The sequence below is a fragment of the Promicromonospora sp. NPDC057138 genome (genome assembly GCF_042670845.1).
GTDB lineage: Bacteria > Actinomycetota > Actinomycetes > Actinomycetales > Cellulomonadaceae > Promicromonospora.
In genome coordinates this window covers 1-42822 of the sequence record NZ_JBHUUX010000049.1, presented here as the reverse complement: position 1 = coordinate 42822, position 42822 = coordinate 1, and the positions used below count along the sequence as shown (strand labels likewise).

Below are 42822 nucleotides of genomic sequence, written 5' to 3'. Positions count from 1 at the left end.
GTCCGAGTCTCCCCGGCGACACCGGGGAGACTCGGACAGGCGCTCTACTTCGCGAGTCGTCCTACGCGTCGAGGGTGACGTGCAAGACCTGCGCTCCCCGCCACATGACACGGGTGGAGGGGTCGCAGGCTGCGGCCCCTCCACCAGGTGAATTTCGGCGGCGAGTGGAAGGATCTGGGCATGAAGATCAGGCGGATCGACCGGTCCGGTGTGACGGCGCGGGCTCTGGCGCGTGCGGGCATGACAGCTCTGGGCATCAGCATGACGGCGGCGCTCGCGCTGTCGGGGTGTGCGCAGTCCGACGTCGGCGGGTCCGAGGCGGGCTCGTCGACCACGACCGCCTCGCCGGCCCCGGAGGAGAGTGACACGGCCAGCCCCAGCCCTTCGGACGACGCAGGCGAGGGCGACATGCCGGTGCAGGCCGCCGACATGGAGACCAAGGCAGGCAACTCCGGGCGCGGACTGCCGCCCGGCCTGGAGGGAAACACCGAGTCGACGGTCGGCGTCGCCTGGGCCCCCGAGGAGGGTCTGCTGTACGTCGTGACCAACGGGTCCAGCTCGTGCCCCACCTACGCGGAGCCGGAGGCGACCCTGGGTGCGGGCGGCAAGTCCGCGAAGGTCGCCGCCGCGGACGGCGTCCTCTCGGTGCGCCTGACGCCGCCGAGCGACGGCATCTGCACGATGGACTTCGGGCCGACCACCACGGTGGTGGGGGTGCCGGCGGAGTCGGACACCGGCGAGGAGATCCCGGTCATGCTGGGTGACAAGGGCACGGTCCAGCTGCAGCCCCGGGCCGCCGAGGGCAAGCCCGGACCGGTCGCCTGGCTCGACTCGTGAGGGTCGCGTGTCGGTTCGCCAACGGGTAAGAAATCTACCCAGCACAACCGGTAGGTTGTCCGGGTGATTCGCCCCGCCAGCCGTCGTCAGCCTGCGGCCGTCGTCGCCACCCTGCTCACCACAGTTCTTCTCCTCGCCGCCTGCGGTGCACCCCCCAAGGTGCAGACGGCGCTGGAGGACGTGGGCAAGTCGGACGGCTCGGCGACGGAGGGCGCGCCGAAGGGGTTCGAGGACTACTACGGCCAGTCGCTGGAGTGGGCCGAGTGCGGTGAGGGCTTCCAGTGCGCCACCGCCTCGGCCCCGCTCTCCTGGCACGACGCCGGGGCGGGCAGCATCGAGCTAGCGCTCAAGCGGATCCCCGCCTCGGGGCAGAAGGTGGGCTCGCTGCTGGTCAACCCGGGCGGGCCGGGTGGCTCGGGCGTGGACTTCGTGGGCGACCCGGCGCGGTTCGGGCAGTCGCTGCGCTCGTCGTTCGACATCGTGGGCTTCGACCCCCGGGGCGTCGGGCAGTCGACGCCGGTGAAGTGCTACGACGACGCGGACAAGGACGAGTTCCTCAGCACGGACTACCCCTACACGCCGGAGGGCCTGGCCGACCGGCAGGACGCCGTCCGGGCCTGGGGCCAGGCCTGCGCCGAGAACACGGGGCCGCTCCTGGGGAACGTGGACACGCAGTCCGCCGCGCGCGACATGGACATGCTCCGAGCCGCGCTCGGCGACGACAAGCTCAACTACCTCGGCTTCTCCTACGGCACCCAGCTCGGTGCCACCTATGCAGGCCTCTTCCCGGACCGCTCGGGTCGTCTCGTGCTCGACGGCGCCCTCGACACCACGCTGGCCTCGGACGAGGTGGCGCTGCAGCAGGCCGAGGGCTTCGAGAGCGCCCTGCGCGCCTACGTGACGGACTGCCAGGCGAGCAGCGACTGCCCGCTCACGGGCGACGTCACCAATGGCCTGAAGCAGATCCAGGCGATCGTCGAGGACGCGGAACCCAACCCCATCCCGACGTCGTCCGGCCGTCCCGTCACCAAGAAGCTCGCCTTCTACGGCGTGGCCGTGACGATGTACGACGAGGCGTCCTGGTCGTTCCTCACGCAGGCCCTGCAGGAGGTGCTCGTGGAGGGCAAGGGCGACGACCTGCTCTACCTGGCGGACGTCTACAACGACCGCAGCGAGGACGGCACGTTCAAGTCCAACAGCGAGGAGGCGTTCCGCGCGATCAACTGCGCCGACTCCCGCGCCGAGGAGGACATGGGCACGATGCAGGAGCTCGCCGCCCAGATCGAGGAGGCGGCGCCCACGCTCGGCGAGTCCTTCGGCTACTCGGGCATCGAGTGCACGGACTGGCCGTACCCGCCGGCGAAGCAGGAGTTCGACCCGGCCGCGAAGGGTGCGCCGCCGATCGTCGTCGTCGGCACCACCAACGACCCCGCCACCCCGTACCGCTGGGCCGAGTCGCTCTCGAAGACGCTCGCGTCGGGCGTCCTGGTCACCTACGAGGGCGAGGGGCACACGGCGTACGGGCGGTCGAACACGTGCGTCGCCGACGCCGTGGAGGGCTACCTGGTGGACGGCACCGTGCCGGACGAGGGCCTCACCTGCTGACCCGACGTCGGCCCTGATCCGAGGGGTTGAGCACGTCACACGGTTTCGCTTTGAAACCTGGGCCTTCCATTGGGTACAGTGAGGGCCGCTCACCGATCCGGTTCTGGCCGGCTCGTGGTGCGCGCGCCGCCTTAGCTCAGTCGGTAGAGCGTCTCACTCGTAATGAGAAGGTCGTGAGTTCGATTCTCACAGGCGGCTCACGCGTGTCGAACTACACGTCAGACCCCCCAAGCACTCGTTTGGGGGGTTTGTTCGTTCCTGTGCCCGGACGCGGGCGCTGTCGCCCTAGGTCCTTCACTGGCGGATCAAACCCTATGCACCTGCGGTTATCTGTAGAGAGTTTGACCCACCAGTCCGAAGAGCCTCTGGGCTGGTCAGTCGACGAAGGCCTCCGGCCCGAACCGCCCCCACACCACGAAGCCGATCAGGACCAGGTAGGTCAGGTCGGCCACCAGGAGCTTGTACTCGCGGCGCGTGATGCGGGTGGCCGCCGCGCCCACCATGATCATCGCCAGGCCGAGGGCGGCGAGGCGCACCAGGTCGGTCGCGATGCCGAGAGCCGCGGGCAATATCAGACCAAGCCCACCCAGGACCTCCAGGGCGCCGATGGCCTTGACGGAGCCGGGCCTGAAGTCCTCGACCCAGGCAGCGGCAGGTCCCGTCGCGACGATCCTCTCCTTGCTCATGATGAGCTTGAGCCCGCCGCCGGCCACGTAGGCGACCGAAAGCAGCCCGGCAACTATCCACAGGGCGATGTTCATGCGGTTCTCCTCGAAGGTGACGTCATGTCCGCACCGCCGACGACGGCGGTGCCCCGGGTGTGACATCGCACCGAGGCGGAACTGCGCACGTCGGCGACGATCTGGGGCAGGCCGTGGACTGATCTTCGCGCCGGTCACACGCCGCTGGACGGAGCGGTCCGGCGACCTGACGCCCGACGGCGCGCGAGCGATCGTCCGGCACGCGCTGCGCGGGCTGTCCGGTGCAGCGCCCAGCCCAGCGCCGCCCCGACGGCGTAGAACGGCAGGTCAGGCGTGTTGAACGTAGTGCCGAGCACCAGCCGGGCGAGCGTGCTGTGCGCGCCCAGCTCGGCGGGGACGCCGGTGAGCTGGAAGAGCTCGACGGCCACGCTGACCCCGAACGCCACCAGCGCGGCCACCCACCCGCGAGTACGCGGCGCCACTACGAGCACGAGCCAGAAGATCAGCAGGGCGTAGAGCGCGTCGCCCGCGTACTTCGCCAGGTCGCCGCCCAGCACGGACCGCACGGACAGGCCGGCGGCCACGGTCAGCACCGCCGCGACGGCGGGCGCCGCCCGAGGCCGGAGGCCGGTCGGTACCGCCGTGCGCTGCATCCGTCGAAGGTACCCTCTGTGCCATGGCATGGACCCGCCCCCTACGGCGCAAACCCGTCACCTACCTGCTCGGAGAGCCGGTCGAGGAGTACCCCGCGATCGCCCCTGAGGTGGAGCGTGGCCGTGTGCTGCGCATCACCGAGATCGGTGAGCCGGTGCTGCACAACCCGGCCCGGACCGTCGAGAAGTTCTCCACCCCGGAGCTGGCGCGGCTGATCGACGACCTGTTCGCCACGATGGAGTCGGCGCAGGGCGTGGGCCTCGCGGCGCCCCAGGTCGGCGTAGACCTGCGGGTGTTCGTGTACGACCTCACGGACTCGTCCGGCGACCGGCACGTGGGGCACGTGGTGAACCCGGTGCTCGAGATGGACCTCGACGCGGAGCCCGAGACGGAGGAGGAGGGCTGCCTCTCGATCGTCGGCGCGTACGAGCCGCTCGAACGTCCCGGCGCGGCGACGGTGCGCGGCGTCGACCAGCACGGCGGGCCGGTGCAGCTCTCAGGCACCGGGTACCTCGCACGGTGCTTCATCCACGAGACTCAGCACCTCGACGGCACGCTCTACTGGGACCACCTGAGCGCCGACCTCCAGGCCGACGCGCTGGAGCAGCGGGACGAGGAGCGCGAGCACATCATCGCGGAACGCCGCGAGATCGCCATCGAGCTGGACAAGACCCCGCCGTCGTACCCGGAAAAGCCGGCCGGAGGCCGCTGAAGCTCTGGTTGTGAGCGTGACCGTAGCGCCTAAGACGGTCGCACAGTCGCAACGATCGCGCTCACAGCACGGCGAGCCAGGCCGCTACCGCTTCCGCCACCGCCCTTTCCCGCACCGCGCCGCGCATGTCGTGCGCGCCGGACAGCGTCACCGTCGTGACGGGACCGGGAATCGCGGCGACGTGCTCCGCGAGCTCGTCGGGCGTGCCGAACTGGTCCTTGTCGCCGGACACGAACAGCGTGGGCACCTCGATCTGCCCGAAGTGCTCCACGCGAAGCTTCTCCGGACGTCCCGGCGGGTGCAGCGGGTAGCTGAGCAGCACCAGGCCCGCCGCGGGGAGCCCCTCCGCGACGGCCATGGAGCACATCCGCCCGCCGTACGACCGCCCGCCCAGGAGCAGCCGGTCCGTCGGCACGCCGAGCTCGTCGGCCCACGCCGTGGCCTCGGCACGCAGGTGCGCGACGGCGACCGGCGCCCGGTCCGGCATCCGGCGCCCCTCGAGGCGGTACGGGAAGTCGACCCGGCGCACGGGCAGCGGCGGTTCGGCGTCGGACAGGGCGCGCTCCACGGCGACGAGCGCCGGGCTGTCCCGGTTGGCGCCCGCGCCGGGCGTCAGGAGGAGGCCTGCGGGTGTGGTCACGAACCCAGTCTGCCCTGGGCGCCCGGCGCGTGAGCGGGACTCAGGTCAGACGGCGCCAGAGCACCAGCACGCCGGCCGCTGTGAGCAGCGTGCCGCCGCCGAGCACGGCCACCCAGCCGAGCGGTGAGATGACGTCGCTCTGCTCCGCGGCGTGCACGTCCCGCCGCACGGTGGGCTGCCGCTGGATGTCCTGCACGAGGGCCGCCCCGGGAGACATGTGCGACGGCGACGGGCTCGGCGTGCTCGAGGCGGTCGCGGACGGCGTCGGGCTGGGCGTCGGGCTCGGGGTCGGCGTGGGGGTCGTGGTCTCGGACGGCGTCGGTGCGGAGGTCGGCGTCGACTTCGCCACCTGCGGCTGCGCGGGCTTCGGCGTCGCCGCCTGCCTCGGCTTCGTGTCCTTCGTCGCGGTCGGCGCGGGGGTGGACTTCGGGGGACCGGCGGCTGGCTCGTCGGCGGTGCAGGCGGTGCTGTCCTCCGACTCGTGCCAGTTGCTCGCGTCCTCGACCTCGACCCACACCACGCAATAGCCGTCCTCGTAGGCCTGGCGGGCCTCCCAGAACGCGGCCCAGCCGTCGTTCTGCTCGTCCCGGGTCAGGTCGCGGGAGTAGGCCTGGCCGCCGTTGCGCGACCCGAGGGGCCGCACCACGTAGGAGACCTCGTCGCTCTCGCCGTCCGGCTCGAACGCGACGCCGTCGACGCTGACCCAGATGCCGTCCCGGTTGGGCTCGGCGGCGGCAGCATGCTGTCCGACGGCGGCCGTGCCCACCAGCGCGAGCGCCGCCATGAGCAGCAGCGTCGGCAGGACAGGACGCCGTGCCGAGGGTCTGCGCACCGCAGGCCGCGGTGTCGCGGCGGAGGCGGTGGCGCGGATCACAGCGGCGATCGTACCGCCGTCCGACGCGCCGCATGGGGTGAGTCGGCTGCCGCTGGGGGTGAGCCGCGGGTTAGAACCGCGGGCCTTCCTCGCCGTGGAGGAGGTTGCGGATGGGGCGGGTGATGACGTCGACGCGGTCCACCAGGTCGGCAGGCCCGGTCACGACGACCGCGCGGTCGGCGGCCGGCGAGTACACGGCCGTCACGTTGCGCACCGTGACGCGCATGCAGCGCTTGGCCGCGCCGTCGACCCGGAACTGGCGGGTCTCGCACGGCACGTCGTCGACCTCCGCGACGATGGCGCGCATCGCGCTGCGGTAGTCCTGGTACGACTCGGCGAGGTCGGCCACGTCGGTGATCTCCTGGGACGCGGCCGGGTCGACGTCGGCGTGCAACGGGGCGACGAGCGCGCCGCTGCAGGCGGCGCGGACGATGTCCTCGATCTGCGTCGGCGTGGCGGGCACGCGGAGGGTCTCGATCTCGACGGTCTCGCCGGAGAACGTGCGATAGGACCGCAGGAACCGTTCCTCGGTGGGGTCCGTGCTGTCGGAGACGCCGGTGACCTCCTCCTCGACGAGGTCGAGTCCCCAGGTCAGGGGGTCGTCCACCTCGCCGACGACGCCGGAGAAGCGCGCGAAGCGCGCGACGATCTGTTCCCAGGACTCGGGGGTCGGGCTCGGTTCGTCCGCCATGTGGCCTCCCCGGGGCGGGTGCGGGACTGACAAGAGACTGCCGGGTGAGGCGGGACGCGTCAACGACCTCCGCCAGAATCGGCCCGGAATCAGCCGGGACTCGCCGCCGGATCCCGGTGCCCGGGCGTGTCGCGCCGCGCCGGGTGCTCAGGGCCGCTCTGGGGTACGACATCGTCACGCCCCTGGCGAACAAGGGCATCAACCGGCCCATGGGCGCGTTGTGAGCGCATAGAGTCATTGCGGTCAGGCCTGGTACCGCCGGTGCAGGTGTACGCCGCTCGTGAGGGAGCAGCACATGTTCGAGAGATTTACGGATCGCGCCCGTAGGGTCGTCGTCCTCGCCCAGGAAGAGGCGCGGATGCTGAACCACAACTACATCGGCACGGAGCACATCCTGCTCGGCCTCATCCACGAGGGTGAGGGCGTAGCCGCCAAGGCGCTCGAGTCGCTAGGGATCTCGCTCGACGGCGTCCGCACCCAGGTCACCGAGATCATCGGTGAGGGGCAGCAGGCGCCGAGCGGGCACATCCCGTTCACGCCCCGCGCCAAGAAGGTTCTTGAGCTGTCGCTCCGCGAGGCGCTGCAGCTCGGCCACAACTACATCGGCACGGAGCACATCCTGCTCGGTCTCATCCGCGAGGGTGAGGGCGTCGCAGCACAGGTGCTCACCAAGATGGGTGCCGACCTGAACAAGGTGCGCCAGCAGGTCATCCAGCTGCTGAGCGGCTACCAGGGTAAGGAGCCGGTCTCCGCGGGCGGTCCCCAGGAGGGCCAGCCCGCAGGCTCGGCCGTGCTCGACCAGTTCGGCCGCAACCTCACCCAGGCCGCGCGCGAGGGCAAGCTGGACCCGGTCATCGGTCGTACGCAGGAGATCGAGCGGGTCATGCAGGTCCTCTCCCGCCGCACCAAGAACAACCCGGTGCTGATCGGTGAGCCCGGCGTCGGCAAGACCGCCGTCGTCGAAGGGCTGGCCCAGGACATCGTCAAGGGCGATGTCCCGGAGACGCTCAAGGACAAGCAGCTGTACACGCTTGACCTGGGCGCGCTGGTCGCCGGTTCCCGCTACCGCGGTGACTTCGAGGAGCGCCTCAAGAAGGTGCTCAAGGAGATCCGCACGCGCGGCGACATCATCCTGTTCATCGACGAGATCCACACCCTGGTGGGTGCGGGTGCCGCCGAGGGTGCTATCGACGCGGCCTCGATCCTGAAGCCCATGCTGGCTCGCGGTGAGCTGCAGACGATCGGTGCCACCACGCTCGACGAGTACCGCAAGTACGTCGAGAAGGACCCGGCCCTGGAGCGTCGCTTCCAGCCGATCCAGGTGTCCGAGCCGTCGCTCGAGCACGCCATCGAGATCCTCAAGGGCCTGCGCGACCGCTACGAGGCGCACCACCGCGTGTCCATCACGGACTCCGCGCTGGTCTCCGCGGCCACGCTCGCCGACCGGTACATCAACGACCGGTTCCTCCCGGACAAGGCGATCGACCTGATCGACGAGGCCGGGGCACGTCTCCGTATCCGTCGCATGACGGCGCCGCCGGAGCTCAAGGAGCTCGACGAGAGCATCGCCGAGGCGCGCCGCGAGAAGGAGTCGGCGATCGACGAGCAGGACTTCGAGAAGGCCGCCGGACTGCGTGACAAGGAGAAGCAGCTCACGCAGGTTCGCGCGGACAAGGAGAAGGCCTGGAAGTCGGGCGACCTCGACACGGTCGCAGAGGTCGACGACGAGCTGATCGCCGAGGTGCTGGCGATGTCCACGGGCATCCCGGTCGTCAAGCTCACGGAGGAGGAGTCCAGCCGCCTGCTCCACATGGAGGAGGAGCTGCACAAGCGGGTCGTCGGCCAGGAGGCCGCGATCAAGGCGCTGTCGCAGGCGATCCGCCGTACGCGGGCCGGCCTCAAGGACCCGAAGCGTCCCGGTGGCTCGTTCATCTTCGCCGGCCCCACGGGTGTCGGTAAGACCGAGCTCGCCAAGGCGCTCGCCGAGTTCCTGTTCGGTGACGACGACGCGCTCATCCAGCTCGACATGTCCGAGTTCTCGGAGAAGCACACGGTCTCGCGGCTGTTCGGCTCCCCGCCCGGATACGTCGGCTACGACGAGGGTGGCCAGCTCACCGAGAAGGTGCGGCGCAAGCCGTTCTCCGTGGTCCTGTTCGACGAGGTGGAGAAGGCGCACGCCGACATCTTCAACTCGCTGCTGCAGGTGCTCGAGGACGGTCGCCTCACGGACTCGCAGGGGCGAGTGGTCGACTTCAAGAACACCGTGATCATCATGACCACCAACCTCGGCACGCGGGACATCGCCAAGGGCCTCCAGACCGGCTTCAACGCCGGCGGCGACCTGGTGACCTCCTACGAGCGCATGAAGGCGAAGGTCAACGACGAGCTCAAGCAGCACTTCCGGCCTGAGTTCCTCAACCGCGTCGACGACACGGTCGTGTTCCCGCAGCTCTCGCAGGACGAGATCATCCAGATCGTCGACCTCGAGATCGCCAAGCTCGACAAGCGTCTGCGCGACCGGGACATGGGCATCGAGCTCACGCCCGTCGCGAAGGGTCTGCTGGCCGAGAAGGGTTACGACCCGGTGCTCGGCGCACGCCCGCTCAAGCGTGCGATCCAGCGGGAGATCGAGGACTCGCTGTCCGAGAAGATCCTGTTCGGCGAGCTCACCGCCGGTCAGCTCGTGATCGTGGACGGCGTGGGCGAGGGCATCCTCGGCGAGTTCACGTTCCAGGGTGTGGAGCGCGACGAGCGTCGTCGGCCGACCCCGGCCGAGCCCCAGTCGGTGCCCGCGGGCGCCGGACTGGTGCCGCGCGACCTGCCGCCGTCGGGCCAGATGGCTGCCGGCGGGGCGTGATCGCCCGGTAGCTCTCCGGACCACGAAGGCCCGGTCACCCCGAGAGGGGTGGCCGGGCCTTCGTCGTCCATTCCCGTGAGTGCTGGGTATTTGCGCTGTTCGGGCCTCGGAGAGCGCAAATAGCCCGCACTCAACGAGTCGTGAGGCCTGCCGGGAGGAGGGCGGGGAGGACGTTCCGGAGGGCCGCTACCCGGTCGGCGCGGGCGGCGCCCCGGAGGCGCTCGGCCGGGGCGGTGATGCTGACCGCGGCGACCGCACGCCCAGCCCGCAGCAGCGGGACCGCTATGCAGGCGATGCCCGGCTCGTTCTCTTCCGTCTCCCCCGCGATCCCGGTGGTCCGGGCCTCCGACAGGGCCTCACGCAGGCGCTCGGGGCGGGCGTCCTCGCCGGCGAACCGGGCGAGCGCCGCGTCGTCGAGCTCCTGGACCGACAGGAGCGCGCGACCCAGCGCCGTCGTCGCGGCCGCGCGCCGCCGTCCGACGGCAGACCACACGCGCACCGCGCGCTGCGGCTCGACCTTGTCCAGGTAGACGACCTCGCGCCCGGCGAGCACCCCGAGGTGCACCAGCTCGTCGGTCTTCTCGCTGAGTGCCGTCAGGGCCGGGTGCAGCAGCGCGGGCAGGTTCTCCTCGGCCAGGTAGGTGCTCCCGAGGGCGAGCGCGGCGGGGCCCAGCCGGTAGGCGCCGTCCGGCGTCTGCTCGGCGTAGCCGCGGTGCCGCAGCGCGGCGAGCGTGCGGTGCAGCGTGGGCTTGCTGACGCCGACCGCCTGGGCGAGCGTCGCCAGCGGGGCGCCCGCGGCGCCGAAGCCCGCGAGCGTGTCGAGCGCGAGGAGCGCCTTGTCGACGCCGCCGAGCGGACTGGCTTCCATCGGGCTCCCTCACGTAGCATGCGTTTCGCAGTGAACAACAGGCGTTCACCATAGCGAAACGGAGATCGGATGTCATCCGCGGACAGCACAGTCCTCGAGACCCTCGCCGCGCACCGGCTGGTTCCGGTGGTCGTGGTCGACGGCGCCGACGAAGGCGCCCGCCTAGCCGACGCGCTGGTCGCGGGCGGCCTTCCCGTCGCCGAGATCACGCTGCGGCTCGCGGGCGGCCTCGACGCCATCCGGGCGGTCGCGAAGAACCGGCCCGACGTCGTCGTCGGCGCGGGCACTGTGACCACCACGCGGCAGGTGGACGACGTCGCCGCGGCCGGAGCCCGCTACATCGTGTCCCCGGGGCTGTCGGCCGCCGTCGTGCGGCGCGCGCAGGCGCACGGCATCCCCGTGCTGCCGGGCGTGGCGACGCCGTCGGAGATCATGGCGGCGCTCGACCTGGGGGTCGACGTCGTCAAGCTGTTCCCCGCGTCCGTCGTCGGCGGACCTGCCGCGATCAAGGCGTTCTCCGCGCCGTTCCCGGGGCTGCGGTTCGTGCCGACGGGCGGCGTCAGCACCGCCAACCTGGCCGACTACCTGACCCTGCCGCCGGTGCTCGCGGTCGGCGGCTCGTGGATGGTCGACCGCAAGCTCGTCACCGCGGGCGACTGGGACGAGATCACCCGCCGCACCCGCGAGGCCGTGGCGCTCGCGGCGCAGATCGACGGCCGCGCGGCCTCGACAAGCTCGACCACCGAGGAGAACAACCGATGACCTCGCTCAACGTCCGCCCCGCCGCCGAGAGCGCCTACGACGTCGTAGCCCTCGGCGAGGTGATGCTCCGCCTCGACCCGGGCAACCGCCGCGTCCGCACCGCCCGCAGCTTCGACGTCTGGGAGGGCGGCGGCGAGTACAACGTGGCGCGCGGTCTGCGCCGCTGCTTCGGCCTGCGCGGCGCGATCGTCACCGCGCTCGCCGACAACGAGATCGGCCGGCTGGTCGAGGACTTCATGCTGACCGGCGGCCTCGACACGCAGTACGTGCGGTGGGTGCCGTACGACGGCATCGGCCGCGAGGTGCGCAACGGCCTCAACTTCACCGAGCGCGGCTTCGGCGCACGCGGCGCCGTCGGCGTGAGCGACCGCGGCCACACCGCCATCGCGCAGATGCGGCCCGACGACGTCGACTGGGACGCGCTGTTCTCCCGCGGCGTGCGCTGGCTGCACACGGGCGGCATCTTCGCGGCGCTCTCCGAGAGCAGCGCGGACGTCGCCGAGGCCGCGATGGCCGCCGCCCGCCGGCACGGCACCATCGTGTCGTACGACCTGAACTACCGGCCCTCGCTGTGGAAGGGCATCGGCGGGGAGGAGCGCGCGCGGGAGGTCAACCGGCGTCTCGCCCGGCACGTGGACGTGATGATCGGCAACGAGGAGGACTTCACCGCCTCGCTCGGCTTCGAGGTCGAGGGCGTCGACGAGAACCTGACCGACCTGGACACCGGCGCGTTCCGCTCGATGATCGAGACGGCGTCCGAGGCGTACCCGAACTTCCAGGTGATCGCCACGACCCTGCGTGGGGTGCGTTCCGCGTCGCGCAACGACTGGGGCGCCGTCGCGTGGTCGCGCAAGGAGGGCTTCGCCGAGGCCACGCACCGGGCGGACCTGGAGATCTTCGACCGCGTCGGCGGCGGCGACTCGTTCGCCTCCGGCCTGGCGTACGGGCTCATGGAGCTGAGCTCCCTCCAGGAGGCCGTCGAGTACGGCGCGGCGCACGGAGCGCTCGCGATGACCACCCCGGGCGACACCACCATGGTGACGCTCGCGGAGGTGGCCAAGCTGGCCCGTGGAGGAAGCGCCCGCGTGCAGCGCTGACCAGCCCGGATGGTGCAAGGATTGAGGCCATGTCGTCCAAGAGCATCCTGTTCATCGGTGGAAGCGGAATCATCAGCCATGCCTCGGTGGCCCGTGCCGCGCGGCTCGGGCACCGGGTGACGGTGCTCAACCGAGGCAGATCCTCGGCCCGTGCGCTTCCGGCGGACGTGGAGACGCTCGTCGCGGACGCGAACGACGCCCAGGGAGTGGCCACGGCGCTGGGCGGCCGGGAGTTCGACGTCGTCGCGCAGTTCCGCGCGTTCACCCCGGAGCACGTGGTGCGCGATGTCGCGCAGTTCGCCGGGCGGACCGGGCAGTACGTGTTCATCTCGTCGGCATCGGCGTACCAGACGCCGCCGGCGGGGCTGCCGGTCCGGGAGTCGACGCCGCTGCGCAACCCGTTCTGGCAGTACTCGCGGGACAAGATCGCGTGCGAGGACCTGCTGGTCCGGGAGTACCGGGAGAGCGGGTTCCCGGTGACGATCGTGCGGCCGTCGCACACGTACGACCGCACGCTGCTGCCGACGTCGGGCGGCTGGACCGACGTGGCCCGGATGCGCTCCGGGAAGCCCGTGGTGGTCCACGGCGACGGCACGTCGCTGTGGACGCTCACGCACACCGAGGACTTCGCGGTCGGGTTCGTGGGCCTGCTCGGTCACCCGCTCGCCGTGGGGGAGACGTTTCACATCACCGGCACGCACGCGCCGACGTGGGACCAGATCTACACGTGGCTCGGCGAGGCGGCGGGCGTGCGCAGCCTGGACCTGGTGCACGTGGCCTCCGAGACGATAGCCCGCGTGCTGCCCGAGATCGGCGACGGCCTGGTCGGCGACAAGGCGCACTCGATGGTCTTCGACATCTCCAAGGTGCGCACGCTCGTGCCGGAGTTCGGCACCACCATCACGTACGACATCGGCGCCGAGGAGCAGATGTCCTGGTTCGACGCCCACCCCGAGGCGCAAGTAGTGGACGCCGACCTGGACGCGGCCTTCGACCGCCTGGCGGAGCACGCGCGCTCGATCTGACCCCGACCGCCCGCCGCCGTTGGTCGAGCTTGTCGAGACCTCACCAGGTCTCGACAAGCTCGACCAGCGGGGCGCTCGACCAGCGGGGGGCTCGACCAGCGGGGCGCTCGACCAGCGGGGAGTCAGGTCAGCGGCGCCGTCGAGTCTCTGACGACCAGCTCCGTGGAGAGGTTGAGGCGGCGGACCTTCGGGGAACGGCCGCGTGCGATGTCGAGCAGGATCTGCGTGGCGGCCGCTCCCATCTCGCCGAGCGGCTGCCGCACGGTGGTCAGCGGCGGGCCGACCCAGGACGCGAGCGGCAGGTCGTCGTAGCCGACCACCGACAGGTCCTCGGGCACGCGCAGCCCGAGCTGGTGCGCGGCCCGGAGCACCCCGAGGGCCTGCATGTCGGAGCCGGCGAACACCGCCGTCGGGCGGTCCGGCAGGGACAGCAGGTCCAGGCCCTGGTCGAAGCCGGCCTCCACATAGAAGTTGCCTTCCCGCACGAGCGCGGGGTCGACGACGGCGCCGGCCTCCTCGTGCGCCGAACGGAACCCGTCCACCCGGGCCCGGCTGCACAGCATGTCCCATGGCCCGGTGATCATCGCGATGCGGCGGTGGCCCAGCGCGAGCAGGTGCCGCGTGGCCGCCAGCCCGCCGTTCCAGTTGTCGGAGCCCACGGAGGCGACGTCGGCCGGGGGCTCGCCGTCGGTGTCGATCACCACGTACGGGATGTTGCGCCGGTCGAGCTGCTGGTGCTGCCCGTCGGACAGGTTCGCGGCGACGAGCAGCACGCCCAGCGGCGGGCGCGCGATGGTGGTGTCGAGCCACCGGGCGGGCGGGCGGTGCTCGCCGCCCAGCTCGGACAGGATCACGCTGATGCGCGCCTCCGCCGCGGCGTCCTCGACGCCCCGGATGATCTCCATGGACCAGGCCGAGCCGAGTTGGTGGAAGACGAGGTCGATCAGCCCGGTGCCGGCCGGCGCGGTGGCCGGACGCCGCCGCCGGTACTGGTGCCGCTCCAGCGCCGCCTCGACGCGGTCGCGGGTGGCGGGGGCGACGTCGGCCCGGCCGTTGAGCACCTTGGAGACCGTGGGCACCGACAGGCCGAGCTCGCTCGCGATCGACGCGATGGTGGGGCCCGGGCGCACGCTGGTCATCGCATTCCACCTTTCGCTGTTGTTCGCGGAACTTTCGAACTGACGGTACACCGCTTCTCGATCGTAACCGCCAGATCTGCGGCCAGTCTTGACGATCCGACGTTTCTCACCCTAATGTCCCAGACGGAAACACTGTCGGCAGTAGCGTCGATAGTTTCGAAAACGTTCCACAACGAGGTGGGGGTCCGGCGTCGACCTGCTGACCGGACGGACCGTGCGACGAGGAGAGACCCTGGTGCTCAACCCGACCGACGTGGTGCTGCTGCGCGAGGACCCACCGGGAGACCCGGCGTGAGCCCCGGCGGAGGGCCCGGGCCCCGCGAGGGGGTGCGGCGCGAGTTCGGGGAGGGTGTGCTCGGCCGCGCGACCGCCGTCGTCTACTGGTACCTGATTGTCGAGGTGATGCTCGTCGTCGCGGTCCTGCCGGGGGCGCTGGTGTCGCTCTTCCTGGCGCGCACGCCGGGTAACGCGGTCCTGTTCGCGCTGTGCCTGGTGCCGGTGGGGCCCGCGGTGTCGGCGGCGCTGTTCGCACTGCGCGACCGGACCAAGGCGGAGGGGCTCACCCCGGCGTCGTCGTTCTGGCGGGGATACCGGCTGAACTGGGCGGACGCCCTGAAGGTGTGGGTGCCGGGGCTGGTCGCCGGGGTGGTGATCCTGCTGGGGCTGGCGAACGTCGGCGCGGGCGGCGTGCCCGGCTGGTACGCGGGCGCGCTGGTCGTGATCGGGGCGGGGCTGCTCCTGTGGATGGTGAACGCGCTGGTGATCGTGTCGTTCTTCGGCTTCCGGACCCGGGACACGGCGCGCCTCGCGGCGCACTTCCTGGGCGCGCGGCCGCTCGTCACGCTGGGCTCGCTCTCGCTGCTGGTCCTCGCCGCCGGGATCGTCCTGCTGACCACGGAGGCGGTGTTCGGCCTGCTCGCGGCGATCTGGCTCGCCCTCGTCCTGCGCAACGCGCGGCCCCTGCTGTCGGACGTCGAGGAGCGGTTCACCTCGGCCGGTTGAGCAAGACGGATCTCGCAGATTCGCTGGACTTCACCCGTAGGTTCGCTGCCCTGCCCTCGCAGTTCTGACATCGCGCACCCCCATTGTCCGATCTGGGGTTCTTGCGCCAAAGTGTGCCCATGGCAATCAAGCAGGGGGACCCGGCACGGCTGACCTATCGCTATCTGCGGGTGGCGATAGTGGCAGTGGTGCTGGTGCTGTTCGTGTCGCTGGTCATGCAGATCGTCGCGGACCACGGGCGGCTCGGGTCGGGCGAGGAGTGGTGGCACGCGTCGATCAGTGCGTACTTCTACTCGCCCGTGCAGAGCATCTTCGTGGGCACGCTGGTCGGCATCGGGACGTGCCTCATCGCGATCAAGGGGCGGCGCGGTGCCGAGGAGGTGCTGCTCAACTTCGCCGGCATGTTCGCGTTCGCCGTGGCCTTCGTGCCGACGCCGCTCGACGCCGCGATGTGCACCGACGAGCCGTACTGCCTCGACATGCCCGAGCGGGTCGGCAACAACGTGGGGACGCTGCTCCTGGTCGGCGGCCTGGTCGTGCTGCTGTCGACCTGGCCGCGCCGTCGCGACCTGCTCCGCCGCGAAGGCTTTGACCTGTGGCTGACCTGGCTGACCTGGGCGGCGACGGGCGTGTGGCTCCTGGCCTGGCCCGCGAGCTTCCTGGCGGTGGCGCACTACGCCGCGGCGGTCCTGCTGTTCGCCTGCCTCGTCGGCGTCGCCTGGATCAACGGCTCGGACCACGCGGTCACCGCCCAGGCGCTCGAGCGGCTGCGCGGCATGTCGGCCGCCGCATACCGGGTCTGGTACCGGTGGATAGCCGTGCTGATGGCCACCGTGCTCGTCGTCGGGCTCGCGACCATGGTGGTGCTCGACAGGTATTACCCGGAGCTGTTCCCGCAGACGCTGTTCGTGGTCGAGACCGTGATGATGCTGATCTTCGCGCTCTTCTGGACCCTGCAGACCATCCAGTTCTGGGACATCGGCCTGCCCGCGCGCGCTCAGGTCGAGGACCGGAAGGTGCCGGGGGACACGCCCGTGTAGCCGGTCCGCCGGCTATTGGCGGTCCGGGCCCGGAGCGGTCTCGTCCGACGGCGGCGCCGCGTTGTCCGACGGCGGCGCGGCCTGGGCGTGGAGGATCTCGCGGGCCTGCTCCGCCGCGCGGGCGATGCTCTCGCCGACGAAGTCCATGAAGCGGGCGATGTTCTCCAGGCGGGCCGCGGCGGGGGTGTGCGGGCCGAGAACCCGGACGCCCTGCCGTGCGGTCTCGGCGAGCGCGGTGTTGGCCCGAGCGCCCGCGATCGTCGCCTGGTAGAAGAGCTCGTTGTCGACGACGTAGCGGTCCCGCCGGCCGTCGGCGCGTTCCCGGCGGACGAGGCTCTGGCTCTCCAGGAACGAGATCGCCTTGGAGACCGACGCCGGGCTGACCTGGAGGTGGCGGGCGAGCTCGGACGCGGTGAGGCTGCCCGTGTCGCTGACGAACAGGCAGGTCAGCACCCGTGCCGTCATCCGGGGCAGGCCGGAACCCATGAGGACGGTGGTGAGGGTCTCCTCGTAGTCCGCCACGGCCGCGGCGTCGCGCCCGTGTGCCTGCGGGGGCGCCGCCGGTCGCGGGGACGCGGGCCTGCGCCGGCGCGTGCGGCGTTCGGTGGCGCGGTGCGCCAGGTCGGCTCGGTAGGCGGTGGGACCGCCGTTGCGCATCACCTCACGGGTGACCGTCGAGGTCGGCCGGTCGAGGCCGCGAGCGATCTCCGCGTAGGGCTGGCTGTCGGCCAGCCCCAGCGCGATCTGCTGGCGTTCCTGCTTGGTGAGCCTGCCTCCCGGCATGACGACCTCCTCGGCGGTCCTTTGCGGTGCTCCCTGGTGCCCTCACTCTAGCGTTCACTTCTGACCCATTGCAACATTTGCGTTGACTACGTTGCGTTGCATTCTGAACCGTTGCAACAATATTAGCGGTCTGACCTGCATAAACGGGACCACGGTGCAACGAGGTGGTTGTCCAGATCTGGAAAGCAACGTAGCGTTTCCGGTATCAGAAACAACGAGCAGCACCCAGCACAGGAGCCGATCGCCATGAACACGTTCAACACCCCCGCCGCCATCTCCGCCGTCATCGACACCCCCGCCGGGCGGGTCCAGGTCATCGCCGCGGACCGCACCGACACCACTGTCGAGGTCCGGCCGGCCAACGCCGCCAAGGGCCGCGACGTCCAGGCCGCCGAGCAGACCACCGTCACCTACGCCGACGGCGTCCTGCGGGTCAGCGCCCCCGAGCCGAAGAGCCAGCTCGTCGGCCCGACCGGGGCCGTCGAGGTCACGGTCCAGCTGCCCGCCGGCTCCCGCGTCGAGGCCGCCTCCGCCAGCTCCGAGCTGCGCGGCGTCGGCCGCCTGGGCGAGGTCGTCTTCGAGGGCGCGTACCACCAGATCAAGATCGACGAGGCCACCAGCGTTCGCCTGAGCACCATGGACGGCGACGTCGAGGTCGGCCGCCTGACCGGCCCCGCACAGATCAGCACCCAGCGGGGCGACATCCGGGTCGCCGAGGCCACCAGCGGCACGGTCGTGCTCAGCACCCAGTCCGGCCACATCTCGGTCGGCGCCGCCCCCGGCGTCTCGGCCGCTCTGGACGCCGGCACCAGCCAGGGCCGCGTCAGCAGCTCCCTCAAGAACGACGGCGCCGTCGAGCTCGACATCCGCGCCACCACCATGCAGGGCGACATCACCGCCCACAGCCTCTGAGCCTCTGCAGTGTCTGACGCCTGCAGCCCCCGAAAACCCGCACTTCTCGATACGACCAGGAGCAGAACATGACGAACGACAGCACGTCCTCGACCAGCTCTACGTGGACCGGCATGGTGCCGGTCGACGACACGGCCCTGGCCGTCACCGACACCGGCGGCCCGGGCATCCCCGTCATCTACTGCAACGGCCAGTTCGCCACCCAGGGTTACTGGCGGCGCGTCGTCGCCGAGCTGGGCACCGGCTTCCGCCACATCACCTTCGACGAGCGGGCCCGCGGCAAGAAGTCCAAGACCTCGGCCGACTACTCCTTCGAGGCCGCGGTCCGCGACGTCGACGCTGTCCTCGCGGCCCGCGGTGTGGAGCGGGCACTGCTGGTGGGCTGGTCCTACGGGGCGGTCGTCGCGGCGCACTGGGCCGACCGGAACCCGGACCGCGCCATGGGCGCGGTGCTGGTGGACGGCGCGTTCCCGCACGACTGGCTGGACGACGCCATGGAGGTACGCATTCGCAAGATGTTCCGCCAGATGAGCTGGTTCATGGTCCCGCTCCGGCTGACGGGCATCACCCCGCGGATGTCTGCCGACCAGCAGGCCGACAGCAACATCGAGCTCGGCAAGATCTCCCGGGCGGCCGAGCTCGGCCCCGTGCTCGACCGGACCACCGTCCCGACGCGGTACGTCGTCGCCTCGGGCACGTCGCTCGGCAGCAAGGGTGACGAGCAGGAGGTCATCCGTGCCAGCCTCGACGGGGTGACGGCCCGCAACCCGAACATCAAGGTCGGCGCCAAGGTCACCAGCAACCACGGCGCGATCCTGAAGAAGGACTTCCGGGCCATCGCCGAGTCCGTCCGCGAGGTCGCCGCCCTCGACCGCAAGGCGCGCTGACGACACGGTCAGCCGACGGCGCCGCGTCCTCGCGGTCCCGTCCAGGTGCGCCGCACCCGTCGCGCACGAAGGGCCCCCAGCCCTTCGTGCGCGACGGCCGCAGTGGCGTGTCCGGGCTTGGCCCCGCCGGACCGATCGAGGGTTACCGTCGCTGCATGAACGTGACCCGCTCGATCGTCCTGTTCGTCGCCGCGGCCGTGTTCGAGATCGGCGGCGCCTGGCTCGTGTGGCAGGGCGTCCGCGAGCACAAGGGCTGGCTCTGGATCGGCGCCGGGGTGATCGCACTGGGCCTGTACGGGTTCTTCGCCACGCTCCAGCCCGACGCCCACTTCGGCCGCATCCTCGCCGCCTACGGCGGCATCTTCGTGGCGGGCTCCCTCGTCTGGGGCATGGCCGTCGACGGCTTCCGCCCCGACCGCTGGGACGTCATCGGGGCGCTCATCTGCCTCGCCGGCGTAGCGGTCATCATGTACGCGCCTCGGATGACCACCGGGTAATGCCAGCTCCGGCCGGACCTCTACTAGACCAACGGACCGGTCTCCACTAGACCAACGGACCGGTCTGCGCGTCCATCGGGCAGATGGTTGATCCCCGCTGTGCTATCGATTGCCGGCCATCTACGCTACATTCCGCAGGCTCCGTACTGGACAGATCGCGGACTTCCTGCGCTACGGATCGCGAGGCGCCTGGCTGGCATGATCAGGCGTCGGGCTCGAACATCGACTCCAGCTCAGCTGCTATCCAGTCCAGCTCTGGGTGGTCGGACGCGACTTTCAGCACGAGCGCCTCGTGCTCCTCGACCGTGCCTGCAAGGTCCGGGTAGCCGTTGACGCGGTACGTGGCCGCGACGACGATCCAAGCGAGTCGCTTGTTGCCGTCGACGAGCGGGTGGTTCCGGTTCACCGAGTCGAGCGTTGCCGCCATCTTGAGGTGGATTCCCGGGTAGAGCTCCTGGCCGTACGACGTCATGCTCGCGCGGGCCAGCGAGGACTCGAGGAGCCCGAGGTCGCGGACGACGGGCTTCAGTCCTTCCGCGGCCTCGAACATCCGCAGCGCGATGTGCGCTGGGACGAGGTGCGTCACTGCGCGAGCCGGTTCAGGAGCTCTCGGTCACGCTTGCCGACGTAGTTGGCCGCGGCGAGCCAGTCCTCGACCGTGGGGCGAGTGTCCTCTGCCCGTCGACCGAGCTCGACCTTGGAGATCACCACTGCACCGTCGACGACTGTGAAGTCGAGGGCGTCACCGACATGCAGGCCGGCAGCCTCGGCGATGTCCTTGGGGACTGTCACCTGGTTCTTGGGCCGAAGAGTCAGAATGGTCATGGCAGCCTCCGGTGAGAGATTCCTACTATCCGACTATCGTACGCCAAGGGCGTCGGGGATCACCGGATGGGCACCGATGACTTTTCGCCCGGCGCACCGTCGGACACAGCATGGGGAACAGCGACGCACAGGCCCGCGTCCAGGAGGCCGTCGACCACCTGACGGCGGACGGCGCGGAGCTCGGCGTCCAGGTGGCCGTCGTCCACCGGGGTGAGCTCGTCGTCGATGTCGTGAGCGGCCCCGACCGACCCGACCCCGACCGACCCAACCCTGAGGAGCACGGCCATGAACGACCCAGTGACCACTCTCGATGCCCGGTTCAGCGACACCGACGCCGAGCCGACCAGCTGGGAGGCGACCCGGGAGGTGCTCGAGAACGCCCAGATCACCTGGCTGGCCACCGTGCGCGCCGACGGCCGCCCGCACGTCACGCCGCTCGTCGCCGTCTGGCTCGATGGGGCGCTGCACTTCACGACCGGCCCCGAGGAGCAGAAGGCCGTCAACCTCGTGCGCAACCCGCACGTCGTGCTGACCACCGGCAACAACACCTGGGACGAAGGACTGGACGTCATGGTCGAGGGCGAGGCCAGGCGCGTCATCGACCGGGACACGTTGGCGCGGCTCGCGGCGGCCTGGCGCACCAAGTGGGACGGCCGATGGCACTTCGAGCAGGACGACGACGTGTTCCGCAACGACATCGGCGACCCCGCGCTCGTGTTCGCCGTGGAACCGGACAAGGTGCTGGCCTTCGGCAAGGGCACCTTCAGTCACACGCGGCACGTGCCGCGCGTGACTCCGACGGGACGGTAGCCCCGCGACGGCCCGACGCCCGACGGACCAGGCCAGGCCCGGCCGTCAGTACAGCCACGGCGCCGCGTGCCGCACCGCCGTGGCGAGCGCCGGGGTGAGCGTGCGCAGGTAGGTAGCGGTCAGGTGCGAGCCGTCCCGGTAGACCATCACGTTCCCGACCACGGGCGGGCACCACCGGGGCTTGCAGAGCACGTCCGAGAGGTCCACGTGCCCGGCGGTCGTGGGCACGCCCGGGAAGTCCTCCACGGGATTGCTCTTCGCGAACACCTCGGACCGGTCCAGGGCGCACCGGGGCGCGTCGCGCCCGTTCCCCCGCACGCAGTTCGGCGGGCTCCAGTTGAACCGCGGGTTGTCGCGGATCGTGACCACCGGGATGCCGGCGGCGTCGAGCTGCTGCCAGGCTGCCACCTCCTCGGGTATGACGAACTCCAGCTGGTCCTCGTGGGTGCGCGAGCCGGTCACGAACACCGCGTCGAGGTCCAGGGAGTCCGCCTCGACCAGCACGTTCGCGCTCCAGCGCGCGCAGTCGTCGGTCGGTACCGGCTCGTACTTCAGGCGGCACTGCCCCTTCCCGGCGACCAGGACGCGCCAGCCGTTCTCCCGCGCCAGCCGATTCACTGCCGCCGCCCACTGGTAGGTGTGGGAACCGCCGGCGAGGAGCACCGTCCGCGTGGGCTCGGCGGGGTCGTGGAGAGTGCACATCCGCACCTGGTCGAGGCCGGGGCCGTCGCCGTGCTCCTGGATGCACTCCTCGTTGTGGTCCACCCGGGTCTCGTCGGTCTTCGCGAGCTCGGGGTCGGGCCGCACGGGCACCTCCTGGGACACCTCGCGGACCGAGGCGCCGCTCACGGAGGATGGCGTGCCCGACGAGGCGTCCGTCCCCCGTGCGGTCAGCGCCCCGGCCCCCGTGTACTCGACGCCGAGGTGCTGGAGCGCCTCGAGCTGTGCCGCCTCGCGCTCTCGCAGGTCGACGCTCGCCACGAGCGTCGGCACGAGGACGAGCGCCATCGCGACGCCGGCGGCCAGCAGCGTGCCGGCCGACCGCGCCGGGGTCATGCTGCGCGGCAGCGCGAGGCTCACGGGCCGCGCGACCACCTCGCGGGTGACCCACGCGAGGATCAGCGACACGGTCAGCACCAGGGTCGCGCCCTTTAGCCCCACGGCCGGGAAGTCGCGGACGGCCAGGTAGAAGATGAGCACCGGCCAGTGCCACAGGTACAGCTCGTACGAGATGTCGGCGATGAACCGCAGCGGCGCCAGCTCGAGCATCCGGCGCGGGCTCCATGCCGCGGTGGTGCCGGCGCCCGCGAGCACCAGCATCGCGCCCGTCACCGGCCAGAGCGTCCATGGCCCGGGGAACAGCGTCCCGCCGTCGAGCAGGAAGCCCGACGAGACGATGAGGCCGAGCCCGACCCAGGCGCCCACGGCGCGCAGGGCGGCGCCGCCGCGGAGCGGGACGAGCGCGAGCAGCGCGCCGGCGCCGAGCTCCCAGAACCGGGTGGCGGTGTGGAAGTAGGCGGTGGGCTGCAGCACTCCGGTGAGGTACAGCGCGTAGGCGAACGAGGCGGCGGACGCGACCGCGGCGACCATCGCGAGCCCACGCCGGACCTGGACGCGCGCCCGTCGGCACAGCCACGCCACGACGAGCACCACGGCCGGCCAGGCCAGCAGGAACTGCCCCTGCACGGACAGCGACCAGAAATGCTGGAGCGGGCTGGTCGCCGGTCCGGCCGCGCCGTAGGAGAGCGAGTTCGAGATCAGGTCCCAGTTCTCGACGTAGAGACCGGACGCCACCACCTGTCGCCACACCTCCAGCCACCGCCCGCTGGGGAGCAGCAGCCACGCGGCGACGGCCACGGCCCCGAGCACCACGAGGGCCGACGGCGCCAGACGTCCCAGGTTCCGCGCGTAGACGGCGCTGAGCCGGAGGGCGTTCGTCTCGGCCCGGCGCAGGAGCGATCCGGTGACGAGGAACCCGGAGACCACGAGGAAGACGTCGACGCCGCCGGACACGCGTCCCCCGCCGAACAGGTGGAAGAGCACCACCAGCAGGAGGGCCAGGCCGCGCATGCCGTGCACCTCGGTGAGGTGCGGACGGCTGGCCGCGGGGGCGGCCGGTGAGGGGGGTACAACGGCACGCATGGGGGAAACCACCAGGTGTGAGGGAAACCTCGATTACACAGGTGGTGACGCCCCGCCGCGCGGTACCGATGTCCGCGTAGCCGAAGCGTTACTGGAGTTCACCCGGTTCAGTAGATGGATCGTCCTCGTTCGTCGGCGATGCCGGACTTCCTGAAGAAGTACGTATTAAGTTGGTCCCGCCACTCGGTCGCGCTGCGGAGCTGCTCGGCGAACCGCTCCGCGACCCGCTCGGAGAAACGCGGGTCCACGAGCGTCGAGACCGCCGACCACGCGCCGATCATCCGTTCCACCCGCGCCACGCCCTCGAAGTGGGTGTCGTAGATGTGCTGGATCACCGTCTTCCCGCTGTGCAGCACGTGCGTGTACGGCACGTGGTGGAAGAACAGCAGCAGCTCGTCGGGGCAGGTCGACAGCGACTCGTAGGTCTCGCGCCACGGCGAGGGGTACTGCCCGGCGTACCCGGTCCCGGTGCGGACCGTCCGGTCCACGCCGATCCCGTCCCGGTCCGCGAAGTGGTAGGTGCCCCACGGCGTGTACTCGTACCCGTCGACGTCGGGCCCGTAGTGATGGCCGGGGCGCACCATGAAGCCCACCCCGAGCGGGGCCGTGTACTGCTCGTACGTCTCCCATGACCGGTCCAGCACGGCATGCACGGCCTGCCCGACGGCGTCGGCCTCGCCCGGGAACGTGAGGCTCACCCACTCGTCGAGCAGCGCGCCCGGGTCGAGCGTCGGGTCCCAGCACAACCGTCCATAGGCGTACAGGTTGGCCTGGGCGAACGGGTGCCCCGTCCAGAACTCGTCGTCGCCGACGTTCGAGACGGCGGCGAACCCGCCGGCGGGCTTGCGCCACGTGCCGGTGCCCGGGTCCTCCGCGGCCTTGCCGCGGCCGGTGGCGAGGTCCGCCACGGTGGGCGAGCCGCCGTCCCGGCCCGCGGCCTCCCAGAAGCGGAAGCCGAGGATCTGGCTCCACTGCGGCCCGAGGTAGACGGCGTGCCGCTGCTGGCCCGAGTACTCCTGGGTGACCTGCAGCTCCAGGGCGATCCGTGTCTGCGGCATGGCCGCCAGGACGGGCGAGACCGGCTCGCGCACCTGGAAGTCGAGCGGGCCGTACTTGACCTGCACGATCACGTTGCCGGAGAAGGCGCCGTCCAGCGGATGGAAGTGGTCGTACGCGGCGCGGGCGCGGTCCGTCGTCCGGTCCCGCCAGTCCTGCCGGTGGTCGTAGACGAACGCCCGCCAGTGGATCAGGCCCTCGTGCGGCTCGACGGCGGCGGCCAGCATGTTCGCGCCGTCGGCGTGGGTGCGGCCGTAGGCGAACGGCCCGGGCTGGCCCTCGGAGTCGGCCTTCACGACGAACCCGCCGAAGTCCGGGATCGCGTCCCACACCCGCGCCGCCGCCCGGACCCACCAGTGCGCCACGTCCCGGTCGAGCGGGTCCGAGGTGGTGAGCCCGCCGAGGGCGATGGGCGAGGCGAACGACACCGACAGGTGCACCCGGATGCCCCACCGCCGGAACACGGCGGCGATCCGGACGACGTCGCCCAGGTCGTCGGTCAGCAGCCGGGCCTCGTGCTCGTTCACGTTGACGTTGTTGATCGCCACGCGGTTGATCCCGACCGCGGCCAGCAGCCGCGCGTAGCGCTCGACGCGCGACAGGTCGGCGCGGACGAAGCCGTTGTCGTAGAAGATCGAGCCGCCGGAGTACCCGCGCTCCACCTGGCCCATCGTCGGGTGTGCGTCCACGTTGTCCCAGTGGTCGAGCATCCGCAGGTCCGTGGCGGGGGCGTGCGTCTCGTCGGCGTCGGGCCCCTCGAACGCCGCCTCGCCCAGGCGCACCAGGTGGAACAGCCCGCGGAGCAGCCCGATGTCGGTCGGCGCCTGCACGACGACGGAGCCCGCCTCCCGCGTGAACCGGAAGCTCTCGTCGGCGTCGTCGTGCCGGGTGGCCGGGCCCTCGTCGGTCGAGCCGGCCGACGGGGTCGAGCCGGCCGCGATCCGGATGGTCTCGATCGGCTCGTCCAGCGGCGGCGCGAGCGTCAGCACCAGCTCGGCGTCGGCCACGCCGTCGCCCACCTCGAGGCGGGAGAACGCTCCGCCGAACCGTGCGGTGGCAGCCGCCACCTCCTCCGCGACCGTGCCCGCGAGGGCGCCGTCGCCCGCGACCACCACCCGGCGTCTGCCGATCGCGGCGAACGCGTCATCGGGCAGCCAGGCCGGGTGGGGTGCATGGGTAGAGCGCGGAGAAGCACCGGTCATGGGTCGTCGTCCCGTCCGTCTCGCGATTCATGTACAGATATGCGGGAGTCTCCACCCTAGCGTCGCTCCCCATCGGCACCGCGGCCGTCAGCGGGGCGCGTAGGCCAGCTTCGGCAGGTGATAGGCCAGGTCAGCGGCGGTGTCCACGGCCTCGTCGAGATCGAGGCGGTGCTCCGCCACCAGCCGGGCGAGGTAGCCGGCGTCGACCCTCCGGGCCAGGTCGTGGCGGGCGGGGATCGAGCAGAACGCGCGGGTGTCGTCGACGAAGCCCGACATGTTCGAGAAGCCCGCCGTCTCCGTGGCCGCCTCGCGGAACCGGCGCATGGCGTCCGGTGCGTCCAGGAACCACCAGGGCGCGCCGAGCCGCAGCGCCGGGTACACCCCGGCCAGCGGCGCCAGCTCGCGCGAGTACACGTCCTCGTCCACGGTGAAGGCGATCATCCGGAAGCTCTCCGAGTTCCCGAACGCCTCCAGCACCGGCCGCAGGCCCCGCGCGAACTCGGTCACGACCGGGATGTCGTATCCCTTGTCCGGCCCGAACCTGGCGGCGACGGCGGCGTCGTGATCGCGCAGCACGCCCGGGTGGAGCTGCATGACCAGCCCGTCCTCGGCGGACATCGCCGCCATCTGGAACAGCATGTGGGCCGAGAACGCCGCCTCCTCGTCCGCGCTGATCCCCGAGCCGTCCGTGGGTGCCCCGGCGCCCAGCGCCTTGTCGAACAGGGCGCGCGCGACGTCGTCGGGCAGCGGGGTGGTGTCCGCGCTGAGGTGACCGTGGTCCGTCGCCCGGCCGCCCGCCGCGACGAAGGCCGCGCGGCGCTCGCGGAGCGCCGCCAGGTAGCCCGCGTAGGTGTCGGTGGCGATGCCCGACGCCGCGGCGAGCCGCTCGAGGTCGCCCCGCCACGTCCGCCGGGCCGGGTGCAGCAGCGGGTCCGGGCGGAACGTCGGCAGCACGCGGCCGGGCAGCTCGGCGGCGAGGCGGGCGTGCTCGTCGAGCGTGCTCCAGGCGGGGTCGGTGGTGCCGATCGTCTCGATGGCGAACCGGTCCAGGAGGGCGCGCGGCCGGAACGCCGGGTCGGCGAGGCAGTCGGCGATCTGGTCGTAGACCTGGTCGGCCGTGTCGGCCGAGGGGTGCACGGTCACGCCGAAGATCTCGACGAGCTCGTGCTCCAGCCAGTACCGCGTGGGTGTGCCGCGGAAGTGTTTCCAGCCCGCGCAGAAGCGCCGGAAGATCTCCCGCGGGTCGGTCTCCGTCCGCTGGTCGCCCTTCGACAGGCTCAGGACCCGCCCGTCGAGACCACCGTCTACCGGGCCCACGCCCAGCTCCGGCAGCTTCGCGCCCTGCGACACAAGCATCCGCGTCAGGTAGTGGTCGGGCACCACGAGGAGGTGGGCGGGGTCGGGGAACGGCTCGTCGTCGGCGAAGGCCGTGACGTCGACGTGACCGTGCATCGACACGATCGGCAGGTCCCGCACCGCCAGGTAGATCTCGCGGGCGATCGGCCGCGTCACGGAGTCGGCGGGCAGCGCGCGGTCGGGGTGCAGGGTCCAGTTGTCGGTCACAGGGTCCTCCTGGGGCATCGTCGCCGGTTCGGGTAAGCGCTTCCGCATCCTAGGCGCTCGTCCTGGTGACGCTGCGAACGTTTGCGGTCAAACCGTACGATAGGGTGCAAACGTTCGCAGCGTCGCGGTCACGAGGGGGTGCCATGGTCACGGTGCACGACGTCGCACGCGCCGCAGGGGTGTCGATCTCCACCGTGTCGCGCGCCCTCGCCTCGCCGGAGCGCGTGGCCGCCGGGACCCGCGACCGCGTGACACGCGCGGCAGCCGAGCTCGGCTACCGGCCCAACCGCGCGGCGAGCGGCCTGCGGATCGGGCGCACCCACGCCGTCGGCCTGCTGGTGCCCGACCTGGAGAACCCGTACTTCGCGACGGTGACCAAGGCCGTGCAGGCACGGGCGCGGGCCGAGGGGTACGAGGTCTTCGTCGCGGACTCCGACGAGGACGCCGACGTCGAGGCCGAGCTGATCGACGCCCTGGCCACCCGGACGGACGGGCTGCTCGTGGCGTCCCCGCGGTCGGGCGAGGCCGAGCTCCGCGCGGCGCTGGTCGGCGTGACCGCCGTCCTGGCCAACCGGGAGCTGCCCCCGGAGCCCGGCTCCGAGACCCCGCCGATCCCGTCCGTGTGCGTGGACGACGCCGACGGCGCCGCGCAGGTGCTCGGGCACCTGTATGCGCTCGGGCACCGGACGGTGGGCATCGCGGCCGGCCCGCCGTCGTCCTGGTCGGGCGGACGCCGCGTCGCCGGGCTGATCGCCGCGGCCGGGCGCTGGGACGTCCAGCTGGCGGAGCTCGGCAACTTCCAGCCGTACTTCGCGGGCGGCACCCAGGCCGCCGACTACGCGGTGGCGAGCGGCGCCACCGCCGTCGTCGCGTTCAACGACCTCATGGCCCTCGGCATCCTGGACCGGCTGCGGCACCGCGGCATCGACGTGCCGGGCGAGATGTCCGTGGTGGGGTTCGACGACGTCCAGCTCGCCACGCTCGTCTCGCCCGCCCTCACGACGGTGCGCGCACCGCTGGCCCGGCTGGGCCGGCGCGCCGTCGACCTGCTGCTCGCCCGGCTGCGCGGCGGTGCGCCGACGGGCTCACAGCTCCCCGTGGAGCTCACGATCCGCGGGTCCACAGGACCCGCCCCTGCCGGGACGGTCAGCTGACGCCCGTCCCGGCGCACGAATCCCCTGGGCGAAGGAGCCCGAGAGAGAGGAAGGCACTATGCGCACCTCGAAGAAGGCCGTGGCGCTCGTCGGCGTCGCGGCGCTGGCCCTGCTGACCGCCTGTACCCCGCCGGCACCTCCCGGCGGTGACGGCGGCGGGGCCGTCACCGACGCCGCCGACGTCCCCGACACGCCCTCCGAGCCCGTGACCCTGAACATCCTGGACGTCGCGGGCAACCAGCGGCTGACCGAGGGCATGGTCGACGAGTTCGTGGAGGAGAACCCGGACGTCATCGAGTCCGTCACCTGGGAGACCGGCGGCGCGCCCGACGTCACGGGCATCGTCAAGCCGCAGGTCGACAGCGGCAACCTGTCCATCGACGTCGTCTTCACGGGCAACGACGGGCTCGCGGCCGGCATCAGCCAGGACCTGTGGATCCCGGTGGTGGACGACTACGGCGACCGCGTGTCGAACCAGGAGAACTACCTGGAGCCGGCCGCCAAGATGCAGGAGCTCGCCGAGGGCTACGGCATCGTGACGACCTACTACCCGTCCGGGCCGCTGCTGCAGTACGACCCCGAGGTCGTCGGCACGCCCCCGGCGACGCCCCAGGAGCTGCTCGAGTGGGCGAAGGCCAACCCCGGCAAGTTCGGGTACGCCCGACCCGCGAACTCCGGCCCGGGCCGCACCCTGCTCATGGGCCTGCCGTACCTCCTGGGGGACGAGGACCCGAGCGACCCCGAGAACGGCTGGGACAAGACCTGGGCGTACCTCAAGGAGCTCGGCCAGTACGTCGACACCTACCCCACGGGCACAGGCCAGGTCATCACCAACATGGCCGACGGCACCTGGTCGATGATCCCCACCACGACCGGCTGGGAGATCGCGCCGCGCGCCGAGGGTCAGCTCCCGAACACGCTGCAGGCCGCCGCGTTCGACGACTTCACGTGGGTCACCGACGCGCACTACGCCGCGATCCCGAAGGGGCAGAGCGCGGACAAGATCAGCGCGATCCTGCTCCTGCTGCAGGACATGCTCACCCCGGAGCAGAACGCCAAGGCGTACGACGCCGGCTACTTCTACCCGGGCCCGGCCGTCGAGGGCGCGACGCTCGACCTCGCGCCGCAGGAGTCGCAGGACGTGATCGAGGAGTTCGGCCGGCCCGAGTTCGACGAGCTCATCGAGTCGCAGGACGCCGTCGTGCCGCTCGACGCCGAGTCCATGGTGAAGGCGTTCGACATCTGGGACCGCGAGGTCGGCGGCGGCAAGGTGGAGGAAGAGGAGTGAGTGACTTCGAGTCGCTGGAGCTGCGCGGCGTCGGCCGGCGGTTCGGCGGGGTGGACGCGCTGTCGGGGCTGGACCTGACCATCCGGTCGGGCGAGTTCGTCGCCCTGCTCGGGCCGTCGGGCTGCGGCAAGTCGACGGCGCTGAACTGCCTGGCCGGTCTGCTCCCGCTGACGCACGGCGAGATCCTGCTGGACGGCAGGCGGATCGACACGCTGCCCCCGGAACGGCGCGGGTTCGGCATGGTGTTCCAGTCGTACGCGCTGTTCCCGCACCTGTCCGTGGAGAAGAACGTCGCGTTCGGCCTGCAGATGCAAGGCCTGCCCCGGGCCGAGATCGAGTCGCGGGTGCGCGAGGCGATCTCGCTGGTCAAGCTCGGCGAGCACGCCAGGAAGCTGCCGGGCCAGCTCTCGGGCGGGCAGCAGCAGCGCGTCGCCATCGCGCGCGCGGTGGTGCTGGAACCGTCGCTGGTGCTCATGGACGAGCCCTTGTCGAACCTGGACGCGAAGCTCCGGCTCGACATGCGCACCGAGATCCGGCGTCTGCACCAGTCGCTCGGGCTGACCACCATCTACGTGACGCACGACCAGGAGGAGGCGCTCTCCCTGGCGGATCGCCTGGTCGTCATGCGCGAGGGGCGTGTGCAGCAGGTCGGCACGCCCGACGAGCTCTACGAGAGCCCGACGAGCTGGTACGTCGCGGACTTCATGGGGTACCGGAACATCCTGCCCGCGACCGTCGTCTCGGCGTCCGGGGGCGAGGCGGTGGTCGAGCTGCCCGGGACGGCGGGCGACGGCGTCCGGCTCACCGGCCGCGCGGTCGGCGCCCTGGGCGCGGGGGACGGCGTGCGGGTGGCGATCCGCCCGGAGGACTTCGTCCTCTCGTCCTCGCGGGTTGAGCCTGTCGAAACCAGGGTCTCGACAAGCTCGACCAGCGGGGGTGGTTCGGCCAGCGGGGGCGCCATCCCCGGTGCGGTGTCCGTGGTCGAGTACCACGGGCGCGAGCACGCCGTCGGCGTGCAGACCGGCGACACCATGCTGCACGCGCGCACTCCGGCGGCCCCGGCGGTCGGGGCGCCCGTCACCCTGACGGCGCCCGTCGAGCGGGTGCTGGTGTTCCCGGAGTCGCTCGACGCCGTCGTCCCCGAGGAGGTGGCGGCGTGAGCCGCGCGGTGGGTTGTGCGCCCACAACCATGGGGTGGGGGACGTGAGCGGCGTCGGGCAGCGGCCGGGGCGCGCGACCGCGAGCCTGCGGCACCGGCTGGCCGAGCGGGGGGTGGACCCGGCCCTGCTCCTGCTGGTGCCGGGGCTGGTGGTGGCGCTCGCGCTGTTCGTGTACCCGTTCTCGTACGGGATCGGGCTCACCATCCAGCCGACGGCGGCGATGCGGGAGCAGTGGGGCGGCGGGATCTTCGCGAACTACGTGGCGTTCTTCCGCGACCCGTTCGTGTTCGACTCCGTCGGGCTGACCATGCGGCTCGCGCTGCCCGCGGCGCTGTTCAACGTGCTGGCGTCCGTCCCGGTGGCGATGGTGCTGCGGCACCGGTTCCGCGGCAAGCGGCTGCTGACGTCGCTGCTCGTGCTGCCGATCACGCTGGGCACCGTGCTCACCGCGCAGGGCCTGCTGATCTTCGCGGGACGGCAGGGCTGGATCAACCGGGCGCTGCTGGAGATCGGGCTGATCGACGAGCCGCTCAAGCTGGTGAACAACTACCTGGGCGTCATGTTCTCCCTGGTGATCACCGGCTTCCCGTTCGCGTTCCTGCTCATCTCGTCCTACCTGTCGGGCATCGACCCGTCGCTCGAGCAGGCCGCGAAGACGCTCGGCGCGGGCTGGTGGCAGCGGTTCCGGCGGATCGTCCTGCCGCTGCTCGCCCCCGGCCTCGCCACCACGTTCGTGCTGACGTTCGTGCTCGCGTTCTCCGTCTTCCCGTCGGCGCGGCTGGTCGGTGACGCCATGGGCGAGACCCGCGTCATGTCGCTCATGGCGTTCCGGGCGTTCGGGGAACAGAACGACTACGCGATGGCGTCCACCATCGCGCTCATGATGGGCGCGGTCGAGCTGATCGTCGTGGTCGCCGTGCTCGGACTGCGGTCGCTGCTGTACCGCGGGACCACGGGAGGGAAGGGCTGATGGCCGCCTCGACTTCGACGCTGGAGCGGCCGCTCGCCGCCCGTCCGTCCACCTGGTTCGTGTGGGCCGGCGTGACCGCGTTCGCGGTGTTCCTGCTCGGGATCCTGATCGCGGTGGTCGTCGACTCCTTCGGACGCCAGTGGTTCGACACCTGGTTCCCCGACGGCCTGACCACCGAGCGCTACACCGAAGCCTGGGACCGGTTCGCCCTGGGCGAGGTCATCGGCGTCACCGTCGGCGTGGCAGTGCTCGTCGTGGTGATCTCCATAGCCGTGGGCGTGCCCGCCGCTTACGTGCTGGCCCGCCGCGACTTCCCGGGCAAGCGCGCGGTCATGCTGTTGTTCCTGCTGCCGGTGCTCATGCCGCCCATCACGTACGGCATCCCGCTCGCGACGGTCATGTACTCGTTCGGGCTGGGCCGCACGCTGACCGCCGTCGTCCTGGTCAACCTGGTCCCGTCCGTGCCGTTCGTGATCCTGACCATGACGCCGTTCATCGAGCAGATCAACCCCGCCATCGAGTCGGCGGCCCGGATGTGCGGGGCGCGGACCTGGCAGGTCTTCACGCGGATCCTCGCGCCCCTGCTCGTCCCAGGTATCCTCGCGGCGGCGATCCTCGTGCTCGTCCGGACCGTCGGCCTGTTCGAGCTGACCTTCCTCGTGTCGGGCCCTGGATCGGACACACTCGTCGTGGCGATCTACCGTGGCATGACAGCCGCCGGCGGTGGCGAGGCGAGGCAGCTCATCTCGGCCATGTCGGTGATCTATACAGCGACCATGCTCGTCATGCTCGCGGTTGCGCTGCGGTTCGTGAACCCGACGCAGCTCGTGGCACAGGTGAAGGAGACACGCGATGACTGACGACCGCCTGCACAGGGACCGCGTCCCCGTAGGGATCGACGCGCCCGTGCGGCCGACGGCGGTGGGCATCGTCCACCTCGGCATCGGGGCGTTCCACCGGGCGCACCAGGCCGTCTACACGGAACGGGCGGCGATCGCCACCGGCGACACCTCGTGGGGGATCCTCGGCGTGACCCAGCGGTCCGCGACGGTCCGCGACCAGCTCCGCCCCCAGGGCGGGGCCTACGCGGTCCTCACGGCGGGGGAGCACGAGTCCACGGTCGAGCTGATCGGTTCGGTGGTCGACGTCGCCTACCCCGCCGAGGAGACCGAGCGCGTGCTGGCGGCGCTCGCGGCGCCGTCGACCCACGTGGTCACCCTCACGATCACGGAGAAGGGCTATGCCCGGACGCCGGACGGCTCCCTCGATCTCGATTCCGTGGCGGGGGACCTGGCGGCCCTGGCCGCCGAGCACGAGGTCGGTGCCGGCGTCGAACCCCGCACGCCCGGCGGGTCCGGGCTGGAGGCCCGGGCCGCCGTCTCGGCTATCGGGCTGCTGGTGCGCGGGCTCGCGCGGCGGGCCGCCACCGGGGCGCCCATTACCGTGCTGACCTGCGACAACATGGTGGACAACGGCCGGGTGCTCGAGCGGCTGGTGCGCGAGGCCGTGGACGCCGGCCTGCCCGGGGCCGAGGGCGACGCCCTGCGCGCCTTCCTGGACGCGCGCGTCACGTTCCCCTGCTCGATGGTGGACCGGATCGTGCCCGCGACGACCCCGGCGCAGCGCGACGAGGTGGAGCGGGCGCTCGGCGTGCGGGACGAGGGCCTCGTGGTGGGCGAGCCGTTCGCGCAGTGGGTGATCGAGGACCGGTTCGCCGGGCCGCGCCCCGCGTGGGAGGCGGCGGGCGCGACGCTCACCAAGGACGTGGCGCCCTTCGAGCAGGCCAAGCTGCGGCTCCTCAACGGGACGCACTCGCTGGTCGCGTACTCCGGGTGGCTCGGCGGGCACACGACGATCGCGCAGGCCGTGACCGACCCGCGGATCGCCGAGCGCGCCCGGCAGTACCTCTTCGAGGACGCGCTGCCGACGCTCTCCCCGCCCGACGGCCTGGACCTGAGCCAGTACGGCGAGCAGATCCTGGCCCGGTTCGCCAACCCGCACACCGGGCACACCACGGCCCAGGTCGCGATGGACGGCACCCAGAAGATCCCGTTCCGGTGGGGCGGCGTCCTCGCGGACGCGCTGGCCGCCGGGCGCGAGCCCCTGGGCGTGGCGTTCGGCCTGGCCTCCTGGGCCGAGTTCGTCCGACTTCGCACGCACTCCGGGGAGGGCGTCGACGACCCGCGGGCCGAGGAGCTGATGGCGCTGGTCAGCGCCGCCGAGGTGCCGGGCGGGTCCGATGGTTTGGGCGACGTCGCGGGGCTGGCCGGCGCGGAGGAGGACCTCCGGGCGCTCCTCGCGTTGCCGGGGCTGCTTCCCGCCGGGACCCCGGACGGGTTTGTCGACGCGGTGGCCGCAGAGCTCGAGGCCGTGCTGAGCTGACGGCTGGGCTGTGCCGACGGCTGGCACCCTGGAGCTGGTCGCCGCGATCTACCGGTCGGCGTTCACCGGAGCGGTGGTCAACTCCCGAGGCGGAGCCGCCTACCTCGGCGGGGTGCTTTCGCGGACTATGACGTGGCCCTTGACCACCGTCGTGCGCGGGGTGTCGCCGCGTGGGCCGAGGGCCAGGTCCAGCGCCTCGTCGGCCACCTGCTCCCAGGGCAGCCGCACCGTGGTCAGGGCGGGCGTCACGTCGCGCAGCGCCTTGATGTCGTCGAACCCGGCCACCGCCACGCGTTTCGGGTCCCCCGAGTCGCGCAGGAAGGTGAGCACCCCGAGGGCCATGGCGTCGTTCACGGCGAAGACGGCGTCCACCGCGATGTTGCGCCGCAGCAGCTCGCCGGTCAGCGCGTAGGCGGCGTCCCGGTCGAACTCGCCGATCAGCACGCGGTCCGCGGAGAGCTCGATGCCGGCGTCGGCCAGCCCCGCCGCGAAACCCTCGGTGCGGTCGCGCTGGGTGAGGCCGTGCCTGAGCCCGGAGATCACCGCGAAGTCGCGGTACCCGAGGCCCACCAGCGCGGTGGCCATGTCGTAGCCGCCCTGCCGGTTGGCGTAGGCGACGGTGTCGAAGGGCAGGCCCTTCTGCGTCACGAGCACGACCCGGCCGCCCTCGGCCTCGTAGCGCTGCAGCGCCTCGACGAGCGCGGGGATCGTGGCGTCGTCGCTGGTCCGGCCGCCGGCGATCATCAGGATCTCGGGCCGGTGCCCACGGGCGAGGTTCACGGCCTCGACCAGGTCGGCCGGGTCGGTGCCGGCCGAGATGAGCGTGAACGGCAGCCCGCGTCGCTCCGCGGCGGCCACCACGCCCGCCGTGATCGGGTTGGCGAAGTCGTCGGGCATGCCCTTGACGACCAGCGTCACCCCTCGCGAGCGTCCCTTGGCGACGGCCTGCGCGGCGAAGTTGGTGGTGTACCCGAGCGTCTTGGCCGCCTCGAGCACCCGGGCCCGGTTGGCCTCGCGGACGCCGCGGTCGCTCCCGTTCAGGGCACGCGACGCCGTCGCCGCGGAGACTCCGGCGAGCTCGGCCACGTCGGCGAGGCGCGCGGCCCGAGAAGGCGCCGAGTCGTTCATGGTCGCCGCTCGCCTCCCTCTTCCGGTGAGTCTTTCAGTGGCCCGGCGATCGTATCCGTCACGGCTCCGACCGCGCGTATCGAGCGAGGTCAGCGGCCGCCATATCGCCCATCCGGCGCAGCTCGGTGCCCATCGAGCCGGCGATGTGCGGGGTGAGCAGCACGTTCGGCAGGTCGTACAGCGGGGACGACGGCGGTAGCGGCTCGGGATCGGTCACGTCGAGCGCCGCGCTGATCCGGCCGGTGACCAGCTCGCGGTCGAGCGCCTCGGCGTCGACAATCGCGCCGCGCGCCGTGTTGATCAGGGTCGCCCCGTCGGGCATGCGGGCGAGCAGGCCGGCGTCGATCAGCCCCACGGTCTCGGGCAGCACCGGCGTCTGCAGCGTCACGACGTCGCTCCTGCTCATCAGCTCGGGCAGGGTCACCGGCTCGACACCGAGCTCCGCCGCCTCCTGCTCCGACACGTACGGGTCGTACAGGAGCACGTGGAGCGCCGGGAACGGCCGCAGCAGCTCGATCAGGGCGCGCCCCGTGCGGGACGCACTCACCACGCCGACGGTCCGCCCGTAGTTGCCGGACACCTCGAACTCGGCCTCGCGGTCGATGAAGGCCCGGCGCTCCCGGTACAGCCGCTGCGCCCGGAACGTGTCCTTGTTGGCCAGGAGGATCATCGCCAGCGAGTACTCGGCGACGGGCAGGGAGTTGGCCACCCCGACGTCCGACGTCGTGATCCCGGGCGACCCGTCAGGGAACAGCCCGGCCGCGTAGCCGCCCAGGTGGATCACCCGCCGCAGCCGCGGCGCGTGGTGCAGCACCTTGGCCGTGAGCTGCGGCGTCTCCCACCCCGTCAGCAGCACATCGGCGCGGGCGAGCGTCCGGCGGGCGCCGTCCGAGTCGAGCTCCGTGAGGACATCGCCCACGCGGTGCGCGGGCACGTCGGCCAGCGACTCGAACGACGGGCCGAAGAGCCGTCCGGCCAGGCGGTCGGACCCGACCGCTACTGCGTACTCGATCACTCTGCTCCTCGGGTGGATTCGTGTGGGACTCAGGTGGGACTGAGGTGGGAGGTCCCGGGGCCGGGGGAGGTACGCGCCCGGCCCCGGGACTGCTACTTCTGCGCCGCCAGGTAGGCGTCGGCCTGCTTGTTCAGCTCCTCCTGGACCTTCGGCAGGCCCGCGGTGTCGAGGGCCTTCTTCAGCTCGTCGAGGCCCTTGTCGACGTCGACCGCCCCGGCCCACAGCGGGTTGCCGAACTCGGTGACGGCCGCCGTGATCTGGGCGTGCTCCGTCTTGACCTCGGTCAGGTCCGGGATGAACGAGGCGAAGGGGTCGATCGTGAAGTTGTCGTAGTCCTTGGACCAGTCGAACCAGGTCTCCTCGCTCTCGGACATCCGCGAGTACTTCCGCTCGAGCGGGATGCGCCAGCTCATCGCGTACCCGGGGAAGTTCGCGTAGTCGCCGAGCTGCTCGTACGCGTCGTCCCCCACGGCCTTCCAGTCGGTGCCCTCCTCGCCGTACTGCAGCAGGTCGTGGTTCTCCTTGATGGAGACCCAGTCGAGGAGCTGCAGCGCGGCCCCGACGTCGGCCGCCGCGGCGTTCACGACGACGAGGTTGTCGGCCTGGAAGGTCTGGTTCGGCTTCGCGGACAGGCCGTCGCGGAACGGGAGCAGCGTCACGAGCGACGCGCCCTTGACCGCCTTCTCGAGCAGGTCGAGGTGGCCTGAGGTGTCCAGGCCGTCGGTGATGCCCCACGTGGTGGCCGCGCCGCCGCTGTCGAACTGCGCCTTGATGGTGGCCGAGTCGGCGTTGAGGCGGTCGGCGTTGATGACGCCGTCCTCGTAGTACTTGCGGACGCGGTGCAGGGACTCGAGGTACGGCTCGTACTCCCAGAACGGCACCGCGTCGGTCGAGCCCGTCGTCGCCGCGTCCCGGGACGGGACGAACAGGAGGGAGTCGCTGGAGAAGTAGAGCGGGAGGAAGTCGGGGCTCTCCCAGCCCTGGGCGTAGAGCGTGCCGGTGGGTGCGCCGAGGACGTCGAAGACCGAGTTGTTCTTGACGTACCCCGGGATGCCCTCCTTCTGCACCACGTCGTACCAGAACTTCTCGAGCTGGTCGAAGGACTCGATGCTCCCGCCGGCGTACTTCTCGATCAGGTCGCCGCGCGCGACGATGTGGTGGATGCGGGCCGCACTGTTGACGGCGGGCACGCCGTAGATCGAGCCGTCGGGCCAGCGGTTGGCGTCGAACGCGCTCTGGTCGATGGTGGCCGCGAGGTTCTTGTACTTGCCGCTGGCGAGCGCGTCGTCGAGCGGTTCGAGCGCCTTCGACTCGATGAGCTGGGCGATGTTGAGCCAGCGCGCCGAGAGCGCCGTCTGGAAGTCCTCGCCCGCTGTGAACTTGAGCAGGGACTGCGCCCCATAGTTCTTCCAGTTGATGAACTCGGGCTTGAACTCGAAGCCGAGGTCGGCCTTGAGCTTGGTGTTGACGGCCGCGCGGACGCGGTCCCACTGTGCCGGCACGTCGCCGGGCAGCAGGTGGGCGTACGTCGCGGAGCCGGCCTGACCGCCCCCTCCGGGGGCGCAGGCGGCGAGGGTGGCGGCGGCGAGCAGGCCGCCGGTTCCGGCGAGAAAACCTCGGCGGGAGACAGGCAATGACAGTCCAGCGGCATCGATGAGCTGTGCCATGGTGCTTTCCTCTCGAAAGACGTGGGTGGTGCGACGGGGGTGCGGCGGGTAGTGCCGTTCAGCCCTTGGTGGCGCCGAGCGTGAGGCCCTTGACGAAGTAGCGCTGGGCGAAGGGGTAGGCGAGGAGGATCGGGCCGATGGTGATGACGGTCATCGCCAGGCGCATCTGGTAGACGGGCGCGGCGGACACCGTTCCGAGGTCGGCAGCGTTGGCGACGCTTGTGATGAGGTTCTGGAGCACGAGCTGCAGGGGGTACCTGGCGGGCTCGCTGATGAACAGCAGGGCGTGGAACCACTCGTTCCAGAACGCCACCGCGTAGAAGAGGGCGATGACGGCGATGACCGGCTTGGAGAGCGGCAGCACCACCTGGAAGAAGATCCGCAGCTCGCCCGCGCCGTCGATCCGCGCGGCGTCGAGGATCTCCTGCGGCGTCGCCCGGAAGAAGCTGACCTGGACGAAGACGAGGAACGGCGCGATGGCCATGGGCAGGATCACGGCGAACCACGAGTCCCGGAGCTGGAGCACCTGCGTCACCAGGATGTACATGGGCACCAGGCCGCCCGTGAACAGCATCGGGATGTAGGCGAACACCGCCAGCGGCCGGCTGACCAGGGGCAGGCCGCGCGCGATCACCCAGGCGATGCCCGACGTCGCGACGACGGCGATCACGGTGCCCACCACGGTGATGAAGATCGTGGCGCCGTAGGAGAGCCAGACCCGCGACCCGGCGAAGATCGTGGTGTACGCGTCCAGCGAGAACGGGTCGGGCCAGAACGAGTACCCGGTCTTCGCGAGCGTGGACTCGGCGGTCAAGGAGCCGGCCACGACCATCCAGAACGGGACGACGCACACGAGGGCGAAGGCGATCACGCCCACATAGCTGGCGACGGTGAACGTCTCGGGGCGCTGCCGCTGCCGAGCGCGAGGGCCGGTGGGCGGCGTCGCCGAGACGGGCCGGGGGCGGGGGCGCTGGACGACGGCGTCGACGGTGGTCATAGGAGCGAGGTCTCCTTCGCGTAGCGCCGCTGGACCAGGGTCGCGATCACGACGAGCACGAAGCCGATGACGGACTGGAACAGGCCGATCGCGGCGGTGGTGCCGAAGTCACCGATGGTGCGCAGCGCCCGGAAGACGTAGGTGTCGATGACGTCGGTGGTGGAGAACAAGGTGCCGTTGTCGCCGACGATCGCGTAGATGGTGCCGAAGTCGCCGTAGAAGATCCGGCCGACGCCGAGCACCAGGAGGATCGCGGCCGTCGGCTTGAGCAGGGGGATCGTGATCCGCAGCGCCATCTGGGCCCGGCTCGCGCCGTCGATCACGCCGGCCTCGTACACCTCCTCGGGGATCGCGGTGATCGCCGCGAGGAAGATGACGCTCATGTAGCCGCCCAGCTGCCAGACCTTGACGGCGGTCAGGATCCACGGCCAGGGGCCGGGCTCGGTGTACCAGGAGATCGCCGGCAGCCCGAAGACGTCGGTGAGGTCGTTCACCAGGCCGCCGCGCCCGCTCGGTCCAGCGAGGAACGCCTGCAGGAAGATGCTCACGACGATCGGCGACACGAAGTACGGCACGAAGATCACCGACTGGAACAACCGCTTGGTCACGCGGCCGCGGATCTCGTTGAGCATGATCGCGAGCAGGACGCCGGCGCCGAGGGTCGCGGCCAGGAACAGGACGTTGAGGAACAGCGTGTTCCACAGGATCCGGCCAGCGCCGCCCGAGGTGAAGAAGAACTCGAAGTTGTCGAGGCCGGTCCAGGGCGACCCGAAGACGCCGTCGGCCACGTTGAAGTCCTGGAACGCGACCACCAGCCCGGCCATCGGGCCGTAGGCGAAGACCACCAGGAGGATGACGGCGGGCGCGGCCAGGATGACGAGGCCGTAGTCGCGGCGGCGTCCTTTGCGGCGGGGCGTGGTGGGAGTGGTTCCGGTCTTGGCGCTTCCCGTGCTGGTGTTTCCGGCGGTCGCGAGGCTGGCGCTCGCGGCGCCGAGGTCGGTGCTCATCGCCGTGTACCCCCGCCGTGGCGGGGGTCCGGCGCTGTCCGGACGTGCGGGTTCGGGTCCACGGCGGGCTCTCTTCTTCGTCGAAGATTCGGTGCAGGTGTGGTCGTGCTCTCGTTCCACCGTGCACGCTAGGGGCGCCGGAACTGCCGTGTCAAGAAACAATGGAAAGCGCGTTCCATTCACTCTGCTGGACTGACAGCCTGGAAAGTATCGACATCCTCCGTTCGACCGTGCGAGCATCTGCTTCGACATGGAACGCGCTTTCCTCCGGGCGGGCGCACGCAGCGCCGCGGCCCCGTCACGGTGCTCGCACGACTGGAAGGGGCGCGCGGTGATCGGAGCCGGGATGCACGTGACGCGCACCGCCGCGCGCGGGACCCGGCGCGGCACGGTGATCGCCGTGCACGGGATCATGGAGAGCGGCCCGACCCTGCAGGCCGCCGCCGACGTCTGGGCGGCGAGCGGCTGGGAGGTGCTGGCGCCTGACCTGCGCGGACATGGCCGGTCACCGCGCTGGGACCCTGCCGATCAGCTGCACCCGGGCGATCGGCTCACCGAGGACCTCGTTGCGGTCCTCGACGACGTGCTCGTGGGCACGGGAGCGGGCTGCGGAGCGGGAGCGGGCTCACAACTGAGCTCCGAGGTCGGACCCGGGGCGGCTGCGCCCGAACCGCTCGTGCTGTTCGGGCACTCGGCGGGCGGCGGCGTCGCGGCAGCCGTTGCCTCGCTGCGCCCGGGGCGGGTGGCGGGCGTGCTGCTCGAGGACCCGTTCTGGCGTCTCCCGGTCACGCGGCACCAGGACCGGGCGGTCGCCGAGCAGGCGTATCAGGACCTGCTGACTCGTCAGGCGCAGCCGCTCGCCGAGCTGGAGGCGCGCGGCGGCGGCGCGCACCCGAAGTGGGATCCGGGCGAGCTGCCCGCCTGGGCCAGGGCGCAGCACGACGCCGACCCGGCCCTCGTGCGCCACGGTGACGTCATCCCGACGCCGCCCTGGCCCGACCTGGTCCGCCGCCTCACGACCGGCGGGGTGGACGTGCTCGTCGTCACCGGGTCGATCTCGCCGGAGGTGGGCATGACGGCCAGACATCGGCGGATGCTCGCCGGCTGCGGCGCCCGCCTCGCAGTGGTCGACGGCGCGTCGCACTTCGTGCGCCGGGACGCCCCGGAGAGATTCGCCGCGATCACTGCCTGGTTTCTCGCGGGCATGACCCGACTGATCAGCTGAGATGACCATGTAGCTGCTGCCAGAGAACGGCCGTCGCTGGCAGCAAGTGCATGGTCACATCCTGCGTCCCGCGTCTACGTGGCCGACGGGGAGCTTGAGCCGCGGACCACCAGGGTCGGCTGGAACATCACGTGCTCCGCGTCCGTGTCGGGGCCGCTGAGCAGGAGATCGGCCGCGCGGGCGCCGAGCTCGTGGGTCGGCTGGCGCACGGACGTCAGGGGCGTGGACAGCTCGGCGGCGAAGGCGACGTCGTCGTACCCCACGACCGCCATGTCGGTGGGGACGGCGATGTTCTCCGTCCGGAGTGTGCGCAGCACGCCCAGCGCGACCAGGTCGTTGACGCAGAAGACGGCGGTGGGCCGGTCGCCCGACTCCAGGAGCCCGCGGATCGCCGCCTCGCCGCCCTCGGCGTTGAGGCTGGTCACGGTGATCTCCACCAGCGCGGACGCCGGGTCCAGCCCTGCGGCGACCAGGGCCTTGACCACTCCCTCGTGCCGGTCGGCGCACTGCCGGATCGTATGTGGGCCGTTCAGGAACGCTATGCGCGTGTGCCCCTCGTCCAGGAGGTGCCGCGCGGCGAGCTCCCCGCCGCGGACGTCGTCCACGGCCACCGACGAGATGCTCGGGTCGGACGACGGGCGGTCGAGCAGCACGACGCCGGTGCCGCGCCGTCGGACGGCGAGGAGGTGATCGATGTCGTTGGTCGCCGGCACCACCATGACGCCCTGCACGCCATGCTCCTCGAACAGGCGCAGGTAGCGCTGCTCGCGCTCGGGGTCGTCGTCGGACGACGCCACCATGAGCGTGAAGTCGTCGCGGTCCAGGCGCTCCTCGATGCCGCGGGCGACGTCGGTGAAGAACGGGTTGGCGATGTCCAGGACTATGGCGCCGATGGTCGTGATGGTCCCCGCGCGGAGCTGGCGGGCGGAGCCGTTGCGCACGAAGCTCAGGTCCTCGATCGCGGCCTCGACCCGCTCGCGGGTCCCGGGCAGCACCCGTTCGGGCCGGTTGAGCACGTTGGACACCGTGCCGACGGAGACGCCGGCGGCACGGGCGACGTCGGCGATGGATGCTCGGCGGTGAGCGATCGGCTGGGTCATGGAGCCCTCCTTGCTTCGGGCTACATTATGAACCGATTCATGGCGGGTGGGTCGCCTTCGGCGGCTCAGGAACCGGAGGGCCGGACATGTCGAGCAACACTGCGGGCGCGCGCGTCTGTTTCACGTCCCGGGTGCGGGCGGACCGGCTCGTGGAGTACCGCGCGGCGCACGCCGCCGTCTGGCCCGAGATGCTGGAGGCGCTGCGGGACACCGGCTGGCGCGACTACCACCTGTTCCTGCGCGACGACGGGCTGCTTGTCGGGATCCTCGAGACCGACGACTACGCGGCGGCGCAGCGCGGGATGGCCGCGACCGAGGTGAACGCGCGGTGGCAGGCGGCGATGTCCGGGTTCTTCGTCGACGAGGGCAACCCGGACGCCGGGTTCGTGCTGCTGGACGAGGTGTTCCACCTGGAGGCCCAGCTCGCGGCGCTGGCGGCCGCGCCGGAGGGTGACGCTCCGGGGAAGTGACCACTCCCGCGGACCGCGAAGTAGAGCGCCTGTCCCGCTTCCGCACGGTTGACCCGTGCGGAAGCCGGACAGGCGCTC

Annotated in this window: 41 protein-coding genes and 1 tRNA gene; 22 read left to right on the top strand and 20 right to left on the bottom strand. The window is 71.4% G+C overall.

The window, feature by feature from the left end:
* Positions 1-180 precede the first annotated feature (180 nt).
* The 3 genes from ACFT2C_RS21530 (at position 181) to ACFT2C_RS21520 (ending at position 2640) form a co-directional block, all read left to right on the top strand.
* The gene (locus tag ACFT2C_RS21530) at positions 181-837 is read left to right on the top strand and encodes a hypothetical protein (RefSeq protein ID WP_377209127.1); all 657 of its coding nucleotides are present in this window, start codon (positions 181-183) and stop codon (positions 835-837) included.
* A gap of 63 nt (positions 838-900) precedes the next feature.
* Entirely contained in the window at positions 901-2442 is a 1542-nt protein-coding gene (locus tag ACFT2C_RS21525) for an alpha/beta hydrolase (RefSeq protein WP_377209126.1), read from the top strand.
* Positions 2443-2567: 125 nt separating this feature from the next.
* Positions 2568-2640 (top strand) — tRNA-Thr (locus tag ACFT2C_RS21520).
* Positions 2641-2816: 176 nt separating this feature from the next.
* Here the strand turns inward: ACFT2C_RS21520 and ACFT2C_RS21515 are convergent.
* Together ACFT2C_RS21515 and ACFT2C_RS21510 are read right to left on the bottom strand one after the other, a co-directional pair.
* Positions 2817-3203: a DoxX family protein gene (locus ACFT2C_RS21515; RefSeq protein WP_377209125.1), complete on the bottom strand. Its 387-nt coding sequence runs from the start codon at positions 3201-3203 to the stop codon at positions 2817-2819.
* Positions 3204-3337: 134 nt separating this feature from the next.
* Positions 3338-3796 carry a DUF2809 domain-containing protein gene (locus ACFT2C_RS21510; RefSeq protein ID WP_377209124.1) on the bottom strand — a complete coding sequence of 153 codons (459 nt, stop codon included), beginning with the start codon at positions 3794-3796 and terminating at the stop codon, positions 3338-3340.
* A gap of 23 nt (positions 3797-3819) precedes the next feature.
* On the opposite strand from ACFT2C_RS21510, the gene def reads away from it, so the two are divergent.
* Positions 3820-4509, top strand: a complete 690-nt coding sequence (def, locus tag ACFT2C_RS21505) for a peptide deformylase (RefSeq protein WP_377209123.1) — start codon at positions 3820-3822, stop codon at positions 4507-4509.
* 61 nt (positions 4510-4570) lie between these two features.
* Here def and ACFT2C_RS21500 read toward each other — a convergent pair whose 3' ends face one another.
* From ACFT2C_RS21500 to ACFT2C_RS21490, 3 genes are all read right to left on the bottom strand, one after another.
* Positions 4571-5149: an alpha/beta family hydrolase gene (locus ACFT2C_RS21500; protein WP_377209122.1), complete on the bottom strand. Its 579-nt coding sequence runs from the start codon at positions 5147-5149 to the stop codon at positions 4571-4573.
* 40 nt (positions 5150-5189) lie between these two features.
* The gene (locus ACFT2C_RS21495; protein WP_377209121.1) at positions 5190-6023 is read right to left on the bottom strand and encodes a hypothetical protein; all 834 of its coding nucleotides are present in this window, start codon (positions 6021-6023) and stop codon (positions 5190-5192) included.
* Between the two features lie 70 nt (positions 6024-6093).
* Positions 6094-6714, bottom strand: coding sequence for a hypothetical protein (locus ACFT2C_RS21490; protein WP_377209120.1), 621 nt, complete (start codon positions 6712-6714; stop codon positions 6094-6096).
* 295 nt (positions 6715-7009) lie between these two features.
* Between ACFT2C_RS21490 and ACFT2C_RS21485 the strand changes: the two genes are divergently transcribed.
* A complete protein-coding gene (locus ACFT2C_RS21485) occupies positions 7010-9571 on the top strand; it encodes an ATP-dependent Clp protease ATP-binding subunit (protein WP_377209119.1) in 2562 nt (853 codons plus the stop codon).
* 130 nt (positions 9572-9701) lie between these two features.
* On the opposite strand, the gene ACFT2C_RS21480 is transcribed toward ACFT2C_RS21485, so the two are convergent.
* Positions 9702-10439 carry an IclR family transcriptional regulator gene (locus tag ACFT2C_RS21480; protein WP_377209118.1) on the bottom strand — a complete coding sequence of 246 codons (738 nt, stop codon included), beginning with the start codon at positions 10437-10439 and terminating at the stop codon, positions 9702-9704.
* A gap of 69 nt (positions 10440-10508) precedes the next feature.
* On the opposite strand from ACFT2C_RS21480, the gene eda reads away from it, so the two are divergent.
* The 3 genes from eda to ACFT2C_RS21465 are packed head-to-tail and all read left to right on the top strand — an operon-like array spanning position 10509 to position 13323.
* Positions 10509-11201, top strand: a complete 693-nt coding sequence (eda, locus tag ACFT2C_RS21475; protein ID WP_377209117.1) for a bifunctional 4-hydroxy-2-oxoglutarate aldolase/2-dehydro-3-deoxy-phosphogluconate aldolase — start codon at positions 10509-10511, stop codon at positions 11199-11201.
* Positions 11198-12298 (top strand): sugar kinase, encoded by a 1101-nt coding sequence (locus ACFT2C_RS21470; RefSeq protein WP_377209116.1) that lies wholly within the window; start codon positions 11198-11200, stop codon positions 12296-12298. Before eda ends, ACFT2C_RS21470 begins: the two co-directional genes overlap by 4 nt.
* Before the next feature lie 29 nt (positions 12299-12327).
* Positions 12328-13323, top strand: coding sequence for an NAD-dependent epimerase/dehydratase family protein (locus tag ACFT2C_RS21465; RefSeq protein ID WP_377209115.1), 996 nt, complete (start codon positions 12328-12330; stop codon positions 13321-13323).
* Between the two features lie 122 nt (positions 13324-13445).
* Here the strand turns inward: ACFT2C_RS21465 and ACFT2C_RS21460 are convergent, their stop codons facing one another.
* Positions 13446-14462 carry a LacI family DNA-binding transcriptional regulator gene (locus ACFT2C_RS21460; RefSeq protein WP_377209114.1) on the bottom strand — a complete coding sequence of 339 codons (1017 nt, stop codon included), beginning with the start codon at positions 14460-14462 and terminating at the stop codon, positions 13446-13448.
* Positions 14463-14753: 291 nt separating this feature from the next.
* Between ACFT2C_RS21460 and ACFT2C_RS21455 the strand changes: the two genes are divergently transcribed.
* Together ACFT2C_RS21455 and ACFT2C_RS21450 are read left to right on the top strand one after the other, a co-directional pair.
* Complete coding sequence (locus ACFT2C_RS21455) at positions 14754-15464, top strand: DUF624 domain-containing protein (protein WP_377209113.1); 711 nt, start codon at positions 14754-14756, stop codon at positions 15462-15464.
* A 119-nt stretch (positions 15465-15583) separates the two neighbouring features.
* Positions 15584-16504 carry a hypothetical protein gene (locus ACFT2C_RS21450; RefSeq protein WP_377209112.1) on the top strand — a complete coding sequence of 307 codons (921 nt, stop codon included), beginning with the start codon at positions 15584-15586 and terminating at the stop codon, positions 16502-16504.
* A 12-nt stretch (positions 16505-16516) separates the two neighbouring features.
* Here ACFT2C_RS21450 and ACFT2C_RS21445 read toward each other — a convergent pair whose 3' ends face one another.
* On the bottom strand, positions 16517-17287 hold the full coding sequence (locus ACFT2C_RS21445) for a helix-turn-helix domain-containing protein (protein ID WP_377209111.1): 771 nt from the start codon (positions 17285-17287) through the stop codon (positions 16517-16519).
* Between the two features lie 246 nt (positions 17288-17533).
* On the opposite strand from ACFT2C_RS21445, the gene ACFT2C_RS21440 reads away from it, so the two are divergent.
* The 3 genes from ACFT2C_RS21440 to ACFT2C_RS21430 all read left to right on the top strand — a co-directional run bounded on the left by ACFT2C_RS21440 (position 17534) and on the right by ACFT2C_RS21430 (position 19583).
* On the top strand, positions 17534-18199 hold the full coding sequence (locus ACFT2C_RS21440) for a DUF4097 family beta strand repeat-containing protein (RefSeq protein ID WP_377209110.1): 666 nt from the start codon (positions 17534-17536) through the stop codon (positions 18197-18199).
* A 68-nt stretch (positions 18200-18267) separates the two neighbouring features.
* On the top strand, positions 18268-19086 hold the full coding sequence (locus ACFT2C_RS21435) for an alpha/beta fold hydrolase (RefSeq protein ID WP_377209109.1): 819 nt from the start codon (positions 18268-18270) through the stop codon (positions 19084-19086).
* 155 nt (positions 19087-19241) lie between these two features.
* Complete coding sequence (locus ACFT2C_RS21430) at positions 19242-19583, top strand: YnfA family protein (RefSeq protein ID WP_377209108.1); 342 nt, start codon at positions 19242-19244, stop codon at positions 19581-19583.
* Between the two features lie 202 nt (positions 19584-19785).
* Here ACFT2C_RS21430 and ACFT2C_RS21425 read toward each other — a convergent pair whose 3' ends face one another.
* Genes ACFT2C_RS21425 through ACFT2C_RS21415 form a run of 3 tightly spaced genes read right to left on the bottom strand, consistent with a single transcriptional unit; the run spans position 19786 to position 20695 of the window.
* Complete coding sequence (locus ACFT2C_RS21425) at positions 19786-20169, bottom strand: type II toxin-antitoxin system death-on-curing family toxin (RefSeq protein ID WP_377209107.1); 384 nt, start codon at positions 20167-20169, stop codon at positions 19786-19788.
* Positions 20166-20408, bottom strand: a complete 243-nt coding sequence (locus ACFT2C_RS21420) for an AbrB/MazE/SpoVT family DNA-binding domain-containing protein (protein ID WP_377209106.1) — start codon at positions 20406-20408, stop codon at positions 20166-20168. Before ACFT2C_RS21420 ends, ACFT2C_RS21425 begins: the two co-directional genes overlap by 4 nt.
* Before the next feature lie 59 nt (positions 20409-20467).
* Positions 20468-20695: a hypothetical protein gene (locus tag ACFT2C_RS21415; RefSeq protein ID WP_377209105.1), complete on the bottom strand. Its 228-nt coding sequence runs from the start codon at positions 20693-20695 to the stop codon at positions 20468-20470.
* Here ACFT2C_RS21415 and ACFT2C_RS21410 point away from each other — a divergent pair.
* Positions 20694-21218 (top strand): pyridoxamine 5'-phosphate oxidase family protein, encoded by a 525-nt coding sequence (locus ACFT2C_RS21410; protein ID WP_377209104.1) that lies wholly within the window; start codon positions 20694-20696, stop codon positions 21216-21218. The two genes, ACFT2C_RS21415 and ACFT2C_RS21410, sit on opposite strands and share 2 nt — an antisense overlap.
* Before the next feature lie 45 nt (positions 21219-21263).
* On the opposite strand, the gene ACFT2C_RS21405 is transcribed toward ACFT2C_RS21410, so the two are convergent.
* The 3 genes from ACFT2C_RS21405 to uxaC all read right to left on the bottom strand — a co-directional run bounded on the left by ACFT2C_RS21405 (position 21264) and on the right by uxaC (position 27181).
* Positions 21264-23360 (bottom strand): acyltransferase family protein, encoded by a 2097-nt coding sequence (locus ACFT2C_RS21405; protein ID WP_377209103.1) that lies wholly within the window; start codon positions 23358-23360, stop codon positions 21264-21266.
* A gap of 107 nt (positions 23361-23467) precedes the next feature.
* Positions 23468-25618, bottom strand: a complete 2151-nt coding sequence (locus ACFT2C_RS21400) for an alpha-glucuronidase (protein ID WP_377209102.1) — start codon at positions 25616-25618, stop codon at positions 23468-23470.
* A gap of 87 nt (positions 25619-25705) precedes the next feature.
* Positions 25706-27181 carry a glucuronate isomerase gene (gene uxaC / locus ACFT2C_RS21395; protein WP_377209101.1) on the bottom strand — a complete coding sequence of 492 codons (1476 nt, stop codon included), beginning with the start codon at positions 27179-27181 and terminating at the stop codon, positions 25706-25708.
* Positions 27182-27324: 143 nt separating this feature from the next.
* On the opposite strand from uxaC, the gene ACFT2C_RS21390 reads away from it, so the two are divergent.
* From ACFT2C_RS21390 to ACFT2C_RS21365, 6 genes are read left to right on the top strand one after another with little or no spacing between them, the layout of a single operon-like run.
* Complete coding sequence (locus tag ACFT2C_RS21390) at positions 27325-28335, top strand: LacI family DNA-binding transcriptional regulator (RefSeq protein WP_377209100.1); 1011 nt, start codon at positions 27325-27327, stop codon at positions 28333-28335.
* Positions 28336-28393: 58 nt separating this feature from the next.
* Positions 28394-29623 carry an extracellular solute-binding protein gene (locus ACFT2C_RS21385; protein WP_377209099.1) on the top strand — a complete coding sequence of 410 codons (1230 nt, stop codon included), beginning with the start codon at positions 28394-28396 and terminating at the stop codon, positions 29621-29623.
* Positions 29620-30783, top strand: a complete 1164-nt coding sequence (locus ACFT2C_RS21380; RefSeq protein WP_377209098.1) for an ABC transporter ATP-binding protein — start codon at positions 29620-29622, stop codon at positions 30781-30783. Before ACFT2C_RS21385 ends, ACFT2C_RS21380 begins: the two co-directional genes overlap by 4 nt.
* A 43-nt stretch (positions 30784-30826) precedes the next feature.
* Positions 30827-31753, top strand: coding sequence for an ABC transporter permease (locus tag ACFT2C_RS21375; protein ID WP_377209097.1), 927 nt, complete (start codon positions 30827-30829; stop codon positions 31751-31753).
* Positions 31753-32613, top strand: coding sequence for an ABC transporter permease (locus ACFT2C_RS21370; protein WP_377209096.1), 861 nt, complete (start codon positions 31753-31755; stop codon positions 32611-32613). Before ACFT2C_RS21375 ends, ACFT2C_RS21370 begins: the two co-directional genes overlap by 1 nt.
* Positions 32606-34135 carry a mannitol dehydrogenase family protein gene (locus ACFT2C_RS21365; RefSeq protein WP_377209095.1) on the top strand — a complete coding sequence of 510 codons (1530 nt, stop codon included), beginning with the start codon at positions 32606-32608 and terminating at the stop codon, positions 34133-34135. The genes ACFT2C_RS21370 and ACFT2C_RS21365 overlap by 8 nt, the downstream gene beginning before the upstream one ends.
* Positions 34136-34234: 99 nt before the next feature.
* Here ACFT2C_RS21365 and ACFT2C_RS21360 read toward each other — a convergent pair whose 3' ends face one another.
* The 5 genes from ACFT2C_RS21360 to ACFT2C_RS21340 all read right to left on the bottom strand — a co-directional run bounded on the left by ACFT2C_RS21360 (position 34235) and on the right by ACFT2C_RS21340 (position 39949).
* Positions 34235-35263 carry a LacI family DNA-binding transcriptional regulator gene (locus tag ACFT2C_RS21360; RefSeq protein WP_377209094.1) on the bottom strand — a complete coding sequence of 343 codons (1029 nt, stop codon included), beginning with the start codon at positions 35261-35263 and terminating at the stop codon, positions 34235-34237.
* Positions 35264-35321: 58 nt separating this feature from the next.
* Complete coding sequence (locus ACFT2C_RS21355) at positions 35322-36278, bottom strand: hydroxyacid dehydrogenase (RefSeq protein ID WP_377209093.1); 957 nt, start codon at positions 36276-36278, stop codon at positions 35322-35324.
* Positions 36279-36370: 92 nt separating this feature from the next.
* Positions 36371-37945: an ABC transporter substrate-binding protein gene (locus ACFT2C_RS21350; protein ID WP_377209092.1), complete on the bottom strand. Its 1575-nt coding sequence runs from the start codon at positions 37943-37945 to the stop codon at positions 36371-36373.
* Positions 37946-38003: 58 nt separating this feature from the next.
* Positions 38004-38942 (bottom strand): carbohydrate ABC transporter permease, encoded by a 939-nt coding sequence (locus ACFT2C_RS21345; RefSeq protein WP_377209091.1) that lies wholly within the window; start codon positions 38940-38942, stop codon positions 38004-38006.
* Positions 38939-39949: an ABC transporter permease gene (locus tag ACFT2C_RS21340; RefSeq protein WP_377209090.1), complete on the bottom strand. Its 1011-nt coding sequence runs from the start codon at positions 39947-39949 to the stop codon at positions 38939-38941. Before ACFT2C_RS21340 ends, ACFT2C_RS21345 begins: the two co-directional genes overlap by 4 nt.
* Before the next feature lie 331 nt (positions 39950-40280).
* Here ACFT2C_RS21340 and ACFT2C_RS21335 point away from each other — a divergent pair, with 331 nt between their 5' ends.
* Positions 40281-41174 (top strand): alpha/beta hydrolase, encoded by an 894-nt coding sequence (locus ACFT2C_RS21335; RefSeq protein WP_377209089.1) that lies wholly within the window; start codon positions 40281-40283, stop codon positions 41172-41174.
* A 74-nt stretch (positions 41175-41248) separates the two neighbouring features.
* On the opposite strand, the gene ACFT2C_RS21330 is transcribed toward ACFT2C_RS21335, so the two are convergent.
* A complete protein-coding gene (locus ACFT2C_RS21330; protein ID WP_377209088.1) occupies positions 41249-42274 on the bottom strand; it encodes a LacI family DNA-binding transcriptional regulator in 1026 nt (341 codons plus the stop codon).
* A gap of 86 nt (positions 42275-42360) precedes the next feature.
* On the opposite strand from ACFT2C_RS21330, the gene ACFT2C_RS21325 reads away from it, so the two are divergent.
* Entirely contained in the window at positions 42361-42744 is a 384-nt protein-coding gene (locus ACFT2C_RS21325) for an L-rhamnose mutarotase (protein WP_377209087.1), read from the top strand.
* The last annotated feature ends 78 nt before the right edge of the window (positions 42745-42822 follow it).

What these genes read in the sequence shown, in the direction of transcription:
- ACFT2C_RS21530 (WP_377209127.1), top strand. Translation starts at nt 181, where the DNA reads ATGAAGATCAGGCGGATCGACCGGTCCGGTGTGACGGCGCGGGCTCTG.
- ACFT2C_RS21515 (WP_377209125.1), bottom strand. Translation starts at nt 3,203, where the DNA reads ATGAACATCGCCCTGTGGATAGTTGCCGGGCTGCTTTCGGTCGCCTAC.
- ACFT2C_RS21510 (WP_377209124.1), bottom strand. Translation starts at nt 3,796, where the DNA reads ATGCAGCGCACGGCGGTACCGACCGGCCTCCGGCCTCGGGCGGCGCCC.
- def (WP_377209123.1), top strand. Translation starts at nt 3,820, where the DNA reads ATGGCATGGACCCGCCCCCTACGGCGCAAACCCGTCACCTACCTGCTC.
- ACFT2C_RS21490 (WP_377209120.1), bottom strand. Translation starts at nt 6,714, where the DNA reads ATGGCGGACGAACCGAGCCCGACCCCCGAGTCCTGGGAACAGATCGTC.
- ACFT2C_RS21485 (WP_377209119.1), top strand. Translation starts at nt 7,010, where the DNA reads ATGTTCGAGAGATTTACGGATCGCGCCCGTAGGGTCGTCGTCCTCGCC.
- ACFT2C_RS21480 (WP_377209118.1), bottom strand. Translation starts at nt 10,439, where the DNA reads ATGGAAGCCAGTCCGCTCGGCGGCGTCGACAAGGCGCTCCTCGCGCTC.
- eda (WP_377209117.1), top strand. Translation starts at nt 10,509, where the DNA reads ATGTCATCCGCGGACAGCACAGTCCTCGAGACCCTCGCCGCGCACCGG.
- ACFT2C_RS21470 (WP_377209116.1), top strand. Translation starts at nt 11,198, where the DNA reads ATGACCTCGCTCAACGTCCGCCCCGCCGCCGAGAGCGCCTACGACGTC.
- ACFT2C_RS21465 (WP_377209115.1), top strand. Translation starts at nt 12,328, where the DNA reads ATGTCGTCCAAGAGCATCCTGTTCATCGGTGGAAGCGGAATCATCAGC.
- ACFT2C_RS21460 (WP_377209114.1), bottom strand. Translation starts at nt 14,462, where the DNA reads ATGACCAGCGTGCGCCCGGGCCCCACCATCGCGTCGATCGCGAGCGAG.
- ACFT2C_RS21450 (WP_377209112.1), top strand. Translation starts at nt 15,584, where the DNA reads ATGGCAATCAAGCAGGGGGACCCGGCACGGCTGACCTATCGCTATCTG.
- ACFT2C_RS21445 (WP_377209111.1), bottom strand. Translation starts at nt 17,287, where the DNA reads ATGCCGGGAGGCAGGCTCACCAAGCAGGAACGCCAGCAGATCGCGCTG.
- ACFT2C_RS21440 (WP_377209110.1), top strand. Translation starts at nt 17,534, where the DNA reads ATGAACACGTTCAACACCCCCGCCGCCATCTCCGCCGTCATCGACACC.
- ACFT2C_RS21435 (WP_377209109.1), top strand. Translation starts at nt 18,268, where the DNA reads ATGACGAACGACAGCACGTCCTCGACCAGCTCTACGTGGACCGGCATG.
- ACFT2C_RS21430 (WP_377209108.1), top strand. Translation starts at nt 19,242, where the DNA reads ATGAACGTGACCCGCTCGATCGTCCTGTTCGTCGCCGCGGCCGTGTTC.
- ACFT2C_RS21420 (WP_377209106.1), bottom strand. Translation starts at nt 20,408, where the DNA reads ATGACCATTCTGACTCTTCGGCCCAAGAACCAGGTGACAGTCCCCAAG.
- ACFT2C_RS21410 (WP_377209104.1), top strand. Translation starts at nt 20,694, where the DNA reads ATGAACGACCCAGTGACCACTCTCGATGCCCGGTTCAGCGACACCGAC.
- ACFT2C_RS21415 (WP_377209105.1), bottom strand. Translation starts at nt 20,695, where the DNA reads ATGGCCGTGCTCCTCAGGGTTGGGTCGGTCGGGGTCGGGTCGGTCGGG.
- ACFT2C_RS21405 (WP_377209103.1), bottom strand. Translation starts at nt 23,360, where the DNA reads ATGCGTGCCGTTGTACCCCCCTCACCGGCCGCCCCCGCGGCCAGCCGT.
- ACFT2C_RS21400 (WP_377209102.1), bottom strand. Translation starts at nt 25,618, where the DNA reads ATGACCGGTGCTTCTCCGCGCTCTACCCATGCACCCCACCCGGCCTGG.
- ACFT2C_RS21390 (WP_377209100.1), top strand. Translation starts at nt 27,325, where the DNA reads ATGGTCACGGTGCACGACGTCGCACGCGCCGCAGGGGTGTCGATCTCC.
- ACFT2C_RS21385 (WP_377209099.1), top strand. Translation starts at nt 28,394, where the DNA reads ATGCGCACCTCGAAGAAGGCCGTGGCGCTCGTCGGCGTCGCGGCGCTG.
- ACFT2C_RS21370 (WP_377209096.1), top strand. Translation starts at nt 31,753, where the DNA reads ATGGCCGCCTCGACTTCGACGCTGGAGCGGCCGCTCGCCGCCCGTCCG.
- ACFT2C_RS21365 (WP_377209095.1), top strand. Translation starts at nt 32,606, where the DNA reads ATGACTGACGACCGCCTGCACAGGGACCGCGTCCCCGTAGGGATCGAC.
- ACFT2C_RS21360 (WP_377209094.1), bottom strand. Translation starts at nt 35,263, where the DNA reads ATGAACGACTCGGCGCCTTCTCGGGCCGCGCGCCTCGCCGACGTGGCC.
- ACFT2C_RS21350 (WP_377209092.1), bottom strand. Translation starts at nt 37,945, where the DNA reads ATGGCACAGCTCATCGATGCCGCTGGACTGTCATTGCCTGTCTCCCGC.
- ACFT2C_RS21345 (WP_377209091.1), bottom strand. Translation starts at nt 38,942, where the DNA reads ATGACCACCGTCGACGCCGTCGTCCAGCGCCCCCGCCCCCGGCCCGTC.
- ACFT2C_RS21340 (WP_377209090.1), bottom strand. Translation starts at nt 39,949, where the DNA reads ATGAGCACCGACCTCGGCGCCGCGAGCGCCAGCCTCGCGACCGCCGGA.
- ACFT2C_RS21330 (WP_377209088.1), bottom strand. Translation starts at nt 42,274, where the DNA reads ATGACCCAGCCGATCGCTCACCGCCGAGCATCCATCGCCGACGTCGCC.
- ACFT2C_RS21325 (WP_377209087.1), top strand. Translation starts at nt 42,361, where the DNA reads ATGTCGAGCAACACTGCGGGCGCGCGCGTCTGTTTCACGTCCCGGGTG.